The sequence below is a fragment of the Croceitalea sp. P059 genome (assembly GCF_031846365.1).
Taxonomy (GTDB): Bacteria; Bacteroidota; Bacteroidia; order Flavobacteriales; family Flavobacteriaceae; genus Croceitalea; species Croceitalea vernalis.
Genome location: NZ_JAVRHW010000002.1, coordinates 807,401 through 850,383 on the forward strand (window position 1 = coordinate 807,401; position 42,983 = coordinate 850,383).

The following is a 42,983-nucleotide window of genomic DNA, read 5'->3' on the forward strand; positions in this document are numbered from 1 at the left end:
TGGTTGCTCACTAATTTAGTCAGAAAAGGCATATATTGTTGACATCTAAGCGTTAAAAATTAAATAATTTCATGTTAAAATCGACAAGGAGCATATTACAAGATGTTTTAAATCAATTCATTATAAGAAAAACGCTTTTAATCTGTTTTATCTGCGCTGTTGTATTTAGTTGCTCATCAGTAAACCTCAATAGAGAACTAAAGGGTGTGAATTCAATTCTTGAAGGTGATTTTTATAATAACCAATTTACCGGTATTTTAATCGTGAATCCAGATAAAACGGATACTATACTTGCTTTAAACAGTGACAAATATTTTATCCCAGCAAGTAATGTAAAAATTTTTACTCTTTATTCAGGTTTAAAATTAATACCTGATTCTATACCTGCACTTAAATATATAAAACAGAACGACACTTTGTATTTTGAAGGTACTGGCGATCCTAGTCTTATTCATCCCTTCTTCAATGACACATCAGCATTGAAATTTTTAGAAAATCATCCGAACTTAGTGTTTTCAAATTCTAATTTTAGAGATACAAAACTTGGGCCTGGTTGGGCCTGGGAAGATTTTGAATTTTACTTTTCCCCTGAAAGAAGTGGCTTACCTGCTTATGGCAATGTAGTAAAAATCTTAGAATCAGACTCCTTAATGGTATCACCAGGTGTGTTCAACAATTCAATTCGTAGAGGAAAACAGAATCATAAGCGAAGTATTACCGAGAATAAGTTCAATATTCCAGAAAATTTAATTGATACTTTAGAGATACCGTTTATAACATCCAATGAACTTACCCAATCTTTACTTCAAAATGAGCTTCAAAAACCAATTAAACTTAGTGAGGGCTTTCCAGAAGGGCAGAAAAAAGTACTTTATGGAATGTCAACTGATTCTATTTACAAAAGAATGCTTTTTGAAAGTGATAATTTTTTAGCAGAACAATTAATGCTTGTAGCTTCTTCTACTTTATCAGATAGTTTAAGTTTTAAAATATCAAGAAATTACATTTTAAAAAATCAACTTTTATTTTTAAATCAACAACCACGCTGGGTTGATGGTTCAGGACTATCGCGCTATAACTTATTTACCCCTGAATCTTTCGTGCATGTGCTTAGCAAATTAAGGGAAGAAGTTGCTCAAGATCGCTTGTTTCATATTTTTCCAATGTGGGATGCTTCAGGAACAATTACCAAACCCAGTACAACAAATGAAACAAACTTTATATACGCCAAATCTGGAGGAATGGGTAATGTTTATAATTTAAGTGGGTATTTAATAACTAAATCTGGTAAAGTATTCATATTTAGTTTTATGAATAATCATTTTAGAATGCCAAGTAGCGAGATTCGTCAAAAAATGTATTCAATTCTAAAAAAAATTCACGACTTATATTAAATCAATTAAATAATCCATTTAGTTGAGCCCACTGCAACAGCATTATAGTTTTTGCGTCTTTTATTTCTCCATTCGTCACCATGGCTAGCGCATTTTCAAAATTCATTTCTAGAACTTCAATATTTTCAGTTTCGTCTGCAGCCCCGCCCCCTTCACTTACTCGCATTCGAGCTTCATATTCGCCAATAAAGAAGTGTAATATTTCAGTAACCGAACCTGGTGACATATAGGATTCAAAAACCTTTTTGACTTTCTCAATTTTATAACCTGTCTCCTCTTCTACTTCCATTTTAATAGTTTCTTCAGCATTGCCCTTTTCTAAAATACCAGCGCATGCTTCTACCATCATACCATCTTCATTTCCATTAACGTAAGTTGGCATGCGAAATTGACGCGTTAAAACCACTTTTCTTTTAGTACTATTATATAGTAAAATCACTGCACCATTTCCACGATCATAAGCTTCTCTCTCTTGAGTTTCCCATGAACCATCTTCCTTCTTGTAATCAAACGTATATTTATTAAGGGTATACCAGTTGTTAGATAGTAGCTCTTTTTTTATTTTTCTAACGTTTCCATGTTTCATCAATATATTTCAAGGTTTATTAGATTAAACGGTAATTGCTTTATTCAAATATCTTCTAAAAGGCAGCATAATATTATATGCATTAATAAGATAATCTTCAAAATCATCTTTTAAAACTAAGTCTGAAGAAAATTCCATCGCAACGGCAAAAGTTTTATTTCGTAATAAATCGATATGACGATGTTTATTCGAAAATCCTTTGGGTGCATTGGTTAATTTGACATCTTCATATAGTCCTCCAAAGAGGTTTTTAAACGATTTTTTATTTAAAATTTGAAGCAATTCTTCTCCGTCATAGTCAATGGCATCTCTAATACTTCGCAATCGCTTAGGGTCTGGCCTCCATAAACCCCCGGCAAACATAGAGCGCTCAATACCAATCTCAACATAAAAATCACCAGTATTCGGACGTTTATCAAATCCTGCTCCAAAATGGTCTTTATATATTGGCTTATTTGGATGAAACATTAAATTATTATTGATGCGATTGATACCCTTTTTACCGGGTGTATCATAATAAGCATCATCTATTACAGAAAGTTTTGAATTGATATCATTTAGCCAAGCTATGTAATCATCGCGAACTTCTTTATACCATTTTCTATTGGTATCCATCCATTCTTTATTGTTGTTCTTTTGTAACTCTTGTAAAAAGTTGATTTGGTTTTTAAAATCCATGAAACGAACATAATAAAAAACACCCCTAAAGTTGCCCTTAAGGGTGTGAAATCCTATAATTTTTTAACTAACAGAGCCTCTAAAAACCACGATCTCCCATTGCAATGTCGCCAAGAGTGCCTAAAATACTTCCCTCGCCTTTATCCTTTCCACCTCTAGGGATTGACGATAAAACTCTACCGGCTAATCGACTAAATGGTAAAGACTGAACATATACCGTTCCCGGGCCTCTTAGGGTAGCAAAGAAAAGTCCTTCACCCCCAAATACCGTATTCTTTATACCTCCGACAAATTCAATATCATAATCTACGGTATGAGAAAAACCTACTATACAACCAGTATCTACTTTTAAGACTTCACCAGCCGCCAATTCTTTTTTAGCCATTGTTCCGCCAGCATGTACAAAAGCCATTCCATCACCTTCTAGCTTTTGCATAATAAAACCTTCACCACCAAAAAGCCCTCGTCCCAATTTCTTTGAAAATTCAATACCTACGGAAACACCTTTTGCGGCGCACAAGAAAGCATCTTTTTGACAAATAAATTTTCCTCCCTTTTCAGATAAATCAATTGGCAATATTTTACCTGGATATGGTGAAGCAAAACTTACTTTCTTTTTACCTTGACCTATATTTAAAAAGGCAGTCATAAATAAACTTTCACCAGTCAACATGCGCTTACCTGCTGAAAATATTTTACCCAGAACACTACTATCTTGATTAGAGCCATCGCCGAAAATGGTGTCCATTTTAATATCTGTATTCATCATCATAAAGCTTCCTGCTTCAGCTACCACCGCTTCTTGGGGGTCGAGTTCAATTTCGACATATTGCATTTCTTCCCCATAAATTTCATAGTCTATTTCGTGTGCATTCATGTTTTAAAGTTTTTTGTTGATAGCTATTAGTTAGTGAAAATGATATTTTGTTACAAACTATTTCTTTAACCTTACGGTCCATTCAAAGTTGAATGTAGAAACCAACACCCCATCTTTATTTGCTCCAAAGGACTTCATCCAAAACTTTTGGCCCTCTCCAGTCTCAATAGTTTTTTGAATTGCATCAGCAATTAAATGTCCGTCTTCACAGGTAAATGTGATTTTACCTGTAGCTTTTTTAGAAAAGTTAGCTGTATTATTTTGAACTAACATTGATATTTTACGACCACTTTCGCGTATTTGATCACTAACCATTGCCCCAGTTACAAGCTCGGCAGCCATACCCTGAACTGCCCAAAACATACTTTTAAAAGGGTTTTGATTAATCCAACGGTGGGTAACAGTGGCAATCGCTTTTTGGTTATCTAAATGTTTTAACCGCACACCACACCACCAAGCAGAAGGTAATTTAAAAAAGGTAAAAGTGTTGAATTTACTGGTACTAATAGCCATATGTACTTATTATTTCCGCTAAAAGTAATTAAAATATTCGCTATTTCAATATGTTAATAATATGTTAATATTTAGTACTATGTGTTGCATAGTACCTTTTTTTAGATATATATTTGTATCGTAAGCTAATAGGTAATCTATTTGGTTTACCTAATCATCAATCAAAAATCATGACAGAATCATTAACTAAACACGAGCGAAACCTATCTGCTATTATTCATGCTTCTACGTTTTCAAAGTACTTCATTCCTTTTGGTAATTTCATTTTACCATTAATACTTTGGACCGCAAATAAAAAAGAATATGAATTTGTTGATTACAATGGTAAGCAAGCCTTAAATTTTCAAATAAGTATGCTACTTTACTCCATTATAGCGGGGTTAATTAGCATTCCATTTTTCATTGGATTTTTACCAGATTTATTTAACGGAGATTTTTTTGGGTTTCATAGGTTAAGTGATTACAATAATTTAAACATTCATTTAAGCAGTGACGACTTCCGGTTTGGTCGTTGGTTATGGCCCGCTGGTATTACTGGTGTGCTACAGGCCGGACTCGTCATTGTGAATGTAGTATATACTATTCTGGCAACCATAAGGACTAACGAAGGTCAAACCTTTAAATATCCTTTCACCATAAAATTCATTAAATAAAACATTCCATCAAAAAAACGGAGTTTAATCATCAATCAAAAACGAACAAAACATCAATCAACCGATGCTAATCACATCAACCAAAAGCCCATCATACCCCCTCTCCGAAGTGGAGAGGGCTAAGATGGAATCAGATGCCAAAACAAGTTTGGCACAAACGAACAGTTAATTTAATACGAATCCTTACATTATGAATATAGAAAACACAAAAGCACAAATGCGAAAAGGGGTTCTAGAGTATTGCATTCTTTCTATCTTAAAAGATAAAGACAAATATGCATCTGAAATTCTAGGAGCTTTAAAAGACGCAAAGATGCTCGTGGTCGAGGGTACTATTTACCCATTATTGACCCGATTGAAAAATGCAGGGCTGCTCAATTATCGTTGGGAAGAATCAACTTCAGGGCCGCCACGCAAATATTATGCGCTCACTGAAACAGGTCAGTTGTTTTTAAACGAACTCAACGGTACTTGGGATGAACTTAGAAATGCAGTTAACTTGGTAACCAACAACAAATAAGCCGATTAATAAACGGTAAAAAATATTCAAAAAATGAACAAGACAGTAAATATAAATTTAGCAAACTCACTATTTCATATAGATGATGCGGCTTATGATAAGCTTAGACGCTATCTCGAGTCCGTAAAAAGATCTTTTGCAGGAACTGCTGGCAGCGATGAAATTATAGCTGATATTGAGGCTAGAGTAGCCGAGCTTTTTCTTGAAAAAATGGAAAATGAGCGTCAAGTAATCACACAAAAAGAAGTTGATGCAGTAATCAATATTATGGGTCAACCAGAGGACTACATGGTAGATGAAGATATTTTTGAAGACCAACCAAAATCTTCAAGTTCCAAAACAACTTCAACTTCACGAGTAAAAAAACTCTATAGAGATACCGATCAAAAGTACATAGGTGGTGTCTGTTCAGGGCTTGAATATTATCTAGGCTTTGATGCGCTTTGGATTCGCTTAATATTCCTTTTACTTGGTATTTTTACCGGGTTCGGATTCATAGCATACATACTTTTATGGATTTTAGTTCCGGAGGCGTCAACTACTTCACAAAAGTTAGATATGACGGGAAAGCCAATCAACATCAGCAATATAGAACGCAAAGTTAAAGAGGGGTTTGATGATGTTGCCGACAAAGTAAAAAATGTCGATTATGACAAAATGGGCGATAAAGTCAAAAGCGGCTCCAAGACTTTTTTCGACACCATCGGTGATATTATCATGTTTCTATTTAAGGTATTTGGTAAATTCATTGGTATTTTATTGATTATAGTGGGTGCTTCAACCTTAATTGGACTATTCATAGGTCTTTTTACAGTTGGTATTATTGACGTAGTTCATTTACCAGGTCTCGACTTTTATGATATTGTCAACACTTCGGGTGCTCCAGTATGGCTAGTTTCACTTTTATTATTCTTTGCTGTTGGTATTCCTTTTTTCTTCTTGCTTTATTTAGGCTTGAAAATTTTAGTAAATAACCTCAAGTCCATTGGTAATATTGCAAAGTTCTCATTATTAGGTCTTTGGTTGGTTACTGTAGGCGTTTTAATTGCACTGGCGGTAAGACAAGCAGCTGAATTTGCTACGGTAGGTAGCGTAAGCGTGAAAGAAGAATGGGTTATGGCAGATAACGATAGTATTCTTATTCAGATGAATAGTAGCGATTATGACTTAACCATGGACAGAGTTCATTTTGGAAGAATGATGCTGGCTTACGACGATAACGATACCCCAATTTTAGTATCTGACGATGTACGTTTTGATATTAAAAAATCAAAAGATACCATAGCTCGATTAAATATTAGAAAAGATAGTCATGGTCCAACCTTTGAAAAAGCAAGGGAACGCGCCAAAAAGGTTGATTATGGCTACAATATTAATGGAAATGTTATTACACTTGACGACTATTTAACCACCGTTTCAGAAAACAAAGCCCGACAACAAGAAATAAGAACAACTGTCTTAATTCCTGAAGGAACCATTGTTTCTTTTGGAGAATATGTGAGTGGACATGTTGGAAGAAGTACTAAAAATGACCGAGACTACTATCGTAGTGACATCATAGATTATACCTGGATTATGGGAAGCGATGGTGAGCTTAAGTGCCAAGATTGCCCTGTAAAATCATTCGAGTATGATGATGATAATGATGGAAAGATTATTATTAATGAAGATGGAATAGATATTAAAATTAACGACCGTGATGAAAAGGGAAAAATCATCATTAATGAGGATGGTATTGATATCGACGTACAGGACCGAAACGAATCTTTTAAATTAAAGGTGGATGAAGACGGAGTTGAAATTAAAACAGAAGATGACAACTAAATCGACAGTTGAGTAAACACAATCAACAACTCGGCACTTATTAATAGTACTAAATTAAAATAAATACGAATTTCAATCAATCATTAATAACAAACCCGTAAACAAGTTCAGGGTAAAAAAACGAAAATCATGACAACTTTAGCACGAATGGCCATAGCCGCCTTATTAGCATTATTTATGACTTCCTGCGCCTTTGACGTAAACTTTGGCGATGGAAAAAGAGGAAACGGAGAAATAGTCGAAGAATCTCGAGGTATTACAAGAGATTTTACCTCAGTTCACGCTTCTGAAGGATTAGATGTATTTGTAACGCAAGGTGATCAATTTAAAATTTTAGTTGAAGCCGATGAGAATATTATTGATTTAATCGGAACTGACATAAAAGATGGTAGGTTAAAAATACATGCCATAGAAAATATCGGAAGAGCTACTAAAAATATTTATGTTACCATGCCGAATATCACAGAATTGAGTAGTTCAAGTGGAGCAGATTTGGTTGCACAAAATGTTATTAAAGCTGATAAAATTGAATTCGATGCCAGCAGTGGTTCTGATATTGAAGCTCAAGTAAATGCTAACGAAGTAATTGCTGAAGCAAGTAGTGGGGCGGATATTAGAGTGTCTGGCCGTACCGATGTGCTTTATGCTGATGCAAGTAGTGGTTCAGATATTAAAGCGAGGGGATTAGAAACTAAACGATGTAATGCCGATGCAAGCAGTGGTGCTGACATTTCTGTTAATGTTTCTGAATCTTTAACAGCTGATGCAAGTAGTGGTGCTGACATTTCTTACTCCGGTGAGGCTAGTGTTACTCATAAGAAATCTGTATCGGGTAGCGTTCATAAATACTAAAAAGTAATCACTAATTCATACTAAAAAAGCCTCAAGTAGAACTTGAGGCTTTTCTTATTGAAATGATTTATCAATAATATATTATCAATTTATTGGCTAAAAAATTAAATATTTAATGATTTTTTGTACCTTAAAAGGAGAATTAATCATTTCATTAAAACATTGAGCCATGAAAAAATTACTGACCGTAGGTTCTATGATGTTTGTATTGATTTTTGCCGCAATACTAACCTCATCAAAACCTGAAAATTATCATTCTATTGAAGGTACTTGGGAGCTAGAAAGTTTTCACAACTATGACGACGGTATTAATATATCGAGCACTGAGCCAAAGGCTGATGGTTATAGGCAGGTTAAAATGTTTTATAATGGTAGAGTTATGTGGTCTAGGTATGTACCCAACGAACCGAAGGGCAGGTTTGGTTATGGCTCGTACTATCTTACCGAAGATGAGCTCCATGAAACCATAATTTATGGAGATGACGAGATGATGAAAGCTCTAGATACGTTAACTGAATTTATCTTTGAACTTGATTTAAAGAATGATAGATACAGCCAAATAAATTTGGACGAGGAAGGAAATAGAACTTTCTCGGAAAATTATAAGCGTTTGAATTAGCAATTAAAGAACGACCCACAAAAAAAGCTGCATTTTAGAATGCAGCTTTTTTATTTTTTTATAGTAATTAGCTTGTCACACAACAACTTCTTCCTTGGACTCAACAGCCGCTAAATAACGTTCTGCGTCTAGAGCTGCCATACATCCTGTACCTGCTGCAGTAACCGCTTGTCGGTATTCTTTGTCTTGAACATCTCCACTTGCGAATACACCAGGCTTATTAGTTTTTGTTGATTTACCTTCTGTTAGTACATAACCAGTATCATCCATATCTAATTGTCCCTTAAAAATATCTGTATTGGGTTTATGACCTATGGCTATAAACAACCCTGTTATTTCAATATCTTCCTTTTCATTTGTTTGATTGTTTACCATTCGTAAACCTTCAACTACTTGTTCACCTAATACTTCATCTACTTCAGTATTATATCTAACGTCTATATTATCAAGACTATTCACTCTATGCTGCATTGCTTTTGAAGCACGCATATGATCTTTACGAACTAACATGGTAACCTTATTACAAATATTAGCGAGGTAAGACGCTTCTTCAGCAGCTGTATCACCTGCTCCAACGATAGCAACATCTTGCCCTTTATAGAAAAAACCATCACATACTGCGCAGGCCGAAACACCTCCACCTCTAAGTCGTTGTTCACTAGGTATGTTCAAATATTTAGCCGTGGCTCCTGTAGATATAATAACGCTTTCAGCCTCTATGACTTTACTATCATCAACGGTAACCTTATGAATTCCACCAACTTGGTCACTAAAGTCAACTGCTGTCACCATTCCTATTCGAACTTCCGTACCAAAACGTTCTGCTTGTTGTTGTAATTGTACCATCATTGTTGGACCATCAATTCCCTCAGGATATCCCGGAAAATTATCAACCTCAGTAGTAGTTGTTAACTGCCCACCAGGTTCCATACCTGTATACATCACTGGTTTCAAATCTGCTCGGGAAGCATATATAGCTGCTGTATATCCAGCAGGCCCTGATCCTATAATTAAAGTTTTTAATCGTTCTATTTGTTCTGACATAATATAAATATCCTCTAATTCTTAATATTACAAAAGTAGGTTTTTTGATGAAAAACTTACATCGGGTTATTAGAGCTTATGAACAAAAACCAACAATTACTAAAACTTAAAATTAAAAATATTGAATAAGGTATTTGAGCGAAGTATAGCAAAATTCTAGCCTTAAGCCTCACAAAAGGTGCAATAGAATTTTGGTGTAAAAAAGTTTAATATCCAATTATTGCCATTATTCCATTGTAAGAAATAATCAATGAAAAAAATAGAGCAGCAAAGAGACTTATATTAATTAGAAAACTTGTTTTGTGTTCTCCCATTAACTTCTTATTATTTATTAATAAAAGAATGCCAATAATTACAAGTGGTAGAACAAATACATTAAATACTTGAGATAGAATTTGCATCTCAATAGGGTTAGCTCCGAATATCGGTACGATTAAGGCAAACAAGCAGGCAATAAAAGTGATAATTCTAAACTGTTTTGAACTGGTATCTAGTTTTCCAGATTGGTAATCTGCAACCAGTATGGGAGCGATTAAAAGACAAGGAAAAATGGAAGAAAGTCCCGCGCTTAATGTTCCAAAAAAGAAAAGAGTAAGTGCAAATTTTCCTGCAACGGGTTCCAAAACCCCTACCATATCTATTACTTTAGTTACGGGTTGCCCTTGATGGTACAAGGCACCACAAGCAACAGCCATTATTGTCGCACTGATAAAAAACACTAGAGATGCTGCAATAATCGCATCTTTCTTTTGCTGTTTTAAATGCTGAATAGTCCAACCCTTGCCTTGTACAAACAATGGTCTGGATAAAAAAGTAGCAGCAGCCATAGTAGTTCCAACAAAAGCAGCAACCATCATTTGACCGCCTTGTACTTTTGGTATTGAGGGTATCAAACCTTGAGCTACTTCTATCGGTAAAGGGTATACCATAAAAAGTGATATCAAGAACGAAAAAGCCATTATCGTCACGAAAATGACCAAGATTTTTTCAAAGAAAGTGTATTTACCAACCAATAGCAGTGCGTAAAAAATCGCTATTACCGTAATGGCTACGATTAAAACCGTTTCATATTGATGGTCTCCTACGCTAGGGAAATAAATATGAATTATCTCAAAAATTATATTGGAGGATATTCCTAAAATACCCATTAAAGAATTCCATTGCCCGAATGAAATACCTAGAATGATCAAGATTGCAATAAGTTTACCAAACCTCAAATGCTTTTTAAAAGCAAACAAAGCTGTTTCACCAGTAAGTAAGGCATAATTGCCATAGACATAAATTAAAACACCTGAAAAGAAACAACTTAAAAGCAATACCCATAACAGTTGCATGCCATAAGTACTTCCTGCAACTATCATTGAGGTTACACTGCCCGTACCTATGGTATAACCGATTGCAAAAATACCCGGGCCAAATGCTAGAACAAGCCCAAGAATCTTCTTCCAAAGTGATGTACTTGGGCTTGTTGCTTCCATTTTATTATGACTTTAACTTAGAAATTAAATTTAAAGTATCTGAAACCTTTTTCTCAAGCCCCTTGAAGTCTTTATTAGCTAATATCTCCTTACTAATAAGCTTTGAACCCATACCTACACAAGTAACACCAGCATCAAACCATCCCTTTAAATTACTTTCATCGGTACTAACTCCTCCCGTAGGCATTACACTGGTCCAAGGTTGAGGGCCTTTTATTGCCTTTACGAAACCTGGTCCATAGGTAGACCCTGGAAACAATTTAACTATTTCACAGCCTAATTCCTCAGCATTATTAATTTCAGTCAAGGAACCACATCCAGGTGACCATAATACTTTTCTTCTATTGCAAACCATTGCAATATCTTCTCTAAGCGAAGGTGTTACAATAAAGTTAGCTCCCATCTGCATAAAAAGAGAAGCAGCAGCAGCATCTGTAATTGAGCCAACACCCATTATCATTCCAGGCAACTCCTTTATTGCATATTTATTTAATTCTAAAAATACTTCATAAGCAAAATCTCCACGTGCAGTAAACTCCATTAATCGAGAACCACCATTATAGCAAGCTTTTAGTACTTTCTTTCCTAATTCAATATCTGGATGATAAAATAACGGCACCATTCCATTATCCTTCATCACTTTTGCAACTTCTATTCTTGAATATTGTGCCATTATAGTAATTTATCTTGCAACCCTTCCAGAAGCATCACCACTCATTAGTTTTTCAACTTCTGCTACTGTAGCTAAGTTAGCATCTCCTTTAATTGTATGCTTTAAACATGATGCTGCTACTGCAAAATTTAACGCATTTTGGTCGTCTTCTGGGTACTTTAAAAGTCCATAAATGAGTCCACCCATAAAAGAATCTCCTCCTCCTACTCTATCAACAATATCTGTGATTTGATATTCTGGTGATTTAAACATGGTTTTTCCATCATATAAAACTCCAGCCCAACTATTATGAGATGCCGATATAGAGCCACGTAAAGTAGTTATTACTTTTTTAGCCTTCGGGAATTTTTTCATCATTTGCTCACAAACAGATAAAAATGCTTCAGCCTTGACATGCTCTCCTTGAGTTGTGATATCCAAACCTTCTGGCTTAATTCCAAAATGCTTTTCTGCATCTTCTTCATTACCCAAAACAATATCACAGTATGAAGTAATATCTGTCATTACTTTCTCTCTATGAGCGTCATCACAATAATTCCAAAGTTTTGCACGGTAATTTAAATCCGTTGATATGGTAATTCCTTTAGCACTTGCAACTTTTACTGCTTCTAGACAAACATCGGCAGCACCCTGAGAAATTGCTGGTGTAATTCCCGTCCAATGAAACCATTCAACACCTTCAAAAACAGCATCCCAATTAATCATGCCTGATTCAATTTCGGAAATTGCTGAGTGTGCACGATCATAAACCACTTTGCTACCACGGCTTACCGCACCAGTCTCTAGGAAATATATTCCAAGACGATCACCACCATATACTATTTTATCTGTACCTACGCCTCTTTTTCGCATTTCCATTAATGCACATGCTCCAATATCATTTTTAGGTAACCTAGTTACAAAATCGACAGGAACTCCATAATTAGCAAGTGAAACTGCCACATTAGATTCACCACCACCATATACTACATCAAAACTATTGGCTTGTGAAAATCTTAAAAATCCCGGAGGTGCTAATCTTAGCATGATTTCTCCGAAGGTCACTACTTTTTTCATTTGAAAATATGTTATTTATATTGAACTTACTGCGTTGGTTAATCGTTTAACTAAATTTTCAAAAATTAATCAAAACCGTGTGATTTTGATTTTCAATTTTAAAAAAGATATATTTGCTTAATCGATTAAGCAAATATAAATAAAATTGGCTAACAAAAAAAGAACTACATTAAAAGATATTGCTTTAAGATTACAAATATCCACTGCTGCGGTCTCTAAAGCATTGCATAACGATGCTCGTATTAGCTCAAAAACTAAAGAAGCTGTAAAAAAAATCGCCAAGGAATTAGATTATCAACCTAATCATTTAGCTAGCGCCTTACGAAAAGGAAAAAGCAATCTTGTAGGTGTAATTGTTCCACGTACCAATAGCAATTTCTTTTCCTCTGTTATCCAAAACATGGAAGAAGTTCTTAATAAAGAGGGGTATAACATCATTATTACACAATCTAACGAGTCTTATCAAAAAGAATGTGAAACTATAGACACGCTGCTATTCACACAAGTTGATGGAATTATTGCCTCCATGGCTAATGAAACTATTGATTTAGAGCATTATGAAAAAATTAAATCTAAAGGAATTCCATTACTGCTATTTGATCGAGGTGAAAATAATTTAAATGTTGATTATATAGGAATTGATGATTATGCAAGTAGTCATATGATTGTGGAACACTTAATAGCACAAGGATGCAAAAGAATAGCACATATAGGGGGGTATCGACATACAAGAATATTCAACAATAGAATAAAGGGATATTTAGATGCTATAGCAAAACATGGTTTACCCTTAGAACAAGAGTTACTTATTGAAAGCAGTCTTAGCAAAGAAGATGGTCGCGAAAAGATGAATCAATTATTGTCTTTAAAACAAAAACCCGATGCTGTTTATATTGCAAGTGATTATGCAGCTATTGGAGCCCTTCAATTGCTAGAAGAAAAAAATATAAAAGTGCCTGATGAGATTGCACTTGTAGGCTTTGGTAATGAACCTTTTACAGCCATGGTCTCGCCGGCAATAACAAGTGTTGAGCAACATAGTTCTAAAATTGGTAAGCTGGCAGCAAAAACTTTTCTAGAACATATGAGGAAACCTGTCTTAAAACAACAATTAAACAAAATAATCTTAAATGCAGAATTGATTATAAGGGATTCGTCGAAAAGGATGTAATTAACACCTTATATAAAATTAAAAAGCCTTCATAAGAAATTTACGAAGGCCTTTTTTATATAAACTTTTAATATTAGATACCTAAAGCTTGCCCTCCACCAATTTGGATTGTTTCTGCTGTGATGAAAGATGCATCTTTACTTGCTAAGAATGATATTACTCCTGCTACATCTTCTGGTTGACCTAATCTACCTAACATGATATTATTGGCCCAAGATGCAAACACCTCTGGCTTGGTCGCTTTGATTTGTGCATGAAATGGAGTGTCAATCGTACCTGGTGATACGGCATTGGCGCGAATACCATATTCAGCCAAATCCTTCGCTAGTGCTCTTGTGATGGCATGTACTCCTGCTTTTGACGTACCATAAATTCCTGCACCAGGACCGCCAGCCGTCCAGCCGGCATTTGAAGTATAATTTATAATCGAGGGATGCTCTCCTTTTTTAAGAAAAGGTATCGCAGCTCTTGATGCAAAAAATACTGAATCAAGATTTAAAGCCATCACAAATCTGTAAAAGTCTGTCGTCATTTCTTCAAATCTTGAACGACCTCCTAAGCCACCAGCGTTATTAACCAAAACATCTATTTTACCATACTTCTCTCCTATCTTAGTGATGTTTTCTGTTACAGCAGCTTCGCTTGTGACATCAAAACCATAATACTCCGCTTTTATACCATGACCAGTTAATTCCTTAACTCGCTCAGCTCCAGCCTCATCTTCAATACCGTTTAATACAACAGTATACCCATCTAGACCTAATCGTTTCGCAACTTCGAATCCTATACCACCTGTAGCTCCCGTTACTATAGCAATCTTTCCTTCGTTTGTACTCATATTATTTAATTATGTTTCTTTATTATTAATTTCAAATTTTTTGTTTATCAGTTACACTCCTTAATCAATCTTTAGGCTTTAATGGAGCTATTCTAGGGCATAAAATCCAAACAGCCATTAAAGCAATTGCAGCCAAAGCACCACCAACTAAAAACGCAGGAGTATAATTTCCACCTTTAGTGATTATTGGTATTAAGGCGGTAAGTCCAAAGGCACCCAATTTTGCGGCTGTACCCGCAAATCCAGATAAAGTCCCTACAACTTTTCCGCTAAACATATCACTTGGTAATGTCTGTACATTACCAATTGCTGTTTGAAAACCAAATAGGAGTACTGCCATTATTATTACTGCATTCAGAGCAGATCCAGGCGATTTTAGTAGAAAAAAACAAGGAATCATGATTAGGCAACCTAGTGTAATAATCATCTTTCTAGTTTTATCTACTGACCAGCCACCATTCAGTCTGTTCTGAGCTACAAGACCTCCAAACCAAGCTCCCAACATTGCCCCGACATAAGGAACCCATGCTGAAAATGCAATCTCTTTTACATCAAGTCCAAATACCTCATTCAAATAAATCGGAATCCAAACTATAAATAACCACCAAATTGGGTCTATAGCAGCTGAGGCTATTATAACGCCCCAACTCTCTTTGTGTTGAAGTAGCTTACCTGTATTTGGGTTATATCCTTCATCGTAGTTTCCATCCTCATCAAGATCTTGATTTTGTTGTCCGGTTAGAATATATTTTTTTTCATTCTCTGAAAGCCAAGGATGCCTTTCTGGTGGGGCTTTTACGATGTATAACCACGGCAATAACCATAAAAAACCTATTAAACCAACACAAATAAAGATCGCCTGCCACGATAGATAAATTGAGAGAAGACCTATTATAGGATAAGCAACTATACCTCCAATAGCTGCACCAGAATTGAATATGCCCTGGGCAAATGCTCTTTCTTTGGTAGGAAACCATTCGGCATTAGCTTTTGCTGCACCTGGCCAATTACCAGCTTCTGCTATTCCTAAAATAGACCTGAAGATTGAGAAACTTAACATTCCTTTTGCAAATGCATGAATCATTGTTGCTATTGACCAAATACCAATTGACAGTGCGAACCCAATTCTGGTCCCCAACCAATCAAATATTTTTCCGAAAATGGTTTGGCCAGCAGCGTATGATAATATAAAAACGGCGGATATGGTTCCATATATTGCCTTTGTTCCATCACCATCCATATTTGGAAACAATTCTTTAGCAATATCTGGCCACAAAGCTCCGAAAGCTTGTCTGTCTATATAATTAATTACAGCAGCTAAAGCGACAAGACCTACTACCCACCATCTAAGTCCATTTGTTTTCATAATACTATTTTAAATATTTCACCAATTCAACTAAAGAAATGATTTAGGTTTTTGAGTGCCTAAATATATTCTTTGAATCAAAATTTCTACAAAGTAAAAACTAGAACAATTGCTTATAGAGAATTGATTATTATGCTATTCGCCAAGTCTTACTTACCTCCTATATTTTTTTTACTGAAAACAAAATCGTGCAAAAATTGTCCTCAGCATACTCTATTTAATTATTTGTATGGTAACAATATTGATATAAAACTTTAAAATGAACTTTCATCATCTCTTTAGCTTTTTTAGGATTTTGTTCTTTTATTGCCTGAAAAATGTTCTCATGTTCTTGAATTCCTTTCATTGAAAGACTAGAATCACAAACATGATACTTTTCAAAATTTGTAATAATTTCAGGTGTTATGATTAACATAAAAGTGCTCATAGAGCTATTTTTACTGGCCTTTGCAATTGCTAAATGAAATAGTAAATCTTCTTCAACAGCATCTTCTTTATTTAAAACTTTGTTCTTATAAGCATCTAGCGCTAATTGCAATGCCTTTAAATCTTCTTCTGTTCTTCTTAAAGCTGCTAGTCGTACGGTTTTAAGTTCTAGTAAAATTCTTGTTTCAACTAAAGATTTAAAGTCTGGTTCTTCGAGCTCCAATATATCTTCCATCATACCGCTCATTGCAGTACGACCAATATCTGCGATAAAAGTTCCACTTTGTGGTTTAGAATAAAGAATACCGTAGAATTCTAATTTTTGAATCGCTTCTCTAATATTACTTCTACTAACTTCGAACTTTTCTGATAACATTCTTTCAGAAGGCAGTTTATCGCCCGGTTCCAAGTTTTTATACTCAATCAAATCGCGAAGTTTAGCAATAATTTTTTGCTGAATATCTCGCTTATCATTTGTTGTTAAAACTTCGACTTTCATATTGCTTATTCTAATGAACCAAATTGGTTAACCAGATTGGTTTGTTAAATCTATGAAATTAACTTCAACATATTGCTATTGCATTCGATAATATCATTAATTAAATTTATTTAGTTTACAAGGACCGTCAATAGCTACCTGATTTACAGCCCTTGCCTTAACTAAACTAACTCAAAATCTTATTAATGTTCAACTGATAAATCGAATAATTTCACGCTAGCAAAAGCACCTTCGTCTCTTGTTTGAAAGTAGTTTCCTACTTTAAAATAATTTTCAAATACCCCCCAACGTTTTATACTCGGACTATCGTAAACAAAAAATTCATTTTTATTTAAAGAAACAACCATTTTACCATCAGTCACTTTCACTTCTATTGTAAACTTTCTGAACCCTACTTCCTCTTCAAAATTTCTGCCTTTATCATCAGTCCACGCTTCTTTAAATAGTATGCCCTTATTATCAACTCCTGCAAATTTTAAAACCTTGGTCTTAACCCTGATTTTACCATTTTGCCAATAAATTTTCAATATTGGAGGAGCATTATTATCTTTTTGACCTATTAATTCTTTCTGTTCATTGGTCAATCGCCCGTGAATTTGAGCAATTATTACTTTATGATATTTGCCATTATCTGCCCTAGTAACCTCACCCATCGCCATTTTAGCTTTCAAAATACCACCCTGAGCAAAGGTCCAATTTACATTATCATTACCCGGCTCCATTTGTTCACGAAGTTCTGACCTAGAATACTTCGTATTTGCAGTAGTTGCATTGGTTGGATAGGCATGAAAAACTATAGCACCAACGGCCGAATCATTGTACATGAAAGGTCTTAAGACCTCATTGTTCGCATATTCTAGAATTTCAGGTGGCCTAACACTAATTGCGCCTCCTTTACCTTTTCCTTCTGGTATAGTAACCTTCCAATGGCTTAAATCTACATTAGGTAATTTGACCTTTTTTTTGCTCTTCTTTTTCTTCTTACTGATTTTAGTCTTCGAATTTGAATCCCTACTAATATCCGTTTGACATACAAGATTTGCAGTTAAAAACAACATTAGAAAAACCGCAATAGATTTTTTTGAAAAAAAATTCATTGTATAAAATAAGCAAAGGGTTAAAGAAGCAAATAGTAATAAACTAACCTTCATTAGTACTATAACCACCCAGTCTTTAATATAGACCGAGTGGTTTTATTATAGTAGTAATGGTTAGAAAAATTATTCAATAATAACATTATCAAAGAAGGCCTCTGCAGAGTTATCGATAACATCTACGTTTCTAACGTAAATGACTATCTCACCAGTTGAAGCAGTGAATTCAAAAGTATGTGTTGAATATGCATCACCGTCAGTATCAAAAATATTTGGTATTGCGTAATAAGCATCAATTACAGGGTCTGTTTTTGAAGCATTAATAGCAATCTCATCTTCGATTTGAGTATTCAAAATAAATACTTCTGAAGTTATGCCTCCTGCAGTAGTTCTAGCATCAATAGAGAAAGTATAAGTCTCACCTGCTTGGACTGTTACTACTTGATACAAACGACGACCTTTTTCATCTAGTTTAGCTCCTCTCGTACCATTGTTTCCATCACTAGTAGAACCGGCTTGTTCACTGCCATCACCAAAGAATCCATTTAACCAAGAGTCTAATGCGCCATTATCCCAAAGTGGGTCATATGGACTATCTATAGTTTCACCATCATTATTGACTACTGTTGAGTTCGGTGTCATATCCCAGGCATCAGCATTATCACCAGTATTCACAGTAAACTCATCAAATGTACCATTAAGAACTTGCACAACAAAACCTTCAGAAATCACTATCTCTGCCGTTTCAACATCAGTATTACCAGTAATACTCGTTGCTGTCAATGAAACTGTATAAATACCATCTTCATCATACGTATGTGAAGGGTCCATTCCTGTAAATTGGAAACCATCACCAAATTCCCACAATAACTCAACTGCATCAATAGAAGCATCCATAAAATTGACTGTTCTGTAATCATCAGGATCAACTTCATAAGTAAAGCCTGCCGTAACCGGCGCCAAAATATTTATGGTTTGCTCTAAGGTATTGGAAAGGTTAGACTCATTAGTAGCTACAAGCGTTACTGTATATTCAGCGGCCTCAGCATAAACATGAGTTGGCGATTCTTCAGTTGACATATTTCCATCACCAAAATCCCATTCGTATGCAGTTGCACCAGTAGATGAATTTGTAAATGTATATTCTAAAAAGTTTACTTCACTTTGCTCTGAACTAAAACCTACAGAAGGTGGCACTGCCCCTTCAGCACCTATATCAATAGTAAAATCATCAAGCCTTGCTTCTACATCTCCGTTTGTAAAAAATATAGCTACTGTATTATTTGTCCCTGAATTAAAAGACAATTTTTGTTGAACATAGACATCAGGCTCCGAATCATCCGTAACTGTAACAGATGCTATTGTTCCTGCTGCAACCTCTTCTATAGTAGTAAATTCACCTCCATTTTCGGTCACTCCTAAAACTGAAACAATCAGTCTTGGGTCAGAAGAACCACTTAGCATTGTATACCAAAAACTTAAGTCGTAGTTCATATCTGGATCAACTGTTATTTCTTGGTAACCAGCACGATCACCTGCAGGAACAGGTAGTTTAGCTCCTTGATCTCCGAATGTAACAGGGCTTCCAGTAATTTGAATAACTCCTCCAATATCATTTCTCCAAGAATCTCGACCATCACCACCACCTTCAGGTAAAGTATCATCTTCAAAACCAGCTTCTAAAATAATTGGCTGAAAAGGACCTTCTACAACTATAACATCAATAGAAGTGGTGCCTGAAATACCATTACCATCAGTTGCTGTCAGTTCAACAGGATATGTACCTTCTCCAGCTTCAAAAGTAAATGAAGGGTCTTGATCCGTTGATGTATTGCCACTACCAAAATTCCAAGAATACGATAACGACTCTGTAGAAAGGTTAGTGAAATTAATAGTTCTAAAATCATCAGATGAAGAGGCATAAGAAAAATTAGCCTCAGGAAAAACCGTGTCCGCTTTTGAATTTGAACCAGGTAATTCATCTCTAAAAATTTCATCGCCCACACAACTGGCAACAATACTAGCGCTGATTAGGGTCATCAGCAATAATTTTGTTTTGCTAAATATTTTTAATTTAAATCTCATAGTTTTTTATATTAATATTAATATCCAGGGTTTTGAGTCAATAATCCATCACTAAGATTAATTTCTCTAGCTGGAATTGGTAACAATAAATCTCTTGCAGAATATACATAACCCATTTCAAGGGCATGTGCACTCAATACATCATTGGCTACACCAAATCTTAATAAATCAAACCATCTTTGATTTTCAAAGGCTAGTTCTACTCTTCTTTCAGTTAAAAGCTCATCTTTAGTTACACTTGAAATAGCGTTTGGTGCTGTCGCAGGGAAAGCTCTATCTCTAACAGCCTGAAAAGATTGTAAGGCTCCTAAGTCTGATGTGCTAGATCCTGCTCCAATTGTAGCTTCAACATGCATTAAAAGCACATCAGCGTAGCGTAAAGCGATATAATCGTTACCCGCATTACGAGCATTATCACCATAGGTAGGAGGAGATACAGATATATCTGATCCTTCTGGCAGATATTTAATAACTTCAATAGAACTACCTAAAACAATGAAAGACTGTGGACCTCTTACACCACCGAATGCACTAAAGTCAGTTACTAGATTATCATTTACAATGTTTTGACCGTCTTCTCTACCTTGTCTTGAAAACGAAGTAAATTCCGATGAGAAACTTTGACTTTCAAGGGTATTTCCGAATTGGTATTGAATTGCAAAAATTATTTCATCATTCAATTCATTATAAAATACATCCGAGTAATTACTTTCTAATGCAAATGCACCAGAATTTATAATTGCTTCACATAACTGCTCTGCCCCGGTATAATTAGGAGTCGGCTGTGTCAAATATACCTTAGCCAAAATACCCTGAGCAGCGGACCTTGAAGCACGTGATTTAAAAGAATCATCTAAAACACTAACTGCCTCTTGCAAGTCTGCCACAATCTGAGCGTAAATTTGTTCTTCAGATACTCTAACAAATAATGTTTCATTATCCTCCGGACCAACAACCTCAGTAACTAAAGGCACATCACTAAACAGTCTAACTAATTTAAAATAAGCATAAGCTCTTAAAAACTTAGCTTCAGCAGTATACTTTGCTTGATTACTTGCATCAGCAACATCAATAAATCTAAGTACGTTATTAGCTCTAAAGATTACTTCAAACATCGAAGCGTAAAAATCTTCTGATTCTACATTATTTGCATCAACAACATATCTATGAAAATCAGATTTCGAGCCTTCTAAAGTTGCGTTCCTAGTATTATCAGTTCTATGCTCTGTTAAAAGGTGTTCAAATTGTAAGCCTCTATTGAAATTACCAATATTAGTTTCGGTATTTTCATTGACACCTTGAAGTGCATCATATATCCCTATTAAACCAGATTCAACATCAGCATCAGTTTGAAAGAAGGATTCTTCTACAACTACAGTATCTGGTATCGGATTTAAAAATTCGTCTGTATCACACGATACGAAAAATACCGTCAATGTGAATACTAAATATTTTATATATTTCATAATAATTCTTTTTTTAGAAATCAATATTTAAACCAAGTGTTAGTGTACTGAATATAGGAGTACCAGCTCTTTGTGAACCAAAAGCTCTTATATTACCATTGTCATCATGTTCTGGATTAAAACCATGATAATCATCTGCAGTTATGTAAAGGAGGTTTTGACCAGTAACATAAACTCGTAAACCTTCAAGACCTATATTTGATAAAGTTTTTTCATCAAAATTATAGCCAATATTGACATTTCTTAGTGAGAAATAATCTGCGCTTGCAATTACTTCACTAGTTAATACCTTTTCTTGAATAAAAGATTCATGAGGAACTAAGCCATCTGCAACGGCTTGTGCTTCTCCACCACTTCTGGTTCTATTACCAAACCAATTATAGAAATACTGGTCACCAATATTATTTACTTGGGCACCTAGACTACCTTGTACCATAAAAGAAACATCAATCTTACCAATTTTAAATTCGTTCGTAAAACTGTAAATCAAATCTGGGTAAGGATCTCCAAGAATTGTTTTATCCTCTTCTGTAATAATTCCATCACCATTTAAATCTTTTACGATAGTATCATCGGCTTGACCATTGATTCTGTTCCATGGATTATCAACATAAGTAGTTCTAAATGAAGTTTCATCGTAAGCATCAGTATCCACTACATATCCCCAATAAGATGAAATAGGCTCACCAATTCGGTTAATCCATTGTGAATTTCTACCATATGTATCTTCTATTAAAGCGTTATTTGACTCTCCAAAACTTAACAACTCATTCTGATTAGTAGATGCGATTAAAGTTGAATTCCAACTAAATTTTTCACCCATTATATTACGGGTTCTTAACTCAAATTCTAATCCTCTGTTTTGAACTTCACCTAAGTTTACGATACCACTGTTGAACCCAGTTACATAAGAAACCGGATTTTCTAGTAATAATTCATCACTATTTCTTTGATAATAGTCAATTGAACCTGTGATTCGATTGTTCCAAAAACCATAATCTAATCCAACAGTCAATTCTTCCGAAGCTTCCCATTGTAACAAGGCGTTCGCTATATTTAAAGGAGCACCACCAGTTACCAAACTACCATCGACAACTGCGTTTGCATTTTGAATTAGCGCTAAGTAAGGCCATGTGTTTTCTACATCAGAACCAACATTGAAGTTCTCTGACCCTGTGAAACCGTAACTTGCTCTAAACTTTAAATTACTTACTAAATCACTAGATAATAAGAAATTTTCTTTTGCAACATTCCAACCTACTGAGACCGCAGGGAAATTACCCCACTTGGAGTCAATACCAAAAACAGAACTTCCGTCACGTCTAAAAGAGGCATTAAACAAATATTTGTCCTTGTAAGAATAATTTAACCTCGCGAAGTAACCAATTTTCTTTCTTTCAATATTGGATTGAAAAACTGTTGTGTTGTCAGGGTTACCACCTTGAACATTTCTTAAACGGTCATCTGTAAAACCATTAGTCTCTACTTGACTGACTTCACTTTTTCGTTGTTGTACAGTAAGACCACCTAATAGATTCAAATCATGATCACCAAATGTTCTACTATAATTTAAAGTATTATCAGAAATTAACCTTGTACGAAATCTATTTTCTAAGAAATAGTTAGATCTTGATGCGCCTGAAGCATGATAGTTTACACCATCGTATCTATCTCTCTTGCGTTGTTCCAAAGTTACCCCCAAAGAAGTTTTTGCAGTTAAACCTTTAGCTAGTTTATAACTTAAATAGGTAGACCCAAATAATTTAGTGTTGAACTCATAATGTTGACGTTCAACATATTGCTGATAAGGATTAGAATCTCCTGAAGTTCTAGGTCTCTCAGTATTCCCATCATTGTCATAATCTCTATTCTCTAAATGATTTTCGAAAAAATAATCTCCAACGCCCACATCAGGATAAACATCACGATTGATAAACTGCAATGTTTCTTCCGTATGATATATCGGCAACCAAGGAGATTGTCTTGTTGGATTATGAATCGATGTTGGTAATCTTCTTTGCTTCGTATAAGAAGGAGAAGCCCTAAGACCAAACTTTAATTTTTTACCAACTTTAGTATCAAATTTCAAGTTTCCAGTATATAGCTTGTAATCATCTGTAATTACAACACCTTCATCATGTAATGATCGTAGTGAAGCACTGAATGTTGAATTTTCTGTTCCGCCTCTAGCAGAGAGAGAGTGACTAGTTACAGTACCTCCATCAAAGAACACATCTTGCCAATCTCTATTAATACCTGTGATATTAACTAAATCTAAAGCGTATAAGGTTTCACCAGATAGCGTTCCTGTAGCAGCTTGCTCTTTGGCTGCCCAATCATTCAAATCTTTGCGATAATCGTCACTACCATGAGCTTGCTTATAACCTGTATATGTCTGATAGCTAAATTTTGTTTTACCTGCACGACCACTTTTGGTTGTAATTAAGATCACACCATTCGCACCTTCACTACCATAAATAGAAGCCGAAGCGGCATCTTTTAATACTTCAAAGGACTCCACATCGTTCATATCGATGTTAGCCAAAAATTCTGAACTAACTACGATACCATCAATTACCAATGCTGGTCCAGTATCAGCACTTACAGAACCAACACCTCTAATATTAATTGTCGGTGCACCCCCAGCCTCGGCATTAGTAGCTTGTATATTAACACCAGATACCTGACCGATAAGGGCATCATCAACCCTAGAAACAGCTATTTGATCTAAAGTTTCATTTACAACCTTAGATATAGAACCTGTTACTGTTGATTTTCTTTGAGTACCATAACCAATGACAACAACTTCATCAAGTTGACTGGCATCTTCTTCTAAGATAATATTAACGGATTCTTGTCCACTAATAATAACGGTTTGTGTGGCATAACCGATATAAGAAAATTGTAATACATCACTGTTAGAAACAGAAATCGTATAATTTCCATCAAAATCGGTTTGTGTACCTCTCGTAGTATTCAAAACCACAATATTCGCTCCAGGGATTGGAACGCTATTTGCGTCTTTTACGGTTCCAGAAACACTATAGGTATCCTGGGCAAATAATTGTATGTTGACCAGCAACACCACAATTAATAATAGTCTCGTTTTTAAGTTCATTTGTTATTCAGTTAATTTCAAAAGTTATTTAATCTCGTTTCAAGTGCTTTGAAACTCTACTAATTCAGTTTAGTTAATCACGCCTTCTCAATAAATTCTAAAGAAGAATTCGTTACTTTTGAATTCTTCAAATTCACAGAAAATGTGTTTTGTCGAATTTTACTTCCCTCCTAAAGAAGTAATAGTTTTGAAGGACAGGCGTGCACCTGTCCTTTTTTTGTGCTAATTCTTTATCATTTTTAAATTTTAAGTTTAATTATTTTTTGGTCAACCAAATTGGTTGACCAGTTTGGATTACCAAATATATGTTATATGTCTGTTAAAAAAAAACGAAATAACCATTAAGTTGTTAAAATTTTAAGTTATCGTAAAAATATTCTATTGAATTTTTCGGAAGTGTAAAATCAGGTACTATTATTCCGTTAAAATTTCCTTTAAAATAAAGGCGCCAGTCCAGGAAATAATATTTTCATCAATTTGTAACGAATGTTCTTTGTCTGTGCTCGCTTCTCTGTTGGAAAGAATAAAAAGTTTTAGCTCACCATTGTTATTTTCATATTGTACTGCTGTATAATCAGTATCATTATGTACCACGGAGATATTTTTAATGTTACTATACGCATTTAATGCTAATTCCGATACTGGACTATAAGTACCATGAGATTCAATTATAGAAGCAAAAACAGTATTCTTGGTATTCTTTCTTCTCAGTATTAAAGTTGGTTCATGACGTAAATTAAATTCGGGATCATTAGCACCTATACGACCTAAAATCATTTCATCTTCATTAGAGCTAACAGCAGAATATGAATAAAACTTGTTATTTAACAACCAAGTTAATTTCATATTAACATCATTCGAAACGCCAAATGCCTCTTTATATAAATGTTGATAGCCGTTTTTACTTCCGAATACAACAGGAGTATCATGTTTTTCGTAATCAAAACTTGTTTGCATTATTTGACCTAAATAATAAAATGGTAAATCGTACTGATTAATTTTATCTGAATCTACTTTTAAAATATCTAGAATGTAAGGCTTTGAATCTTCATCATCCTTTATAAGTACCATAGTCCTATGCATAGTGGTACCAGGATACGCGTTTGATTCTTTGGCACTTGCAACTTGAAGGTTCTTATTCTCCACAGAAAATAGATATGACTCTGAATGATGTTGACTGCCTTTATCATACTTCCCATTAAAGTGCGACATTTCGTTTTGCACTAAGGTATTATGAGAAATACTTTGTTTTGCCCAAGTTTTATTTTCCTTCAGATAATTACCTCCACCTTTTTGTTCAATATTTACATAGCGAGACATTCCATAGTCTTGTACTATTTCATCTCCATTTTCGAATAAAGCAAAAGAAAGTTTATCATAATGACCATGGCTTAAACCATGTGCTGTGTATTTAAACACAAGTTCTAAATCATCACTTCGTAAAATTCCTACTGCGCCTTCATCGCCATTTGCCCCATCAGACAATTCAATTGAACTTTTCACAAATGGTATAGCCCTATTTTCCTTAATGCCTAGCGCTACTGAGAGCCCTGAATCATCAAGTGTAACTTCTTCTTGTTTTTTGGCTATACTTAGCAACTCTGGATTATTTCCTCCAAAATGGTAGGCAATATCAACAGCTGAAACTAAGGAAGTATTGTAATATGACATTCCCTTTTGTGAATCATTTAAAAGAAAAAAATCACCATTGGCGTTGGACAAATTCAACAAGGCATTTACTCCCTTTAACAATACACCATCTTTATATTCCAAAACCTTTAAGTCTGGTTTTTTATTTTGTAGTGCTTGAGCGAATATTAAAAAAGGGTACATGGCATAACGCTGATAATAGGGACCTTCAGTGTAATAGCCATCTGGAGAGAATGGTTCATCTAGATTCGCAAAAAAACCAGTTTTTCCATCCTTATTTATATAACCACCATCGTTATCTTTTAAAGTCTTATCAATTTCTACATCTTTTAAACCGTATAAGGCCCGTTGTAATAACGAATCATCTTCCATAACTAATGCAATCATACCTACGGCTACATTGCCCCAAGTGCTATGGTTATGTACGCGATTAAAAAACTGAGGATTATCTTTTGATATATGATCAGCAAATGGTCTAAATAAATCTGTTTCTAAAACTGTACGTTCTTCTTTAGTTAAATAATCATAAATACAATCATAGGCTTGACTGGTATAAACTAACCAATTAGAATCATTTAAACACTGCCAAAACAATTTACCTCTGGCGTAGGAACGTGGTTTCGGGTGAATAGGCAAAGTTGGATAAAGCCTCGCATATTCAAACAATATGTCTTTTACATATTTAGCATAGCTTTCATCATCTAAAATTTGATAAAGCATTCCTGCTTTTTGCATTAGACTGTAATTCTTTTTGTGGGTTGAGTGCGTATAACCGCCAGAGTAGTCTTTAGGGATTGGTACATCAAAACCCTTTTCTATTTCTGCGTCAATTTCTTCTTTAACTTTTGCTAAAGTGTTATCAAAAATTGGTATTGTTCCTAAATTCTCTCTTATGGTTTTTACCCCTTCTTTTGTTAAAATTAAATTAGGGTGTACTAAATTGGAATTAGAGACATCCGTTTTTAAAGATTGAGCACTTGTACATGAAGTCATTATCAAATACAGAACCAGCACTATTTTTAAATGATTTTTCATACTATTAATTAATGACCATTAGGACGCGTTGAAGCTCCAACAGTAGCATGCTTAAACCACACCTCAGCATAACTACCATTATCATACTGTTTTTGAATGTCACCTCCGTAAATTTCAGCATTGGTACTTTTGGCGTTGGCTTGGTTGTAAGCACCTTGTTTGAAGTAATTTATTTCACCGGCATAAGCATTATCGCGCTCTACTCCTCCGCCCTTTTCTCTGTTGGCATAAACTTTTAGCACTTGCTCAGGAATAGCTTCTCTTGTTGTAAAATCAGATTTTATTAAACTCTTGGTAAAACGGACAGTTTCATGATTTTCACTTGTGAAAGTTAAATACATTATACCCTCATGAACGTTCACTTCATAACTAAACTCTTCACCTAAAGCAATACCATTTTCGGGTTCTTCTGGATATTCCGTTGCGCTTGCACCTACATCGGAAAAATCATATCCCCAAACTGCAGTAGAATAATCAAATCTGCCAATATTATCTCCTGCTGTATTAATTTCATAATTCCAAAATACCGAACCTTTTGTATGCCCCGGAAACTTTTTATAATAGATTTTTAGGGGTTCATTCTCATGACCTTCATCACTGTGAATTTGTCCTATTACTACCGAATAAGATGATGCTTTGGTGGCGTCGCCAGTTGTAGAAACATGCATCACTTTTAAAGTACCCGTTAATTTGCCACCGGTTTCAGGTATCCAATGGGCTTTCTGTCCTAACTCTGTTCTTGTATTGCTAGACGTTCTCGAAGTAACACCAGAGTTTGGTGTCTTGTAAACCACCCAATCTGATTCTCCATCATTTTGCACATAAAAAAACCCTTCCTTTTTATAGGCGACTAAAGAATCATTATAGGTTCCATCTCCCAGTAGTATTTTCCATTCATCCAAAAAAGGTAAAACATCACTAGGATATTTTTGTTCAAGTTGAGCCGTATCCTCAATAGTCGTTTTTGAATTCTGTTTACATCCAATAATTGCTAAAATCAACAGAAAAGTAAAAAAGGCTTTCTTCATTTTTTATAGGAGTTTCAAAAGATTGTTAATCGAATAAAAATGTATTAATACATCAGCTTCATCACCAGATTTTCTTCTGTTCTTATTTCACCTGAATTAAGAACCTTATTATCTGATTCCGTGTTATTTTTTGCTCCCCATAATATAGATACAAACTGAACGTCATTATTTTCAAAGGTATTCCCAACTAATTCTACATTTACTATTCCGTTATGATTTAAGAGCCTTTTATTTTTCTCTTTGCCACCACAATTTGTAAAAGTGCTATTAGAAACTAAAAGATTACCTCCAATTGTAGATTCATCATAACCTCCTCTATAATAATCAACAACGTTTTGATTTACAGCATTAAAATTACAATTATTGATAGTGAGATATTCTGTATTATAATCGCCTTTATCATTAGTTTCTTCAGATAATTCAATTCCGTTTTCACAATCAGAAATAGCGGTGTTTTCAAAAGTAACACGTTCGGCAAATGATTCTTTATATGCCTTCAGGACGTAATCAAAATCGCTGATTTCAGAATTCAAAACTGTTAATCCAAAATGATTAGACATGTCTTTTTTTAAACTGGCAAAAGCATAATTAGCCTTATTCCCTTTAAGGCTAAGATTGTTCACTGTTAATTTACCATAAGGTTGAAGCGAAAACAATGGAGTTTTTGAGGCCCCTGAAAAAACTAGTATCGCTTTTGCGTTTTCTTGAGATTGTATTGTAATGCTTTTATTTATAATTAAAGATTCGTCTATCGTAAAAACACCATCGGCTAAAGCAATTATATCGCCGCTAGCAGCTTGATTCAGCATAGCTTGTAACTGCCCAACTTTTTCCACTACATGTATGATTGGGTCTTTTGCTGCAACTTCATTAGAAAACCAAGAAGTACCGTATTTTGACTTGTCTAGTATGTTAGGGTTGGTGACATCAACACCTAAAACCGCACCTATACTATTGCTATCTTTTCTAGAGACCCCTAACAAATCACTTTCAATTGTATCAAAGTCAAAACCATTATAAGCTTCGAAGTCATTTGGTATGCCTACGGGAATAAAAACATTTTCCGATAAAGCTCGAATTTCTAAAGGAGCCTCAACGATACCCTCATCAAAGTTTTTAAAAGCAACACCTTGATTATTAACGATATTATTTTTGAACATTACGCCATCAGCTTTATCATTCTCAACAACAATACTTTCTAATCCGTTCTCATTGTAAATGATATTATTGGCAACGGTAGTTCTAATTGCACGTGCTGATCTTATTTCAGAAGGCGGTAATACATCTGCTTGAGCTATATTAGTGCCAACTCCAAATTGCCAAGGTGAACTACAATTGACATAGGTATTATAAGCTACAACAACATCGGTCACCTGATTATAACGGTTTAATGGAGATTTAGGAATACCATTCATAACTGCTAACGGACTTCTAAAACTTTTTCCTTTAAGTCCATAGAAATAATTGTTCACCACCCAATGTCCTGTATTTATTATTCTTATTCCACCGTAATTTTCGTTGACACCATCACCGATAAAATAATTTCCATCAACGGTTACATAGTTGCCATGTCTAGTAACCAAAGAGCCTTCACTTTTAAAGAAAACATTGTTCTTAAATACATTAAAGTTCGTCTTGCTTGAAATTACCTCAACTTCACCATTACATTCTTCAAATAAATTATTAGCAACATAAGTGTGACTTGGAGACATAGATGTGTAACTATCACCTAACTGAATAGTTTCGCCACTCGGACCACCTTTCACTGGTCTTGGACCAAAATGATTATTTACTATTTGATGATAATTATTAATACTCTCAATACCTGCAATACTTACCCTTACCGTTGGACCCCTATTCGTTTTTCCTGCGATATAGCAGTTGCTTAACTCGTTGTGCCTTCCCCAAAACTGTACCCATAAATCACTATCATCGCGTTTTGGTTTGTTGAAGTCTTCAATAACACAATTGGTTACTTTACAGTTATTTGATATTTCATCGGGCTTATCCTTATGTCCAATTTTAAAATCGATAACGGCGTTTGAAGGAGAAAAACCATTTTTAAAGTACAATCCTTCAACCGTTAAATATTCGCCACCAAATTTTAAATAAGAAAGGCCTTCAATAGTAACCTCACCATTAGTTTCTGCCCTTAATACTATTGGCTTTTCTTTTGTGCCTTTTGCTCTGAACTTAATTTCAACATCTTCCCATTTACCATTAGCCATTATGATTTCATCACCAGGATTTGCAGCAGTTATTGCTTCATTTAATTCTACAATATCTTTTACGTAAATGCCATTTTTACTGCTATTTGTGCTGCAAGAAAATATTGCAAGTACAATACTTAGTAATAAGAAACTTTGTTTTATCATTTTGATTTTTTAGAACCTTTTGGGTATATGTTGTTGTATTGAAGTTTATTTATTTGAAATAAGTACACTAAAGTTAAGAGAGTGTTTTATAACTTGAACGGATTAAATTGGTTAACCAGTTTGGTTTACCAAAAATACATATATTTGTTAGACCCGCAAATTTTTAACAAAAAAACGAGCTCAATAACATTAATTAGCACCTAAAAATGCAGGAATCGAAAAAAGTAATGAGCAGAAGAAAATTTACCAAACTATCTGCTGCCGCGTTAACAAGTCTGCCTTTATGGAGTTTTAATGATAATTTTCAACACAATTCTGCAAAAAACTCAAAAGAAATAGAAGTTTATCTTTTTTCAAAGCATTTGCAATTTCTTGATTATGAAGAAATGTCGGCTGTGACTGCACAAATGGGTTTTGACGGATTAGACCTTACCGTAAGACCAAAAGGTCATGTACTACCAGAGCGGGTTACAGAAGATTTACCCGCAGCTGTTAACGCTATGACCGCTCATGGGTTACGGCCAGCTATGTTGACTACCAATGTTTGGGATAGTACCAATACTATCAATATATCTTTATTAGAAACAGCATCAAATTTAGGATTTCAATATTATCGTACTGGATGGTTAAAATACCCGAAACATAAAAAAATATCAGATAGTCAGTCCATTTTTGGAGAAGAAGCAAAAGACTTAGAAACGCTGAATAAAAAACTTAACCTAATTGGTTGTTATCAAAATCATGCCGGTAATCATGTTGGGGCTCCAATTTGGGATTTACCTAAAATATTAGCGCATACCGATAACAAAAATATAGGCTGCCAATATGATATACGCCATGCAGTAGTTGAAGGGGGCCAAAGTTGGGAATTAGGACTAGAAGTAATACGCCCTTTTATCAAAACAATAGTGATAAAAGATTTTATATGGAAAAAGCAAAATGGGGTTTGGAAACCTTTTAATGTGCCTTTAGGACAAGGCATGGTCGATTTCAAAAAATACTTTTCGATTTTAAAACAGTATCAAATTAATGTTCCTATTTCATTACACCTTGAATATGATTTAGGAGGTGCTGAACATGGCGATAGCGAAATAAGTATGAGCAAAAATGAAGTTTTTGATTTTATGAAGGCAGATTTAAAATACCTAAGAGAAACTTGGAAACAGGCTAAATAAAATTTTTTGACAAATAAGTATGGAAAATAATTCAATGGACATTATCAATAAATTAAAACAAGTAAGCACGGCAACTATAGCGACTTGCTTATTTAAAAAAGGCTTGAAATATCAGTTTATTCAAGACGTACAACCTTTAAGAAAAATGACCGAACCTATGGTTGGACAAGCGTATACGTTAAGATATATTCCGGCACGCGAAGATTTGAATCCGATTTCTGTTTTTAGAGATCCCAAACATTTACAAAGAGTTGCGGTTGAAGAATGTCCTCAAAATCATGTGTTAGTGATTGATAGTCGAAAAAGTGCAAGAGCGGCCTCAGCGGGTTCAATTTTAGCCACTCGATTAATGAAACGCGGTGTAGCTGGTCTCGTGACCGATGGTGGATTTAGAGATTCAGCAGAAATTGCCGCGTTAGCTATGCCATCTTATCATCAAAAACCTTCTGCACCAACAAACTTAACACTAAACCAAGCCATAGCAATTAATGAGCCCATTGGTTGTGGTGATGTAGCAGTATTCCCAGGTGATTATATCGTGGGAGATAACGATGGTATTATGGTTATACCGCAGCATCTTGCTCATGAAGTAGCTGATGAATGTTTAAAAATGACCTCTTATGAAGATTTTGTGTTGGAGAAAGTAGGAAATGGAACTTCAATTATAGGACTTTATCCAATGACAAATGATGATTACTTAAGCGAATTTGAGGACTGGAAAAAAAATAGATGATTGTTTATATTTTTATACATAATTCAAAAATAAAAGTGTTTTGAAATATAGAAACCTCGTTAAAAACGAGGTTTCTATAACTCATTTTAATTCTCCAAACGACTTAAATCATTAGCTTTGAGTATGTTTATTAGATAGAATACTCAAATATTATTAATCTTTGATAGCACATTAATTTACAAAATAAGGACCATTAATAGTATTTGGCTGAGTTTGAATCATCATTTGATCCCCGTCTCCATTAAAGTATAAAATTTCTTGTGTGGTTGGTCCAAACTGAACCTTTGTAGCAGCACCAACACTTTCAAAAAAGTCAACCCCGAATACGGTATTTGGAGCAACACTTTCAGACCAGACCCAGCGATTAAGAGGTAATTCAAATTCTAGTAAAGTTGTACTCTTACCATCATTTGAAAAATAGCGTTGAGTAGCATTGTTACTATATTGAATTGCGGCATCAATACCATCATTAGCAAAAGGAAAAGAAGTCCATGGGTCAAGGGTATTTGCATAAAAGGTACTTGTTTCAAAAAATTTGGGTGACCCATCAGTATTTTTCTCTATGGTACCAATTGGATTAGTTGGTGAAGAGAGATTGGAACTTGCAGAATTATAATCAAATTTTAAAAATTTAGTACCATCCCTATTGAATAAATGTATTCTATCTTCTCCCCAGCGGACTGCTGCCCCAATAGGACCTGTACTTATATTATTTGAGGTTATTGCCCCTTCCCAGTCACTAACATCCCAAATACGTGGCGCTTCTCCGCTACCTACATTATAATAGGCGTATTTATCACCTGCTTTATTATACAATACAATAATCTTACCGGTAACATGAAAAGCGGCGCCTATTCCATCTTCAAAAATATCCACCAAGGGACGATATGCCTCTGGAGGCAAAACACCTTTTACTTCGCAGTTAACGATATCATATTCTGTAGCCAATTTTACCCCTATAATCTCATCAGGGCGTTCTACACTTCGAACCAAATACGATAAAGGCAAACCTGCTTTTATATCGGTGCTTGCTCCTATTTTATTTGCAATTGCGGCAATAGAAGTTTCACCCAAAAGTTGAAAAGAACCTTCTGCATCACCACCATATGCAATGGCTTTAATTTTCACCTCTTTTAAGGAATCAAAAGTTTCTACATCTAAAGAGCCACTGGCATTTATAGCAACAGCGTCATAGGTTGCTTTTAAACTCGCCTGCATTTCTTGACGGCTAGAAGTAGATTCAATTAGCATATAAAAGATACGCCCATAGGTAACCGATGATATAAAAGTAGCTGGGTTATCTGACTGTACATAAGTTTGAAGCTGTTCTGGTGTTACGTTTTCACCAAATATTTCATCTAAGCTAGTTGGTAAATCAAAACTCATCGTATAATAAGACTGATTCACTTTTACCAAAGTTCTGTTATATTCTTTTTCTGTACTAAATGATAAGCTTCCTTCTACCTCTGTAGTAAATGTTTCTACCTTAATTCCCATTTCTAAAGCCATTTGGCTTTCAGATTCAACTTGAATAATATCAACCTGAAAATTAGCAGGAACTACTTGACCAGCATTTGCGATAATATTATTCATTCCATCCTGAATAGAGCTCTTACTAACTTCGTTAACGGTAAAAGTAGAATTTGTATTACCGTTATTAAGGTCATACGAAATGGTACCTCCGGCGCGGCCTACAACAATGGGTTTTGGAGTAGCATCTGATAAAGTTTTGCCTTGTAATAGACTGCCTGGGTAAATAACATCTGCGTTAGTATTAAATAAAGGAAATGTTCCGTTCCCATCTAATACACTCACCGTCTTGGTCACACATACCGATCGTTCTGTAACTGTGCCTCCGCCCTCTTCTTCTCTTTCATAATCTTCGTTCATAGGAGCAGATTCTGCAAGTACCTCTTCTGTTCTGGATGCAGGGTACGGCTCAAAGTCACCACCTTCTGCAATTACTTCTGCAAATGTAAGTTCAGCTTCTGCATCTTTGGGTTCTTCTATGGCAATTGGTTCTTCCGTTGCTTCATCTTTACTACAACCTGCAAACAAGAACAAGAACAGTGCAAAAAATATTAAATTCTTCATTTTAAAATGGTTTTAATTATGATTGTTTATTTAGCTATTTAAAAAATGGCGGCTGACTGTAAAATACTGCCAGAATAATGATTGCAAGCTATTCAAGATGTGCGTGAGATGAAATACGTAATGATGACTATAAATACGTAGGGCTACGTAAGGGCAAAAAATGATATATTTTGAAGACTAAATAGTAGAAAGAAATTCCTTGTTTTCTTTGGTCCAAACAATAAGTGCATCCATTTCTGGTGAAAGATCAAGTTTAGCAATAATATTAGATCGGTGTTTTTCTACCGTTCTACTAGATACGCTTAACTGAACGCCTATTTCTTTGGAAGAATTGCCTTGAGCAACTAAGCGTACGATGGTTCGCTCTGATGGTGATAGCAGTTTAATTTTTTGTAATTGTGGGGCAATCTCCTTATCAATTACCTCGTTAAAAACCGAACTAAAATACGGTATACCCATACTAACACTTTGTATACATTTGTGTAACTCCACAAATGGCTCATCTTTTATCATATAGCCAGAAATGTTTAACATTTTGGCTTTATGTATAAAACCTCTTTCCTTATGAGAGGTAAGAATGATAAAATATGTATCTATATTTTTCTCCTTGCACTTTTTTACAACTTCAAAACCAGTAAGCATTGGCATTTCTACATCTAATAAGGCTACTGTTGGGTTTAAGGCTACAATTTTTTCTAAGGCACTTGTCCCATTTTCGGCAGTACCTATTACATTATAATTATAATCTTTTAGCTCATCGACCAAGCCCTTTAATAACAATGGGTGGTCGTCTGCAACGAAAATAGTTACGCCATTACTCATCTAAACTGGAATTTTTACTAATATGGTTGTGCCTACTTCTTTTTTACTTTTTATAGACAAGCTGCCTTTTAAAATACGAATACGTTCTGCCATGGTTTTTAAACCAAGACTGTTGTGCAACATACTTTTACTGGTTTGAAAACCTTGTCCGTTATCTTTTATTAAAACCTCAATGGCGTTTTTGCCCTTTACGATATTAACAATCAAAGTTTTCGCAAGCGAGTGTTTAAGAACGTTGTTTACTGATTCTTGAATAAACCGATAAAAATTAAGCGTTTCTGCATCATTAAAACTGGTGTTGATATCATCTATTTCTACGGAGAAAAACATTTCTGTCTCACCGTCTAAATCGAATAACAATTGCTCAATACTTTTTGTTAGTCCTAGCTGTTTTAATGTTGCTGGGTATAAATCTCTTGATATACTTCGAACCTCTTCTAAAGCGGCATTGGCAAGTGACGATAATTCTAGCTGGTCTAAATTTTGTGCTTTCTTCTTCATAAAGGTTAGTTGTTGCCCTACACTGTCATGAAGATCCTTTGATACGCGAGTACGTTCGATTTCTTGTGACTCAATTAATCTCTGTGTAAAATACTCTTGTTGTTGGATATCTTTTTTTGCCTTTTGTCTTGATTTAAGCGCCAAAACAAAACCAAATAATGATAAAAGCCCTATTCCGCCAAACCACAGAAATTGACTTTTTAGTTTATTTTGAGTATCTAATAAAGTAATATCTTTTTTCTGTGCTTCAATTTGAAAGTCACGCTTTTCGGTATCATACTGTATTTGTAATTCATTAAACCGGGTTGCTTTTTGAATTGTAAAAATGCTGTCTTTTAACCTGCTGTAAATCTTAAAATTATCTACAGAACTCTTATAATTTTTGAGTGCATAATCACATTTTGATATTAAATAGTAGGCCCACCTTCTATTATTTGCACTAACAACTTTAGATAAATCTGCAGCTTCCAAAGCAAATTTTTTCGCTTCATCATATCTTTTAATCTCGATATACGTTTCAGCAATATCATTACAAGTATGTGCTGTGCTTCTATCTCTTTTAAGTTCTTTTTTAATGGCTAAAGCTTGAAAAAGAAAGTCTAAAGATTCATTGGGTTTTCCTTGTTGTCTTAAAGTAGATCCAATATTACCTAATAAAATAGCCTTCGTATCTAAAATATCAATATCATTAATAGACAACTTTTCTATCTTTAAAAGGCCCTTATTAAAATAGTTAAGTGCACTTTGATAATTTCCTCTTTTCTGATTCAGAACTCCTAGATTTCGATAACTTGTTACCAGTTCCTTATCATTTTTATTTTGTTCTTGTAATTTTAGTGCTTTCAGAAAATTTAATTCCGATTCATTTAAATCACCCGTAAGTATATAAATAGAACCAATTAATGAAAAGCAGTTGGCAATTTCCTTTATTTCATTACTTGTCTCATTAATTCTTAAAGCTTCAAAAGAATGAAACAATGCTTTTTCAAAGTCTGAAATCTGTCGGTAAATTCTCCCTAAATAATACTGACATTTTGCAACATCAGCTTGTCGATTTTGATTTTGAAAACTAGTTAAAGCCTTGTCAGTATAGGTTAACGCTTCTGGAATATCTTTAGTTTCATAAAAATAGGTCGCTAAATAAAAGTCGCCTAAAGTTGTTAGATATTCATCATCATTTTTTTTAGCTAGCTCTCGTCCTAGCTTAAAATTATACAGAGCATCTTCGTAATTCTTACTTTTAAGAGCAACCGTTCCTGAACTATAAAGCCCTTCTGCGGTCAATGAATCTTTATTTATAAGTGGTATCTGTTGCGATGCATCATCGCTTTTGGAAAGTTCTTGAGAATGTAAAAATGAAGAAATTAGGCATAAAACTAATACGATACATTCTTTCAAGTTAGTGAGGGTTTTTCTAAAGGTATACCTTTTAAATTACAAAAAACTAAATCTTCATATTATTAATGATTACCAAATAACTTCACTTAGAAAACCAGAATTAGAATAAGGTTAAATTAATTTTGTTGCTAATCGTATACTTGAAAAATGGTTGTAATCGATTTCTGATGATCTCAAAAGCAAGCCAAAAGACCTTAGCTTAAGACGATTGGCAGAATATTAACATGACCAATATAATTATCATCTTTTAGTGTTTCATATAATCTTGCCATGTAACCAAAACAAATTTTTCTTTTCCATTTTCTGATTTCCTCAAAAAACCAAATTCGTAGGTAAATAGATACACTTCGCCCTTTTGGTTTTTCCAGTAGTGGGTAAAAAAATCAGGGTTAAAACCTAAATCAATAAGAATTTTAGCTCTAATGACTGATTTACCAGCTTTATTATATTCTTTCAAAAGTTTCCTGTTCAGTTTAAGTTGATTGTCCACCTTATTAAAAAAACGTTGGGGTCCTTCTTTTTGCTTTTTGTATTGATAGGCGCTTTTACAATGAAGATTACAATACTTTTTATCGGTGCGTCCGTCCAGCTCCTTATTACAATACAGACAATTATTTTGTATTCTCATTCAATTTTAAAATTAGTCGAATGTTATCCGAACAATATTCGCTTAAGATACGACTAAGTTGATTTTAATACCTAATTTTTGCCAACATAAAACACTCACTCTATGTCCAATAAAGCAATTATTTTTAGTAAGGCCATTTTACAACAGCAAGAAGTGTTGCTAATTACGTTTAATTATGATTTTGAAATTAAGGAAAACGTAAAATCTTTCGGGGGTGTTAGGTGGAGCAGCAGTTTAAAAGGTTTTTATTTGCCTTTTTCAAAAAAGACCACCAATACGATTTATAAATATTTAAAAGGAAAAGGCTATTCAATTGACTTTGGGTCTTTAACTAACAATGCGAACAAAGCAAAACCTGAAATTAAACACAAATTAGAGCAAAAAAAATATAGGCCTTTATCTGAGTACAACCGAAAGCGACTTCAAGAATATAGATCCTATTTAAATGGCCTTAGATTAAGTTCAAGTACGGTGGCAGTCTACAGTAATTTTGTAAAGTTATTCTTAGAATTTATTGGTGAACTTAAGAGTTCGGAAATTAAACAAACCCATTTTAGACAATACACCGAATTAATAGTGCAGAAAAAACAATATAGCATAAGTACACATCGGCAATTAATTGGCGCATTAAATCATTTTTCTGTTTTATGCTGTAATGAAGATTTTAAGGGAAGTGGGCTAAACCGCCCAAGGAAAAATAAAAGCTTACCAGCGGTATTAAGTCAGCAAGAAGTGATCTTATTAATAAGAAGTACACCGAATTTGAAACATAGAGCTATTATTGCTTTACTATATTCTGCTGGGTTACGTATTGGAGAAAGCATTAATTTAAAATTATCTGATATTGATTTACATAGAATGCAACTGCGCATTAATTTGGGGAAAGGAAGAAAGGATAGGTACGTAGGTATTGCCCAAAGTTTTTTACCATTGTTAAAGAACTATTTGGCCACTTACCAACCAAAAGTCTTTTTTGTTGAAGGAAAAAACGGCGCTCAATACTCGGCTTCAAGTATTAGAAAATTTCTTTATAGGGCTTGTAAAGCAGCAGGCATTCACAAAAAAATCACTCCACATACCTTACGACATTCTTATGCAACTCATTTAATAGAAAATGGCGTTGGTTTGCGGCATGTACAAGAGTTACTAGGGCATTCTAAACCTGAAACCACTATGATATACACCCATATTGCAAAGAAAGATTTATTGCAAGTTAAAAGTCCTTTAGATATGGCTGTTGAGCAATTAACAGAAACTGTAAAAGGAGCATCAAATATCTCGATAGCCGGAAACACTTACGGATAAAAGCGTATTTTAGGGATGATATAACAAGTTAGGCAACATATGTTAAAAATTCTACCAATATTGACCTTTTTGCTCTTAACGCTAAATTCGTCAGGACAAAATTGTGAGTATTTGGAATACTTTCGCCTGACCGATTTAGCTAAAAACGACTGTAAAAAAGAGAATTTTAAAGACGCTAGAAGGAATTTCGAACTCGCATTTGAGAAAAATGTATTTCCATTAGGCCACGATTTAAGCTATGCCCTCTTTACCGCTGATAAATTAAAGGACGACCAATGGGCCAGAGATATAGCCGAAAAACTGGCTAAAGGAGGTATTCCATTACGGTATTTTGTAAAATTCAAAAAGAACAAATGGTACAAGGAATTTGAATCTGACTTTCAAAATTATGCTGAGCATTTCAAAGAACACTTCGATTTAGAAATCAAGAATCGCTTCTTACAAATTTCAAAAGACGATTCTGATTTTACTGATAAATATCACGAATGGAGAGAACGAAAAATAGAATTACCCATACAAGAATTAATTGATGGTGCGACAAGCGTTTTAACGGATTTTAAAGATTTCAACATTGAATATGGCTTTCCGAATGAACTTAAAATGGGATACAATTATGTACGGCAAAAAAATAGAATTGAACCTTACAAGATTGACGTGTTAATGATTCATATTTATCAAATGGGAACACGTCTTTTTAAAGACGACATTCACAGTTTTGTTTGTAGCGGCTCATTCCATTCGAGTTTTGAAAAAACAATAGAAAGAATTCATGGTTTCGGAGATAGTACTGGAATTGAACAGGAAATGAAAGCGAGGTATGAAAAATTCAGAGGGACGGAATAATACGTTGCCTAACAATGGCTATAATTCATAGCTCCCCTACTCTTTCACAAAATTCGCTACTTTTATATGGCTGGATTTCAGTCCGACAATTCCCGTTGGGAATCGCCGCCACGAAATCATAGCCGAGACCGTTACCTACAATTATGAAAAACATTCCGTTACTGATTTTAACATTGATTTTAATTGCAAGTTGTAATTCAAAACAACCTTCATGGGAATTGGAAAAATTGACTAAAAAACTGACCGAAAAAGAAAAGCAGATTTCTGATTTACAAACACAAATTGAGAATTTAAAAAAAGATAAAAGTTCATCTGAAAACACTCAAACTTCGGATTATTATCGCTTCGTAGAAACTTCGGACACTGAAATAAATGTTGCGGAAAAATTAAAAAGCGGAGAACGGAAGTTAATTGACAAAAAGGACTTTAGAGACACTTTAGATATATCAGACAATTTTTTCGTTTACAAACATACTTCTGAAATCACTCAAACGTCTGAATCGGAATTTGAATCAATCCTTCGGGATTTTGACCAAGTTAAATCGGAATATGGAAATGACTTTTTTGTGAGAGTAATGACTTTTTATAATGGACAACGTTTGCCATTAGAAACCGAAAACTCAAAAACTGATATTCATATTTTAATCCAACCAACTGAATTGGGTTATGAAAACAAAACGTTCGTGATTTCAGACTTTTATGATATTGACATAAAAACGCTCGAAAAGAAAGAGAATAGTGTCGAACTGACATTTGAACACGGAAAATTTCCGAGAAAAAGTGAGTTAATAATAATAAAACCTGAATTAGTAAAATTTGGAAATAAATAACTGTAGGTAACAATGGCTATAATTTATAGCTACATTTTGCTAGCTTAAAAATAATTACTTTTAATACGGCCGGATTTCAGTCCGACAATTCCCGTTAGGAATCGCCGCTACGAAATCATAGCCGAGACCGTTACCCAACATTTGAACAAAATGTACGCAAAACTGAAATACATAATTCTGACTTTACTCTTAATTGGACTTGGGCTATCAATTTTCAATTACACCAAACTATCAGAATATGAATCTATTTCAAAATTCTATTTACCTGCAATATTGTTCATTATATTACTTGTTTTCTTTTTCCTTCCAAGAAAATGGAAAATAAAAAGTATAAAATTGCCTTTGACAGCACTCGGAATTGGAATATTATTTTCTATTGTAAGTGCCTTTTCAACATATGAATATTTTGACAATGAAAGAAGAAATAAAATATTCGTTGAATACAGTGCTTTGACTTGTGAAGAAATGAATAAACGATTTTCTAAAGATTTGGAAAATGATGAATTAAAACACTTTTCTGGTGGATTTGCTGGAACTGGAAATTTAGGCAAAAACTTGAAAAAATATGACATTGAGCATTTTGACCTTGGTTGTATAATTCAAGGAAATTTAATGTGTTACAGCGAACTAGTTGGGGATTATCTGAAAGAGAAAGAAAATGTTGAAATCACTGAACTTTCTGAATAAAAAACGTTGGGTAACAATGGCTATAATTTATAGCTAAGCTGCTTAAAGGCTTCTCAGGAAATCCTGACGGATTTCCAAAACTCCATCTCTTTTTGCTAACTTCAGTTCTTCGGCTACAAAATCATAGCCGAGACCGTTGTGCTTCATTATGACAAACCGCTGACCAATGATAAAGTTCTTTCGAAAAATTAGACAAAACTTGCTTTCAGAGGGAAAAACTGTAAAGTATTTCAAATATGCCATTGGAGAAATTATACTAGTCGTTATTGGAATTTTGATAGCTCTATCCATTAATAATTTGAGCAATAACATCAAAGACCGGAACTTAGAGAAGCAATACATCTCGAGTCTGATAAATGACCTTCAAGATGACTCAATTGTAATTTCTGAAATAAAAATGGTGTCGAACGAACAAGTGAAAAGAAAGAATAAATTAATAGAGTATTTTGAGGGAAAAGAATTTACTAATGATTCTATCGCCCATTTCTTTTCTTCACAATGGGAAATAACATATGAGTTCAACCCAATTACGATAACAATAGATGAATTGAAAAGCACAGGAAGAATAGGACTCATTCAAAATTCCAATACTAGAAAACAAATCATTAAGACATATAATACCTACGAAAACTTCACAAATAATTTTCAGTCATATTATGAACGTGGTAGAGAAGAGTTAAGACAAATAGCATTAAAAATACCGAGGGTATTTGATGACAGATTAACTATTAATTCAAAAACACCTGACATAATTGATGCTTTAAATAATGATGAACTTAAAAATCGTGTATTGGCGAATTATGCTGTTACGTTAAATGAAAAATTACAAATTTTACAAGATCAAAATCGGCTCTTAATAAAACAGCTTAAACAATATGAATCTGATATTCAAAAATAACGAAAGCACAACAATGTATAACCGCAATTACGGCGGATTCGACTACCCCGAGGTCTCGAGGCAGGCTGTCCGAATCCACTAGGAATTGCTAACGTCAGTGCTAAACCGAAAATTAACGCATATAAACCCGTAACTGACGGTTATACGAGAC

36 protein-coding genes are annotated in these 42,983 nt (G+C 34.4%); 14 read left to right on the forward strand and 22 right to left on the reverse strand.

The genetic code is table 11. From position 1 onward, the window contains the following. Positions 1-71: 71 nt before the first annotated feature. Entirely contained in the window at positions 72-1,394 is a 1,323-nt protein-coding gene (locus RM542_RS09960; protein WP_311385601.1) for a D-alanyl-D-alanine carboxypeptidase, read from the forward strand. Between the two features lies 1 nt (position 1,395). Here RM542_RS09960 and RM542_RS09965 read toward each other — a convergent pair whose 3' ends face one another. From RM542_RS09965 to RM542_RS09980, 4 genes are all read right to left on the reverse strand, one after another. Continuing rightward, positions 1,396-1,980, reverse strand: a complete 585-nt coding sequence (locus tag RM542_RS09965; RefSeq protein ID WP_311385602.1) for an NUDIX domain-containing protein — start codon at positions 1,978-1,980, stop codon at positions 1,396-1,398. Positions 1,981-2,004: 24 nt separating this feature from the next. Further along, positions 2,005-2,658 (reverse strand): DUF2461 domain-containing protein, encoded by a 654-nt coding sequence (locus tag RM542_RS09970; RefSeq protein ID WP_311385603.1) that lies wholly within the window; start codon positions 2,656-2,658, stop codon positions 2,005-2,007. Positions 2,659-2,737: 79 nt separating this feature from the next. Continuing rightward, the gene (locus RM542_RS09975; protein ID WP_311385604.1) at positions 2,738-3,535 is read right to left on the reverse strand and encodes a TIGR00266 family protein; all 798 of its coding nucleotides are present in this window, start codon (positions 3,533-3,535) and stop codon (positions 2,738-2,740) included. A 57-nt stretch (positions 3,536-3,592) separates the two neighbouring features. Continuing rightward, on the reverse strand, positions 3,593-4,048 hold the full coding sequence (locus RM542_RS09980; protein ID WP_311385605.1) for a DUF4442 domain-containing protein: 456 nt from the start codon (positions 4,046-4,048) through the stop codon (positions 3,593-3,595). Positions 4,049-4,218: 170 nt separating this feature from the next. Between RM542_RS09980 and RM542_RS09985 the strand changes: the two genes are divergently transcribed. The 5 genes from RM542_RS09985 to RM542_RS10005 all read left to right on the forward strand — a co-directional run bounded on the left by RM542_RS09985 (position 4,219) and on the right by RM542_RS10005 (position 8,516). Beyond that, complete coding sequence (locus RM542_RS09985; protein ID WP_311385606.1) at positions 4,219-4,701, forward strand: DUF4870 domain-containing protein; 483 nt, start codon at positions 4,219-4,221, stop codon at positions 4,699-4,701. A gap of 190 nt (positions 4,702-4,891) precedes the next feature. Further along, positions 4,892-5,221, forward strand: a complete 330-nt coding sequence (locus RM542_RS09990) for a PadR family transcriptional regulator (protein WP_311385607.1) — start codon at positions 4,892-4,894, stop codon at positions 5,219-5,221. A 33-nt stretch (positions 5,222-5,254) separates the two neighbouring features. Beyond that, a complete protein-coding gene (locus RM542_RS09995) occupies positions 5,255-7,045 on the forward strand; it encodes a PspC domain-containing protein (RefSeq protein ID WP_311385608.1) in 1,791 nt (596 codons plus the stop codon). Between the two features lie 129 nt (positions 7,046-7,174). Then, entirely contained in the window at positions 7,175-7,897 is a 723-nt protein-coding gene (locus tag RM542_RS10000; RefSeq protein ID WP_311385609.1) for a head GIN domain-containing protein, read from the forward strand. Positions 7,898-8,066: 169 nt separating this feature from the next. Beyond that, positions 8,067-8,516 (forward strand): hypothetical protein, encoded by a 450-nt coding sequence (locus RM542_RS10005; protein ID WP_311385610.1) that lies wholly within the window; start codon positions 8,067-8,069, stop codon positions 8,514-8,516. Between the two features lie 75 nt (positions 8,517-8,591). Here the strand turns inward: RM542_RS10005 and trxB are convergent, their stop codons facing one another. From trxB to RM542_RS10025, 4 genes are all read right to left on the reverse strand, one after another. Then, entirely contained in the window at positions 8,592-9,560 is a 969-nt protein-coding gene (gene trxB / locus RM542_RS10010; RefSeq protein WP_311385611.1) for a thioredoxin-disulfide reductase, read from the reverse strand. A gap of 206 nt (positions 9,561-9,766) precedes the next feature. After that, the gene (locus tag RM542_RS10015; RefSeq protein WP_311385612.1) at positions 9,767-11,038 is read right to left on the reverse strand and encodes a divalent metal cation transporter; all 1,272 of its coding nucleotides are present in this window, start codon (positions 11,036-11,038) and stop codon (positions 9,767-9,769) included. Positions 11,039-11,042: 4 nt separating this feature from the next. Next, positions 11,043-11,711, reverse strand: a complete 669-nt coding sequence (locus tag RM542_RS10020; RefSeq protein WP_311385613.1) for a bifunctional 4-hydroxy-2-oxoglutarate aldolase/2-dehydro-3-deoxy-phosphogluconate aldolase — start codon at positions 11,709-11,711, stop codon at positions 11,043-11,045. A 9-nt stretch (positions 11,712-11,720) separates the two neighbouring features. Continuing rightward, a complete protein-coding gene (locus RM542_RS10025) occupies positions 11,721-12,767 on the reverse strand; it encodes a sugar kinase (protein WP_311385614.1) in 1,047 nt (348 codons plus the stop codon). Positions 12,768-12,912: 145 nt separating this feature from the next. Here RM542_RS10025 and RM542_RS10030 point away from each other — a divergent pair, with 145 nt between their 5' ends. Then, positions 12,913-13,938 carry a LacI family DNA-binding transcriptional regulator gene (locus RM542_RS10030; protein WP_311385615.1) on the forward strand — a complete coding sequence of 342 codons (1,026 nt, stop codon included), beginning with the start codon at positions 12,913-12,915 and terminating at the stop codon, positions 13,936-13,938. Positions 13,939-14,011: 73 nt separating this feature from the next. On the opposite strand, the gene RM542_RS10035 is transcribed toward RM542_RS10030, so the two are convergent. From RM542_RS10035 to RM542_RS10080, 10 genes are all read right to left on the reverse strand, one after another. Next, on the reverse strand, positions 14,012-14,776 hold the full coding sequence (locus RM542_RS10035; RefSeq protein WP_311385616.1) for an SDR family NAD(P)-dependent oxidoreductase: 765 nt from the start codon (positions 14,774-14,776) through the stop codon (positions 14,012-14,014). A gap of 64 nt (positions 14,777-14,840) precedes the next feature. Next, a complete protein-coding gene (locus tag RM542_RS10040; RefSeq protein ID WP_311385617.1) occupies positions 14,841-16,142 on the reverse strand; it encodes an MFS transporter in 1,302 nt (433 codons plus the stop codon). Between the two features lie 217 nt (positions 16,143-16,359). Further along, the gene (locus tag RM542_RS10045) at positions 16,360-17,067 is read right to left on the reverse strand and encodes a FadR/GntR family transcriptional regulator (RefSeq protein ID WP_311385618.1); all 708 of its coding nucleotides are present in this window, start codon (positions 17,065-17,067) and stop codon (positions 16,360-16,362) included. Between the two features lie 182 nt (positions 17,068-17,249). After that, on the reverse strand, positions 17,250-18,164 hold the full coding sequence (locus tag RM542_RS10050; protein WP_311385619.1) for a polysaccharide lyase family 7 protein: 915 nt from the start codon (positions 18,162-18,164) through the stop codon (positions 17,250-17,252). 123 nt (positions 18,165-18,287) lie between these two features. Then, positions 18,288-20,201 (reverse strand): PKD domain-containing protein, encoded by a 1,914-nt coding sequence (locus tag RM542_RS10055; RefSeq protein ID WP_311385620.1) that lies wholly within the window; start codon positions 20,199-20,201, stop codon positions 18,288-18,290. Positions 20,202-20,263: 62 nt separating this feature from the next. Next, complete coding sequence (locus tag RM542_RS10060) at positions 20,264-21,712, reverse strand: RagB/SusD family nutrient uptake outer membrane protein (protein ID WP_311385621.1); 1,449 nt, start codon at positions 21,710-21,712, stop codon at positions 20,264-20,266. 13 nt (positions 21,713-21,725) lie between these two features. Then, on the reverse strand, positions 21,726-24,830 hold the full coding sequence (locus RM542_RS10065) for a TonB-dependent receptor (protein ID WP_311385622.1): 3,105 nt from the start codon (positions 24,828-24,830) through the stop codon (positions 21,726-21,728). Between the two features lie 414 nt (positions 24,831-25,244). Further along, positions 25,245-27,515: a heparinase II/III family protein gene (locus RM542_RS10070; protein WP_311385623.1), complete on the reverse strand. Its 2,271-nt coding sequence runs from the start codon at positions 27,513-27,515 to the stop codon at positions 25,245-25,247. A gap of 8 nt (positions 27,516-27,523) precedes the next feature. Continuing rightward, positions 27,524-28,543 (reverse strand): polysaccharide lyase family 7 protein, encoded by a 1,020-nt coding sequence (locus RM542_RS10075; RefSeq protein ID WP_311385624.1) that lies wholly within the window; start codon positions 28,541-28,543, stop codon positions 27,524-27,526. Between the two features lie 44 nt (positions 28,544-28,587). Further along, positions 28,588-30,918, reverse strand: coding sequence for a chondroitinase-B domain-containing protein (locus RM542_RS10080; RefSeq protein ID WP_311385625.1), 2,331 nt, complete (start codon positions 30,916-30,918; stop codon positions 28,588-28,590). A gap of 206 nt (positions 30,919-31,124) precedes the next feature. Between RM542_RS10080 and RM542_RS10085 the strand changes: the two genes are divergently transcribed. Together RM542_RS10085 and RM542_RS10090 are read left to right on the forward strand one after the other, a co-directional pair. After that, complete coding sequence (locus tag RM542_RS10085; protein ID WP_311385626.1) at positions 31,125-32,093, forward strand: sugar phosphate isomerase/epimerase; 969 nt, start codon at positions 31,125-31,127, stop codon at positions 32,091-32,093. Positions 32,094-32,112: 19 nt separating this feature from the next. Further along, a complete protein-coding gene (locus RM542_RS10090; protein WP_311385627.1) occupies positions 32,113-32,826 on the forward strand; it encodes a ribonuclease activity regulator RraA in 714 nt (237 codons plus the stop codon). Between the two features lie 171 nt (positions 32,827-32,997). On the opposite strand, the gene RM542_RS10095 is transcribed toward RM542_RS10090, so the two are convergent. From RM542_RS10095 to RM542_RS10110, 4 genes are all read right to left on the reverse strand, one after another. Beyond that, a complete protein-coding gene (locus RM542_RS10095) occupies positions 32,998-34,920 on the reverse strand; it encodes a thiol-activated cytolysin family protein (protein WP_311385628.1) in 1,923 nt (640 codons plus the stop codon). Between the two features lie 177 nt (positions 34,921-35,097). Next, positions 35,098-35,742: a response regulator transcription factor gene (locus tag RM542_RS10100; protein WP_311385629.1), complete on the reverse strand. Its 645-nt coding sequence runs from the start codon at positions 35,740-35,742 to the stop codon at positions 35,098-35,100. Further along, positions 35,743-37,641 (reverse strand): sensor histidine kinase, encoded by a 1,899-nt coding sequence (locus tag RM542_RS10105; protein WP_311385630.1) that lies wholly within the window; start codon positions 37,639-37,641, stop codon positions 35,743-35,745. It lies immediately after the preceding gene. A 247-nt stretch (positions 37,642-37,888) separates the two neighbouring features. Then, complete coding sequence (locus RM542_RS10110) at positions 37,889-38,269, reverse strand: hypothetical protein (protein WP_311385631.1); 381 nt, start codon at positions 38,267-38,269, stop codon at positions 37,889-37,891. 102 nt (positions 38,270-38,371) lie between these two features. On the opposite strand from RM542_RS10110, the gene RM542_RS10115 reads away from it, so the two are divergent. From RM542_RS10115 to RM542_RS10135, 5 genes are all read left to right on the forward strand, one after another. Then, positions 38,372-39,574 (forward strand): tyrosine-type recombinase/integrase, encoded by a 1,203-nt coding sequence (locus RM542_RS10115; RefSeq protein WP_311385632.1) that lies wholly within the window; start codon positions 38,372-38,374, stop codon positions 39,572-39,574. 111 nt (positions 39,575-39,685) lie between these two features. Beyond that, complete coding sequence (locus RM542_RS10120; protein ID WP_311385633.1) at positions 39,686-40,417, forward strand: hypothetical protein; 732 nt, start codon at positions 39,686-39,688, stop codon at positions 40,415-40,417. A gap of 143 nt (positions 40,418-40,560) precedes the next feature. Continuing rightward, positions 40,561-41,247 (forward strand): hypothetical protein, encoded by a 687-nt coding sequence (locus tag RM542_RS10125; RefSeq protein ID WP_311385634.1) that lies wholly within the window; start codon positions 40,561-40,563, stop codon positions 41,245-41,247. Positions 41,248-41,583: 336 nt separating this feature from the next. Further along, entirely contained in the window at positions 41,584-41,934 is a 351-nt protein-coding gene (locus RM542_RS10130; RefSeq protein ID WP_311385635.1) for a hypothetical protein, read from the forward strand. A gap of 166 nt (positions 41,935-42,100) precedes the next feature. Further along, entirely contained in the window at positions 42,101-42,832 is a 732-nt protein-coding gene (locus RM542_RS10135; protein WP_311385636.1) for a DUF6090 family protein, read from the forward strand. The last annotated feature ends 151 nt before the right edge of the window (positions 42,833-42,983 follow it).

Excerpts from the sequence above, each read along its gene's own strand:
- RM542_RS09960 (WP_311385601.1), top strand. The coding sequence starts at position 72 with ATGTTAAAATCGACAAGGAGCATATTACAAGATGTTTTAAATCAATTC.
- RM542_RS09965 (WP_311385602.1), bottom strand. The coding sequence starts at position 1,980 with ATGAAACATGGAAACGTTAGAAAAATAAAAAAAGAGCTACTATCTAAC.
- RM542_RS09970 (WP_311385603.1), bottom strand. The coding sequence starts at position 2,658 with ATGGATTTTAAAAACCAAATCAACTTTTTACAAGAGTTACAAAAGAAC.
- RM542_RS09975 (WP_311385604.1), bottom strand. The coding sequence starts at position 3,535 with ATGAATGCACACGAAATAGACTATGAAATTTATGGGGAAGAAATGCAA.
- RM542_RS09980 (WP_311385605.1), bottom strand. The coding sequence starts at position 4,048 with ATGGCTATTAGTACCAGTAAATTCAACACTTTTACCTTTTTTAAATTA.
- RM542_RS09985 (WP_311385606.1), top strand. The coding sequence starts at position 4,219 with ATGACAGAATCATTAACTAAACACGAGCGAAACCTATCTGCTATTATT.
- RM542_RS09990 (WP_311385607.1), top strand. The coding sequence starts at position 4,892 with ATGAATATAGAAAACACAAAAGCACAAATGCGAAAAGGGGTTCTAGAG.
- RM542_RS09995 (WP_311385608.1), top strand. The coding sequence starts at position 5,255 with ATGAACAAGACAGTAAATATAAATTTAGCAAACTCACTATTTCATATA.
- RM542_RS10000 (WP_311385609.1), top strand. The coding sequence starts at position 7,175 with ATGACAACTTTAGCACGAATGGCCATAGCCGCCTTATTAGCATTATTT.
- RM542_RS10005 (WP_311385610.1), top strand. The coding sequence starts at position 8,067 with ATGAAAAAATTACTGACCGTAGGTTCTATGATGTTTGTATTGATTTTT.
- trxB (WP_311385611.1), bottom strand. The coding sequence starts at position 9,560 with ATGTCAGAACAAATAGAACGATTAAAAACTTTAATTATAGGATCAGGG.
- RM542_RS10015 (WP_311385612.1), bottom strand. The coding sequence starts at position 11,038 with ATGGAAGCAACAAGCCCAAGTACATCACTTTGGAAGAAGATTCTTGGG.
- RM542_RS10020 (WP_311385613.1), bottom strand. The coding sequence starts at position 11,711 with ATGGCACAATATTCAAGAATAGAAGTTGCAAAAGTGATGAAGGATAAT.
- RM542_RS10025 (WP_311385614.1), bottom strand. The coding sequence starts at position 12,767 with ATGAAAAAAGTAGTGACCTTCGGAGAAATCATGCTAAGATTAGCACCT.
- RM542_RS10035 (WP_311385616.1), bottom strand. The coding sequence starts at position 14,776 with ATGAGTACAAACGAAGGAAAGATTGCTATAGTAACGGGAGCTACAGGT.
- RM542_RS10040 (WP_311385617.1), bottom strand. The coding sequence starts at position 16,142 with ATGAAAACAAATGGACTTAGATGGTGGGTAGTAGGTCTTGTCGCTTTA.
- RM542_RS10045 (WP_311385618.1), bottom strand. The coding sequence starts at position 17,067 with ATGAAAGTCGAAGTTTTAACAACAAATGATAAGCGAGATATTCAGCAA.
- RM542_RS10050 (WP_311385619.1), bottom strand. The coding sequence starts at position 18,164 with ATGAATTTTTTTTCAAAAAAATCTATTGCGGTTTTTCTAATGTTGTTT.
- RM542_RS10055 (WP_311385620.1), bottom strand. The coding sequence starts at position 20,201 with ATGACCCTAATCAGCGCTAGTATTGTTGCCAGTTGTGTGGGCGATGAA.
- RM542_RS10060 (WP_311385621.1), bottom strand. The coding sequence starts at position 21,712 with ATGAAATATATAAAATATTTAGTATTCACATTGACGGTATTTTTCGTA.
- RM542_RS10065 (WP_311385622.1), bottom strand. The coding sequence starts at position 24,830 with ATGAACTTAAAAACGAGACTATTATTAATTGTGGTGTTGCTGGTCAAC.
- RM542_RS10070 (WP_311385623.1), bottom strand. The coding sequence starts at position 27,515 with ATGAAAAATCATTTAAAAATAGTGCTGGTTCTGTATTTGATAATGACT.
- RM542_RS10075 (WP_311385624.1), bottom strand. The coding sequence starts at position 28,543 with ATGAAGAAAGCCTTTTTTACTTTTCTGTTGATTTTAGCAATTATTGGA.
- RM542_RS10080 (WP_311385625.1), bottom strand. The coding sequence starts at position 30,918 with ATGATAAAACAAAGTTTCTTATTACTAAGTATTGTACTTGCAATATTT.
- RM542_RS10085 (WP_311385626.1), top strand. The coding sequence starts at position 31,125 with ATGCAGGAATCGAAAAAAGTAATGAGCAGAAGAAAATTTACCAAACTA.
- RM542_RS10090 (WP_311385627.1), top strand. The coding sequence starts at position 32,113 with ATGGAAAATAATTCAATGGACATTATCAATAAATTAAAACAAGTAAGC.
- RM542_RS10095 (WP_311385628.1), bottom strand. The coding sequence starts at position 34,920 with ATGAAGAATTTAATATTTTTTGCACTGTTCTTGTTCTTGTTTGCAGGT.
- RM542_RS10100 (WP_311385629.1), bottom strand. The coding sequence starts at position 35,742 with ATGAGTAATGGCGTAACTATTTTCGTTGCAGACGACCACCCATTGTTA.
- RM542_RS10110 (WP_311385631.1), bottom strand. The coding sequence starts at position 38,269 with ATGAGAATACAAAATAATTGTCTGTATTGTAATAAGGAGCTGGACGGA.
- RM542_RS10115 (WP_311385632.1), top strand. The coding sequence starts at position 38,372 with ATGTCCAATAAAGCAATTATTTTTAGTAAGGCCATTTTACAACAGCAA.
- RM542_RS10125 (WP_311385634.1), top strand. The coding sequence starts at position 40,561 with ATGAAAAACATTCCGTTACTGATTTTAACATTGATTTTAATTGCAAGT.
- RM542_RS10135 (WP_311385636.1), top strand. The coding sequence starts at position 42,101 with ATGATAAAGTTCTTTCGAAAAATTAGACAAAACTTGCTTTCAGAGGGA.